The 56539-nt window shown below is 71.8% G+C and carries 50 protein-coding genes and 1 pseudogene (2 of these 51 only partly in view); 31 read left to right on the top strand and 20 right to left on the bottom strand.

From position 1 onward, the window contains the following. Nucleotides 1-1678: the 3' portion of a hypothetical protein gene (locus ACIA6A_RS17815; protein WP_396098762.1), read on the top strand. The gene continues 137 nt to the left of window position 1, outside the view; only the last 1678 of its 1815 coding nucleotides appear in the window; its start codon lies off the left edge, out of view; its stop codon occupies nt 1676-1678. A 9-nt stretch (nt 1679-1687) separates the two neighbouring features. On the opposite strand, the gene ACIA6A_RS17810 is transcribed toward ACIA6A_RS17815, so the two are convergent. The 3 genes from ACIA6A_RS17810 to ACIA6A_RS17800 form a co-directional block, all read right to left on the bottom strand. Next, nucleotides 1688-3607 carry a potassium transporter Kup gene (locus ACIA6A_RS17810; RefSeq protein WP_396098761.1) on the bottom strand — a complete coding sequence of 640 codons (1920 nt, stop codon included), beginning with the start codon at nt 3605-3607 and terminating at the stop codon, nt 1688-1690. A 75-nt stretch (nt 3608-3682) separates the two neighbouring features. Further along, nucleotides 3683-4057: a hypothetical protein gene (locus ACIA6A_RS17805; RefSeq protein WP_396098760.1), complete on the bottom strand. Its 375-nt coding sequence runs from the start codon at nt 4055-4057 to the stop codon at nt 3683-3685. A 119-nt stretch (nt 4058-4176) separates the two neighbouring features. Further along, nucleotides 4177-5793 carry a xylulokinase gene (locus ACIA6A_RS17800; protein WP_396098759.1) on the bottom strand — a complete coding sequence of 539 codons (1617 nt, stop codon included), beginning with the start codon at nt 5791-5793 and terminating at the stop codon, nt 4177-4179. Nucleotides 5794-5903: 110 nt separating this feature from the next. Between ACIA6A_RS17800 and ACIA6A_RS17795 the strand changes: the two genes are divergently transcribed. Further along, nucleotides 5904-6383, top strand: a complete 480-nt coding sequence (locus ACIA6A_RS17795; RefSeq protein ID WP_396098758.1) for a hypothetical protein — start codon at nt 5904-5906, stop codon at nt 6381-6383. Between the two features lie 153 nt (nt 6384-6536). Continuing rightward, nucleotides 6537-7691, top strand: a complete 1155-nt coding sequence (locus ACIA6A_RS17790) for a DUF1996 domain-containing protein (RefSeq protein WP_396098757.1) — start codon at nt 6537-6539, stop codon at nt 7689-7691. Between the two features lie 8 nt (nt 7692-7699). On the opposite strand, the gene ACIA6A_RS17785 is transcribed toward ACIA6A_RS17790, so the two are convergent. Continuing rightward, complete coding sequence (locus ACIA6A_RS17785; RefSeq protein WP_396098756.1) at nt 7700-8083, bottom strand: hypothetical protein; 384 nt, start codon at nt 8081-8083, stop codon at nt 7700-7702. Nucleotides 8084-8335: 252 nt separating this feature from the next. Between ACIA6A_RS17785 and ACIA6A_RS17780 the strand changes: the two genes are divergently transcribed. The 8 genes from ACIA6A_RS17780 to ACIA6A_RS17745 all read left to right on the top strand — a co-directional run bounded on the left by ACIA6A_RS17780 (nt 8336) and on the right by ACIA6A_RS17745 (nt 18308). Next, complete coding sequence (locus ACIA6A_RS17780; protein WP_396098755.1) at nt 8336-8539, top strand: cold-shock protein; 204 nt, start codon at nt 8336-8338, stop codon at nt 8537-8539. A gap of 156 nt (nt 8540-8695) precedes the next feature. Further along, the gene (locus tag ACIA6A_RS17775) at nt 8696-9565 is read left to right on the top strand and encodes a L,D-transpeptidase (RefSeq protein ID WP_396098754.1); all 870 of its coding nucleotides are present in this window, start codon (nt 8696-8698) and stop codon (nt 9563-9565) included. A gap of 70 nt (nt 9566-9635) precedes the next feature. Beyond that, nucleotides 9636-10841, top strand: a complete 1206-nt coding sequence (locus ACIA6A_RS17770) for a serine hydrolase domain-containing protein (RefSeq protein ID WP_396098753.1) — start codon at nt 9636-9638, stop codon at nt 10839-10841. A gap of 95 nt (nt 10842-10936) precedes the next feature. Further along, entirely contained in the window at nt 10937-12166 is a 1230-nt protein-coding gene (locus ACIA6A_RS17765) for a prolyl oligopeptidase family serine peptidase (protein WP_396098752.1), read from the top strand. 176 nt (nt 12167-12342) lie between these two features. Then, entirely contained in the window at nt 12343-14808 is a 2466-nt protein-coding gene (locus ACIA6A_RS17760) for a tetratricopeptide repeat protein (protein WP_396098751.1), read from the top strand. A 34-nt stretch (nt 14809-14842) separates the two neighbouring features. After that, entirely contained in the window at nt 14843-15364 is a 522-nt protein-coding gene (locus ACIA6A_RS17755; RefSeq protein ID WP_396098750.1) for a PadR family transcriptional regulator, read from the top strand. Then, the gene (locus ACIA6A_RS17750) at nt 15361-16044 is read left to right on the top strand and encodes an ABC transporter ATP-binding protein (protein WP_396098749.1); all 684 of its coding nucleotides are present in this window, start codon (nt 15361-15363) and stop codon (nt 16042-16044) included. The genes ACIA6A_RS17755 and ACIA6A_RS17750 overlap by 4 nt, the downstream gene beginning before the upstream one ends. Then, entirely contained in the window at nt 16041-18308 is a 2268-nt protein-coding gene (locus tag ACIA6A_RS17745) for an FtsX-like permease family protein (RefSeq protein ID WP_396098748.1), read from the top strand. The genes ACIA6A_RS17750 and ACIA6A_RS17745 overlap by 4 nt, the downstream gene beginning before the upstream one ends. 20 nt (nt 18309-18328) lie before the next feature. Here the strand turns inward: ACIA6A_RS17745 and ACIA6A_RS17740 are convergent. Together ACIA6A_RS17740 and ACIA6A_RS17735 are read right to left on the bottom strand one after the other, a co-directional pair. After that, nucleotides 18329-18490 (bottom strand): annotated as a pseudogene (locus ACIA6A_RS17740) (pentapeptide repeat-containing protein); the annotation flags it as partial. Between the two features lie 661 nt (nt 18491-19151). Next, entirely contained in the window at nt 19152-22097 is a 2946-nt protein-coding gene (locus tag ACIA6A_RS17735) for a family 16 glycoside hydrolase (protein WP_396098747.1), read from the bottom strand. 117 nt (nt 22098-22214) lie between these two features. Here ACIA6A_RS17735 and ACIA6A_RS17730 point away from each other — a divergent pair, with 117 nt between their 5' ends. Both ACIA6A_RS17730 and ACIA6A_RS17725 read left to right on the top strand, forming a co-directional pair. Beyond that, a complete protein-coding gene (locus ACIA6A_RS17730; protein ID WP_396098746.1) occupies nt 22215-22730 on the top strand; it encodes a hypothetical protein in 516 nt (171 codons plus the stop codon). A 35-nt stretch (nt 22731-22765) separates the two neighbouring features. Then, entirely contained in the window at nt 22766-23167 is a 402-nt protein-coding gene (locus ACIA6A_RS17725; RefSeq protein WP_396098745.1) for a DUF6188 family protein, read from the top strand. Between the two features lie 55 nt (nt 23168-23222). Here the strand turns inward: ACIA6A_RS17725 and ACIA6A_RS17720 are convergent, their stop codons facing one another. Continuing rightward, nucleotides 23223-24749, bottom strand: coding sequence for an arabinogalactan endo-beta-1,4-galactanase (locus ACIA6A_RS17720; protein WP_396098744.1), 1527 nt, complete (start codon nt 24747-24749; stop codon nt 23223-23225). A gap of 159 nt (nt 24750-24908) precedes the next feature. Here ACIA6A_RS17720 and ACIA6A_RS17715 point away from each other — a divergent pair, with 159 nt between their 5' ends. After that, nucleotides 24909-25922, top strand: coding sequence for a LacI family DNA-binding transcriptional regulator (locus tag ACIA6A_RS17715; protein WP_396098743.1), 1014 nt, complete (start codon nt 24909-24911; stop codon nt 25920-25922). A gap of 1 nt (nt 25923) precedes the next feature. Here the strand turns inward: ACIA6A_RS17715 and ACIA6A_RS17710 are convergent, their stop codons facing one another. After that, nucleotides 25924-26805, bottom strand: a complete 882-nt coding sequence (locus tag ACIA6A_RS17710) for a hypothetical protein (RefSeq protein WP_396098742.1) — start codon at nt 26803-26805, stop codon at nt 25924-25926. Between the two features lie 130 nt (nt 26806-26935). Between ACIA6A_RS17710 and ACIA6A_RS17705 the strand changes: the two genes are divergently transcribed. Beyond that, nucleotides 26936-28096 (top strand): serine hydrolase domain-containing protein, encoded by a 1161-nt coding sequence (locus ACIA6A_RS17705; protein ID WP_396098741.1) that lies wholly within the window; start codon nt 26936-26938, stop codon nt 28094-28096. A gap of 8 nt (nt 28097-28104) precedes the next feature. Here ACIA6A_RS17705 and ACIA6A_RS17700 read toward each other — a convergent pair whose 3' ends face one another. Further along, a complete protein-coding gene (locus tag ACIA6A_RS17700; protein ID WP_396098740.1) occupies nt 28105-29292 on the bottom strand; it encodes a PP2C family protein-serine/threonine phosphatase in 1188 nt (395 codons plus the stop codon). A 118-nt stretch (nt 29293-29410) separates the two neighbouring features. Between ACIA6A_RS17700 and ACIA6A_RS17695 the strand changes: the two genes are divergently transcribed. Together ACIA6A_RS17695 and gap are read left to right on the top strand one after the other, a co-directional pair. Next, complete coding sequence (locus ACIA6A_RS17695; protein ID WP_396098739.1) at nt 29411-30367, top strand: GlxA family transcriptional regulator; 957 nt, start codon at nt 29411-29413, stop codon at nt 30365-30367. Nucleotides 30368-30442: 75 nt separating this feature from the next. Beyond that, on the top strand, nt 30443-31441 hold the full coding sequence (gap, locus tag ACIA6A_RS17690; RefSeq protein WP_396098738.1) for a type I glyceraldehyde-3-phosphate dehydrogenase: 999 nt from the start codon (nt 30443-30445) through the stop codon (nt 31439-31441). Here gap and ACIA6A_RS17685 read toward each other — a convergent pair whose 3' ends face one another. Then, nucleotides 31442-34174 (bottom strand): transglycosylase domain-containing protein, encoded by a 2733-nt coding sequence (locus ACIA6A_RS17685; protein ID WP_396098737.1) that lies wholly within the window; start codon nt 34172-34174, stop codon nt 31442-31444. 304 nt (nt 34175-34478) lie between these two features. On the opposite strand from ACIA6A_RS17685, the gene ACIA6A_RS17680 reads away from it, so the two are divergent. Continuing rightward, entirely contained in the window at nt 34479-35453 is a 975-nt protein-coding gene (locus ACIA6A_RS17680) for a polysaccharide lyase family 1 protein (RefSeq protein WP_396098736.1), read from the top strand. A gap of 53 nt (nt 35454-35506) precedes the next feature. Here the strand turns inward: ACIA6A_RS17680 and ACIA6A_RS17675 are convergent, their stop codons facing one another. Then, the gene (locus ACIA6A_RS17675; protein ID WP_396098735.1) at nt 35507-36244 is read right to left on the bottom strand and encodes an SDR family oxidoreductase; all 738 of its coding nucleotides are present in this window, start codon (nt 36242-36244) and stop codon (nt 35507-35509) included. A gap of 103 nt (nt 36245-36347) precedes the next feature. On the opposite strand from ACIA6A_RS17675, the gene ACIA6A_RS17670 reads away from it, so the two are divergent. Both ACIA6A_RS17670 and gndA read left to right on the top strand, forming a co-directional pair. Next, complete coding sequence (locus ACIA6A_RS17670; RefSeq protein WP_396098734.1) at nt 36348-37169, top strand: helix-turn-helix transcriptional regulator; 822 nt, start codon at nt 36348-36350, stop codon at nt 37167-37169. Nucleotides 37170-37240: 71 nt separating this feature from the next. Then, a complete protein-coding gene (gene gndA / locus ACIA6A_RS17665; RefSeq protein WP_396098733.1) occupies nt 37241-38695 on the top strand; it encodes an NADP-dependent phosphogluconate dehydrogenase in 1455 nt (484 codons plus the stop codon). 320 nt (nt 38696-39015) lie between these two features. Here the strand turns inward: gndA and ACIA6A_RS17660 are convergent, their stop codons facing one another. Beyond that, a complete protein-coding gene (locus ACIA6A_RS17660) occupies nt 39016-39240 on the bottom strand; it encodes a hypothetical protein (RefSeq protein WP_396098732.1) in 225 nt (74 codons plus the stop codon). Nucleotides 39241-39678: 438 nt separating this feature from the next. Here ACIA6A_RS17660 and ACIA6A_RS17655 point away from each other — a divergent pair, with 438 nt between their 5' ends. The 3 genes from ACIA6A_RS17655 to ACIA6A_RS17645 all read left to right on the top strand — a co-directional run bounded on the left by ACIA6A_RS17655 (nt 39679) and on the right by ACIA6A_RS17645 (nt 41144). Further along, nucleotides 39679-40230, top strand: a complete 552-nt coding sequence (locus tag ACIA6A_RS17655; RefSeq protein WP_396098731.1) for a thymidine kinase — start codon at nt 39679-39681, stop codon at nt 40228-40230. 40 nt (nt 40231-40270) lie between these two features. Next, nucleotides 40271-40855 carry a hypothetical protein gene (locus ACIA6A_RS17650; RefSeq protein ID WP_396098730.1) on the top strand — a complete coding sequence of 195 codons (585 nt, stop codon included), beginning with the start codon at nt 40271-40273 and terminating at the stop codon, nt 40853-40855. A 100-nt stretch (nt 40856-40955) separates the two neighbouring features. Beyond that, nucleotides 40956-41144 carry a hypothetical protein gene (locus tag ACIA6A_RS17645; RefSeq protein ID WP_396098729.1) on the top strand — a complete coding sequence of 63 codons (189 nt, stop codon included), beginning with the start codon at nt 40956-40958 and terminating at the stop codon, nt 41142-41144. On the opposite strand, the gene ACIA6A_RS17640 is transcribed toward ACIA6A_RS17645, so the two are convergent. Next, a complete protein-coding gene (locus ACIA6A_RS17640) occupies nt 41134-42297 on the bottom strand; it encodes an aminotransferase (RefSeq protein ID WP_396098728.1) in 1164 nt (387 codons plus the stop codon). The genes ACIA6A_RS17645 and ACIA6A_RS17640 overlap by 11 nt on opposite strands. A 181-nt stretch (nt 42298-42478) precedes the next feature. Between ACIA6A_RS17640 and ACIA6A_RS17635 the strand changes: the two genes are divergently transcribed. Next, nucleotides 42479-43243: an enoyl-CoA hydratase/isomerase family protein gene (locus ACIA6A_RS17635; protein ID WP_396098727.1), complete on the top strand. Its 765-nt coding sequence runs from the start codon at nt 42479-42481 to the stop codon at nt 43241-43243. A gap of 209 nt (nt 43244-43452) precedes the next feature. Here the strand turns inward: ACIA6A_RS17635 and ACIA6A_RS17630 are convergent, their stop codons facing one another. After that, the gene (locus ACIA6A_RS17630; protein ID WP_396098726.1) at nt 43453-44838 is read right to left on the bottom strand and encodes a hypothetical protein; all 1386 of its coding nucleotides are present in this window, start codon (nt 44836-44838) and stop codon (nt 43453-43455) included. A gap of 285 nt (nt 44839-45123) precedes the next feature. Here ACIA6A_RS17630 and ACIA6A_RS17625 point away from each other — a divergent pair, with 285 nt between their 5' ends. Both ACIA6A_RS17625 and ACIA6A_RS17620 read left to right on the top strand, forming a co-directional pair. Then, nucleotides 45124-45636 (top strand): GNAT family N-acetyltransferase, encoded by a 513-nt coding sequence (locus ACIA6A_RS17625; RefSeq protein WP_396098725.1) that lies wholly within the window; start codon nt 45124-45126, stop codon nt 45634-45636. Nucleotides 45637-45841: 205 nt separating this feature from the next. Beyond that, entirely contained in the window at nt 45842-46315 is a 474-nt protein-coding gene (locus ACIA6A_RS17620) for a response regulator transcription factor (RefSeq protein WP_396098724.1), read from the top strand. 69 nt (nt 46316-46384) lie between these two features. On the opposite strand, the gene ACIA6A_RS17615 is transcribed toward ACIA6A_RS17620, so the two are convergent. Continuing rightward, the gene (locus tag ACIA6A_RS17615; protein ID WP_396098723.1) at nt 46385-46834 is read right to left on the bottom strand and encodes an Hsp20/alpha crystallin family protein; all 450 of its coding nucleotides are present in this window, start codon (nt 46832-46834) and stop codon (nt 46385-46387) included. 250 nt (nt 46835-47084) lie between these two features. Between ACIA6A_RS17615 and ACIA6A_RS17610 the strand changes: the two genes are divergently transcribed. From ACIA6A_RS17610 to ACIA6A_RS17600, 3 genes are read left to right on the top strand one after another with little or no spacing between them, the layout of a single operon-like run. Beyond that, the gene (locus ACIA6A_RS17610) at nt 47085-47396 is read left to right on the top strand and encodes a hypothetical protein (RefSeq protein WP_396098722.1); all 312 of its coding nucleotides are present in this window, start codon (nt 47085-47087) and stop codon (nt 47394-47396) included. Between the two features lie 28 nt (nt 47397-47424). After that, nucleotides 47425-48297: an SDR family oxidoreductase gene (locus tag ACIA6A_RS17605; RefSeq protein ID WP_396098721.1), complete on the top strand. Its 873-nt coding sequence runs from the start codon at nt 47425-47427 to the stop codon at nt 48295-48297. A gap of 54 nt (nt 48298-48351) precedes the next feature. Then, nucleotides 48352-48612 carry a hypothetical protein gene (locus ACIA6A_RS17600; protein ID WP_396098720.1) on the top strand — a complete coding sequence of 87 codons (261 nt, stop codon included), beginning with the start codon at nt 48352-48354 and terminating at the stop codon, nt 48610-48612. Between the two features lie 11 nt (nt 48613-48623). Here the strand turns inward: ACIA6A_RS17600 and ACIA6A_RS17595 are convergent, their stop codons facing one another. Genes ACIA6A_RS17595 through ACIA6A_RS17580 form a run of 4 tightly spaced genes read right to left on the bottom strand, consistent with a single transcriptional unit; the run spans nt 48624 to nt 54304 of the window. Then, complete coding sequence (locus ACIA6A_RS17595) at nt 48624-49220, bottom strand: TetR/AcrR family transcriptional regulator (RefSeq protein WP_396098719.1); 597 nt, start codon at nt 49218-49220, stop codon at nt 48624-48626. After that, nucleotides 49213-51141 carry an acetyl/propionyl/methylcrotonyl-CoA carboxylase subunit alpha gene (locus tag ACIA6A_RS17590; RefSeq protein WP_396098718.1) on the bottom strand — a complete coding sequence of 643 codons (1929 nt, stop codon included), beginning with the start codon at nt 51139-51141 and terminating at the stop codon, nt 49213-49215. Before ACIA6A_RS17590 ends, ACIA6A_RS17595 begins: the two co-directional genes overlap by 8 nt. 5 nt (nt 51142-51146) lie before the next feature. After that, on the bottom strand, nt 51147-52718 hold the full coding sequence (locus ACIA6A_RS17585) for an acyl-CoA carboxylase subunit beta (RefSeq protein WP_396098717.1): 1572 nt from the start codon (nt 52716-52718) through the stop codon (nt 51147-51149). Beyond that, entirely contained in the window at nt 52670-54304 is a 1635-nt protein-coding gene (locus tag ACIA6A_RS17580) for an acyclic terpene utilization AtuA family protein (RefSeq protein ID WP_396098716.1), read from the bottom strand. The genes ACIA6A_RS17585 and ACIA6A_RS17580 overlap by 49 nt, the downstream gene beginning before the upstream one ends. A gap of 79 nt (nt 54305-54383) precedes the next feature. Between ACIA6A_RS17580 and ACIA6A_RS17575 the strand changes: the two genes are divergently transcribed. Beyond that, entirely contained in the window at nt 54384-55529 is a 1146-nt protein-coding gene (locus tag ACIA6A_RS17575; protein ID WP_396098715.1) for an acyl-CoA dehydrogenase family protein, read from the top strand. A 1-nt stretch (nt 55530) separates the two neighbouring features. On the opposite strand, the gene ACIA6A_RS17570 is transcribed toward ACIA6A_RS17575, so the two are convergent. Beyond that, on the bottom strand, nt 55531-55821 hold the full coding sequence (locus ACIA6A_RS17570) for a hypothetical protein (RefSeq protein WP_396098714.1): 291 nt from the start codon (nt 55819-55821) through the stop codon (nt 55531-55533). 138 nt (nt 55822-55959) lie between these two features. Between ACIA6A_RS17570 and ACIA6A_RS17565 the strand changes: the two genes are divergently transcribed. After that, nucleotides 55960-56539 carry the 5' portion of a family 16 glycoside hydrolase gene (locus tag ACIA6A_RS17565; RefSeq protein WP_396098713.1) on the top strand. It continues 965 nt past the right edge of the window, so 580 of the gene's 1545 nt are visible here — the first part of the coding sequence; the start codon lies at nt 55960-55962; its stop codon lies beyond the right edge, outside the window.

The following is a 56539-nucleotide window of genomic DNA, read 5'->3' as shown; positions in this document are numbered from 1 at the left end:
GCCCGGCAACCTGGCGTCGGTCACGGCCTTGGCGCCGCGGATCACCCGGCTCTGGGTGTCGCCGGACGCGGCCAACGCCGTCGGGGGATGGGCCAAGGACTTCCCGAAGTTCGACCAGGCCGCCGCTTACGCCGGCCGGATCATGATCAACATGGTGCCGTGCTGGGGTCTGTTCAAGGACAACCCGCCCACCGACTGTCTCGAGCGGATGGAAACCGGCCTGCGGATCTACAAGCAGCGGTATCCGACGCTCGAGTACATCGAGATCTTCAACGAGACCGACGACAAGAACGACGCGAATCTGACGGGTACGCAGTACTACCCCTGGTACAAGCGGGGGTACGAGATGGTCAACCGGGTCAACGCCGACCTGGACCCGGCCGTCCCGATCAAGGTCGGCGGGCCGTCCGCGTCGAGTTTCCTCTACTGCCCGGACCCCAAGGGGATCGGTACCGGCACCGGGTGGCTCAAGGACTTCCTGCAGGCGTACGCCGATGACACCGCGGCGGACAAGAAGCTGGACTTCATCTCGTACCACAGCTACAACCTCGCCCAGAAGGAGGTCGACGCCTGCGGCAACGCGGTCTACCCGGATCACGCGGCGCTGGAGAAGGGCATGGTCCAGGACCTGCTCGGCAAGCTGCACCTGCCGACCGGCATCCCGGTCCACGTCACCGAGACGGGTCTGTTCGCGGCCGACAAGACCGGCACCGGCATGGACGGCACCCCCAACGACATGCGGACCGACCAGCTGATCCAGGCCGCCGGGATGGCCGCCCTGGACACGCAGTACACGCTCGGCGAGATGGACGTGCCGTACCACTGGGTCTTCAACCACGAGAAGCACGACCGTAAGTCGATGTTCGTCGACAATCTCGACGGGGCGGTCCTGCCCTATTACAACGTGGTCCGGATGCAGACGATGCTCAAGGCCAACCTGCTCAGCGGCACGACGGTGAGCACGCCGCTCTTCCACGGGCGCGGGATCAACGTGCTCGCCACCAGCGACAGCACCGGCCTGGCCGCGATGCTCACCAACTACCAGGCGTTCGACCGCACCGAGGAGCACACGGTCACGTTTGACCCGGGCGCGCTGCCGGCCGGCCGGACCGTGCGGATGGACCGTTACCTGGTCAACGCGACGACGAGCAACGACCCCACGAACGCGGTGACCGGGGCGCTGCAGCGGGTGGAGAGCGTGCTCCTGGCGCCGGGTGCCACCGCGGCCAAGCGGGTGCTGCCGCTCAAGCCGAACGCCGTGACGCTGCTGGTGTACACGCCGCTGCCGCTGCAGTTCGAGACCGAGGACCTGACCACCACCGCGACCGGTGGCACGGCCACCGACATCGCCGACGCCGACGCCAGCGGCGGTCTGCTCAACAAATTCGCCGGTACGGGCGTGGGCGGCAAGGTCAGCTACACGGTACGCGTGCCCACGGCCGGCACGTACAAGCTCGCGCTCTCGGTGAAGAAGACACCCGACCGGGGCATCGTCCAGGTGGCCGTGGACGGCAAGGTCGCCGGCACGGTGGACGCCGGCTCCACCGGGTATTCCTTCGAGCGGGTCGAGCTCGGCACACACACCCTCACCGCCGGTGACCACACGGTGAGCTTCGCGCTGACCGGCACGTCGACCGGGGGCTGGACGGTCGGGGTCGACTACCTGACGCTCGACTGAGCGACCGGCTCAGACCTCCACCCGGGACCCCATGATCACCGTGCGGTCCCGGGGGAGGCCGAAGTAGTCGGCGGCGTCCGCGGTGGCGTGCGAGGTGGCGATGAACAGCCGCTTGCGCCACAGCCGCATGGCCGTCCCGGTGCCGGCGTGCAGCTCGATCTTGGACAGGAAGTACGACGCCTCGTCCAGGTCGAGCTGCCCCTCGGTGGTCCCGGGGTCGAGCATGCCCAGCGCCTCGGGCACGTTCGGGGCGTCCATGTATCCGTACCGGGCGATGACGTGGAAGATGCCGTCGTGGGCGTAGCCGAGGTCGTCGATGACGATCCGTTCGGCGGCCGGGACCCGGGGCACCGGCTGCGTCTCCAGCGACAGGATGACGACGTGTTCGTGGCGCACGTGGTTGTGCTCGACGTTGGCGCGCATGGCCAGCGGGGCGGTCTGCTTGCCACGGTTGAGGAAGACCGCGGTGCCCGGCACCCGCTGGGTGGCCGAGGTGCCGTTGCGGATGTCGTCGATGAATTCCCGCAGCGAGCCCTCGAGGCGTTCGCGTTCGGCGGTCACGATGCGCCGGCCGCGCTGCCACGTGGTCATCAGCGTGAACGCGGTGAGCGCGATGGCCAGCGGCAGCCACGCGCCGTGCACCAGCTTGGTCAGGTTGGCCGCGACGAACAGCAGGTCGACCAGGAGCAGCACGCCCGCGCCGGCGCCGATCAGCCACAGCGGGGCACCCCAGCGGCCGCGGGCGACGTACAGCGACAGCAGGGTGGTGATGGTGATCGTGCCGGTGACCGCCATGCCGAACGCGTACGCCAGGGAGGCCGAGTCACGGAACGCGAAGACCAAGGTCAGGACCGAGGCCATCAGCAGCCAGTTGATCCACGGGACGTAGATCTGGCCGATGGACGCTTCCGAGGTGTGCGCGATCCGCAACCGGGGCAGGTAGCCGAGCTTGCCGGCCTGCGACGCCACCGAGAACGCGCCGGTGATCACGGCCTGCGAGGCGATCACCGTGGCGGCGGTGGCCAGCAGGACCAGCGGCAGTCGGGCCCAGTGCGGGGCGAGCAGGAAGAACGGGCTGCTCACGTTGGACCGGTCGGCGAGGATCGAGGCGCCCTGGCCGAGGTAGCTCAGCGTGCAGGCGGGCAGGACCAGGAACAGCCAGCCCCGGGTGATGGACCGGCGGCCGAAGTGGCCCATGTCGGCGTACAGCGCCTCGGCGCCGGTGACCGCGAGCACGATGGCGGCGAGCGCGAAGAACGCGATGCCGAAGTGCCCGGCCAGGAACCCGATCGCGTACGTGGGCGACAGCGCCTTGAGGATGGCCGGGTGGCCGGCGATGCCGGTGATCCCGAGCGCGCCGATGACCACGAACCAGGTGATCATCACGGGCCCGAAGACGCGGCCGACCGCTGCGGTCCCGCGGCGCTGCACGGTGAACAGCGCGACGATGATGACCGCGGTGATCGGCACGACCCAGGCGTCGAACGACGGCTCGACGATCTTGAGCCCCTCGACCGCGGACAGCACCGAGATGGCCGGGGTGATCATGCTGTCGCCGAAGAACAGCGAGGCGCCGAAGATACCGAGCGCGGCGAGCAGCACAGCGGTCCGGCGGCCCGGGGCGGCGGCCTGGCGGCGCAGCAACGCGATGAGGGCCATGATGCCGCCCTCGCCGTCGTTGTCGATCCGCATCGCGAGCAGCACGTACGTCACCGTCACGATGATCATCACGGACCAGAAGATCAGCGACACCACGCCGTACACATTGCCGGAACTGACCGGGACCGGGTGCGGGTCGGCCGGGCTGAACACGGTCTGCAGGGTGTAGATCGGGCTGGTGCCGATGTCACCGAACACCACCCCCAGCGCGCCCACCACCACGGCCAGTTTGACGCTGTCGTGCGCTGCGGTGTGCTCCTCGTCGGCCACGGTGGTCCCCCTCTGTGCGCTGGGGTGCACGGTTGATCAGGAACACCCTGCGTGACCATATACCCGCCCGGCCCGTCAGCCGGTGCGCGGCAGGACCCGGCGGATCTCCTCGACCACGAGTCCGGGGCGGGTGAGCATGACGTTGTGCCCGGCTCCGGTGGCGACGACCAGGCGTCCGCCGGGCAGGGCCGCGGCGGACGCGGCGTGGGCCGCCGCGAGCGCGCCGTCGCCGCTGGAGATGATGGTGACGGGAGGTCGCCGAGCTCGGACGGCGTGGTGGCTCGTGACGAACGACTTGCAGGCGATGGTCTCCTGGATGCGGGGCTGTCGCCTCGGGCGGGTACGCGCCGGCGAAGATCCGCTGCCGGGTCGGTGCCGGCCACGCTGCGCCTGGCCCTCGCCGACCCGGTCCTCGCCGCCGGCCCGGTGGCCGACCATCTCGCCGAGCACCTGCTGCTGATGGCCGGCCTACCGCCGGACGAGGCCCGCGAACCGGCCACCACGCCCCTGCCCGCGTTCGAGGTCTCCACGGCGGTGCCCGGCGGTGACGGCTCGCCACCGCCGTCCGGTCAGCTGTGCTCGACGGCCGCCTGCTGGATCGGGAGCGCGGCCACGTAGCGGCGCATGAACGCGTCGAAGCCCGCCACATCGGCCGGGTCCGGGGCGATGGTGTCGAGGCGGGCGCCGGCGAACACCGAGGTGGTCAGGTAGTCGTCGAGGCTCTGCCCGGGGGCCCGGCCGGTGCGGAACGCGGCGAGGACCGCGATGCCCCACGCGCCACCCTCGGCGGCGACGTCACCGACCGACACGGGGGTGTTGATGGCGGCGGCGAGCAGTTTCTGGGCCACGCCCGCGGTCTTGAACAGCCCGCCGTGCGCGAACATGTTGTCCAGTCGCACCGACTCCGCCTTCTGCAGCACGTCCATGCCGATGCGCAGGGTGGCCAGGGCCGCGTACAACTGGGTCCGCATGAATGTTGCCAGCGTGAGCGAGCTGCCCGGCTCGCGCAGGAACAGCGGCCGGCCCTCGTGCAGCTTGGTGATCGGCTCGCCGGACAGGTTGTTGAACGCCATCAGGCCGCCGCCGTCCGGGGCGCCGTCCAGCGCGGCCCGGAACAGCGTCTCGAAGATCGTGGAGCTGTCCCGCCCGGCGCCGAGCGCGGTGGCGAACTCGGCGAACAGCCCGGCCCAGGAGTTCAGCTCGCTGGCGCCGTTGTTGCAGTGCACCATCGCGACCAGGTCCCCGGCCGGCGTGGTGACCAGGTCGATCTCCGGGTGCACCCGGCTCAGCTCGCCGTCGAGCACCACCATCGCGAAGATGCTGGTGCCGGCGCTGACGTTGCCGGTGCGCCGGGCGACCGAGTTCGTGGCGACCATGCCGGTGCCGGCGTCACCCTCCGGCGGGCACATCGCGGCGCCCGGCCGCAGGGTGCCGGTCGGGTCGAGCAGCCGCGCACCGGCCTCGGTGAGCTCACCGGCCGGCTCGCCCGCGGGCCGTACGGCGGGCAGCAGCTCGGCCAGCTTCGCCGGCAGGCCCCGCCCGGCGGTCAGCTCGTCGAACTGGCTCAGCATCCGCGCGTGGTAGCCGCCGGTGGCGACGTCGATCGGGAACACGCCGCTGGCGTCGCCGGTGCCGAGGATCCGCTCGCCGCTCAGCTTCCAGTGCACGTAGCCGGCGAGCGTGGTGAGGTGGGCGAGGCGGCCCAGGTGCTCCTCACCGTTCAGCACGGCCTGGTACAGGTGCGCGATGCTCCAGCGGTGCGGGATGTTGTACCCGAACAGCTCGCTGAGTGCCTCGGCGGCATCCCCGGTGTTGGTGTTGCGCCAGGTGCGGAACGGGGTCAGCAGGTCGCCGTCGGCGTCGAACGCGAGGTAGCCGTGCATCATCGCCGAGACGCCGAACGCGCCGACGGTCTGCAGCTCCGTGCCGTACTTCTCCCGCACGTCCGCCGCCAGCGCCGCGTAACAGCCCTGCAGCCCGGACCAGATCGCGTCGAGGGAGTAGGTCCAGGTCCGGTCGACGAACTGGTTCTCCCAGTCGTGCGTGCCCACGGCGAGCACCGCGTGATCCGGCCCGGTCAGCACGGCCTTGATCCGGGTCGACCCCAGCTCGATCCCGAGCGCGGTCCGCCCCTGCTCGATCGCCTCACGGGAGCCGGCCGCCGGTCGTACATCCGAGTCAGTCATGAACATGTTCTACCTCAGCCGCCCGGGCGTGATGTCGCCCCGGTCGGAAAAGGCCGGGCCGAGCGGATCAAGGGCTCGGGCTCCGCCCTCCGGAGTGCGATAATGACGTTATGTCCCATAATCTTGGCAGGCTCGGCGTCGCCGTAGCGGTGTGCCTGCTGGCCGGCGGCCTGCTGTCCGTCCAGGCCGAGCCCGCCCGCGGGCCGGTCCCCGTCGAGCCCGCGCTCGACGTGCTGACCCGCCGCGACGACGGTCTCGGTATCACCGGGGGGCAGATGGGCTTGTCGGCATTGGTCAGCGGCACCGTGCAGCTTGTCGACGGGTGTTTCCTGCTCGGCGGGAACGTGGTCGTCTGGCCGTTCGGCACCCGCGCGGCGGGCACCGGGATCACACTGCCGGACGGCGCCCCGCTCAAGGCCGGCGACGCCGTGCAGGGCGGCGGCGGTTACTACCAGCCGGACTACCGCGACCTGCGGACGATCGCCGATGACACGACCGTGCACCGCGTCGTCAGCTGCGCCCGGAAAACGGGGGTTCGAGCGGTGGCGGTCTTCAATTCCTACTCGAACGGCCCGATCCGGAAGGCGTGACAACCGATCGGCGGCCTTGGTGTATTCGATCCGGCCGTGGATAACAGTTTCCGGGCAAGGTCTGGCCTGACGGGTCCTCCCGTGGGACGGATGGGCCGTTCTGCCGTCCTGGGGCTGCCGGGGGAAGCCGGGCCGCGCCTAGCATTCCGGGCCATGCAGGTTGTCCCGTCGTTCCGCCGGTCCGCCACCCTCACCGGGGCGGCCCTGGCCGTCGTGCTCGCCACCGCCGGGTGCGGGGCCGATGCGGTGGCCGAGCCCGTCCCGTCCAGTATCGCCGCTGCTGGGACGTCCGCGACAACCGCGACGCCCAGCGCGTCGCCGTCCGCCGCGCCGACCGCCTCGCCCTCTCCTTCGCCCTCCGCTTCGGCGAGAAGTGCGAAGCCCGCGGCCACGAAGACGGTCAAGGCGGCGAACGGCTGGATCCCGGTCGACCAGAAAGCATGGCAGAAGCAGGCTGACGCGTACGAAGCGACGAAACCCGATCCCGCGCCGGCGGAAGCGGGCAACCTCCCCGAGTTCCGCGCGGACTGCACGTACAGCCACCGGTTGGCCGACGACCCCATCGTGTTCCCCGGCCTGCCCGGTGCGTCCCACATGCACTCGTTCGTCGGCAACAAGGCTGTCGACGCGGACACCGAGGCCGCGGACCTCATGAAGTTCACGGCCACCACCTGCAAGCCGGTCCAGGACCACTCCGCGTACTGGGTGCCGACGCTGTACGACAACGCCACCGGGAAACCGGTCGAGACCACCGGATTCCGGGTCTACTACCGGTCGCTGCAGAAGAAGGCGGCCGGGCAGATGCCGGTGCCGACCGGTCTGCGGATGATCGCCGGGGACGCGAAGAAGAAGGTCCCGACGCCGCGCGGCGCCCAGGGGCAGTTCTACTGTGCTTTCTACGGCCCCGGCGACATCGACGGCGTCGCCCGCAGCAAGGACGGCAACTGGCCCATCTGCGGCGGGGACGCCACCCTGCACTTCATGCTGCAGTTCCCGGACTGCTGGGACGGCGAGCACCTGGACAGCCCCAACCACAAGGACCATGTCGCGTTCGGTGCCGGCGACGCCTGCCCGGCCAGTCATCCGGTGAAGATCCCGGCGATCACGTTCGACATCAGGTATGGCGCGAAGGGCTCCCCGGCCGGCTTCCACCTGTCCTCCGACCCGGACGGGCAGAGCGCCTCGTCGATGCACGGCGACGCGTTCGTGGCCTGGGACGTCGACGCGATGAACCAGCGCACCAAGAACTGCGTCGTCCAGCGCCGGACCTGCGACAACGACGGCTACGACCCGTTCTCGTACAACTAGTACGGGTCTCAGTCGGCGACGAACGCGGCGATGGTCTGCCCCAGCGGGGTGAGCGTGAACACCGCGTGGGCGACGGTGAGCACGGCGGCGGCGACGCACCACCGGTAGAGCGTCGCCGGCACGTTGCGGCGCAGGCGCAGCTGGGCGACCGCGGTGGCCGCGACGGCGATCGCGAACACCGGGCCCAGCAGCGCGACGTAGAAGCCGGGCACGCCCAGCAGCCAGCCGGGCACGATCCACGACCAGGTCGGCGGGTACGCCCGCGGCGCCCAGAGGTACGGCACGACGGCACCGGCCAGGTACGCCGCGACGACGTACAGCTGCACGCCCACGAGGGCGCGCACGCCCGCGACGGGCACCGCGGAATCGCGGGTCAGGGCATCAGATGTCACGGGCGTCACCCTAGACCGGGGGCGCCACCCGGCCCGGGGTCATTCTTTCGGGATCTTCGTCAGCAACGGGTCGCTGACTGTGATACCTTGCCGGTGTTGCAGTTTTGGTTTCCTTAGACGTTCTCAACGCCTGGTGGGTATCAACCCATCGGGCTATCTGTGTATCGTCGGTTTTCGGGTCAGCCGGAACGGTCTATGCGGCGACGCGGGCTCCGCACAGTGCGGAACCCACATTTGGCAAGGAGAAGGTTCATGGCTACTGGCACCGTCAAGTGGTTCAACGGGGACAAGGGATTCGGCTTCATCACTCAGGACGACGGGGGCGCCGACGTGTTCGCGCACTTCTCCGCCATCCAGTCCTCCGGCTTCCGTAGCCTCGAGGAGAACCAGCGCGTCGAGTTCGACGTCGCGCAGGGCGCCAAGGGGCTTCAGGCGGAGAACATCCGCCCGCTCTGATGCGGTACTGCCTGGTCGTCCCCGCGAGGGGACGCCGGGCGTGGTGACGGCCGGTCCCCGTGGTTGAGATCCGTGGCAACACGTGATCTCCCAGGGTGACCGGCCGTCTCCCGTCAGAGTGACGTCTTGAACGCTTTTGTCCGTTAAAATCGGGGCGTGCCCCACCTCTCCCGTGCGCGTCTCGCGGCCGGCGGGGGCCTCGTCGCTCTCGCGCTCGCCGTCGGCGCGGGCGTCACCGCTCTCGAACTCACCGCCGGTCCCCGCAGCGCCGCCGTCGCCCCCGCGCGGGCCGATCCGGTCGCCGCGGCCCCGGTCCCGGCGGTCACCGCCCGGCGGATCCCCGTGGCGCGACCGGCACCGGCCGGCCTGCCGAAGATCGACTACTGGGGCGCGGCCGACGGCTTCCCCCAGGACCGGGCCACATCCGCGACGGCGGCGGTCCGCGACGGGCTCCGGCCCCGCCACAAACTCGCCGTGTACGACGCTCCCGGCGGCCGCCCCCGGGCGTTCCTGCCCCGGTGGATCAGCGGGATGCCGGTGGTCGTGCCGATCGTCGAGCGTCACGACGGCTGGGTCGCGGTGCTGCTGCCCACGCTCAACCGGCGGATCGGATGGCTCCCGGCCGCCGGCTGGGAACCGTACCCGCTGCGTGATCAGTTGATCGTGGACCTGTCGGAGCATCGGCTGACCTGGCTGCGGGACGGCGTGCGGCGCGGGCGATGGCCGGTCGCCACCGGCGCGGCACGCACCCCGACACCCCAGGGCCGTACCTTCGTGCTGGGCCGCACCGGCACGAAGGGCGCCGCGTACGCCGGGCTGGACGCCCTGGTCCTCGGCGCGGTCCCGGAGGACCGCGCCGCGCTGGCACCCAGCCTGCGGGCCGGCCACACCGCGCTGCACGGCTGGTACGACCCGTCGGCGTTCGGCCACGCCATTTCGAACGGCTGCGTACGGATGTCCCCGGACGCCATGCGGACACTGCTGAAGGCCGTCACCCCCGGCACCGTCGTCCACGTAGCGAGGTAGTGCCAGCACCACCATCGATGGGTAGTGCGCCGCAATGACCCGGCCGGGCGGTCCCGGCAGGATCGAAAGCATGACAACGACGACAAAGACCCTCCGGGGTACGGCGGTGGCCCTGACCGTGGCGACCGCACTGGTCGCCTCCGGCGCGCCGGGTGCCGCGGCCACCACCAGGAACGACGTGATGCGCGATGTCGCCCGGCACGTGCTGACGGTCGGCGCTCCCGGTTACGCCGCCCGGATCGATGACGGGCACCGGGTCGCCGTGACGGCCGCCGGGGTCGCGGACACCGCGACCGGACGTCCGATGACCGGCCGCGACCGGTTCGAGATCGGCAGCAACACCAAGATGTTCACCGCCGTGCTCGCCCTGCAGCTGGTGGACCAGCGCCGACTGGTGCTGGACGCGCCGGTCGAGCGGTATCTGCCGGGCGTCGTGCCGAACGGCGCGGCCATCACCGTCCGGATGCTGCTCAATCACACCAGCGGCCTGTTCAGCTACACCGGTGACCCGGATTTCTTCCCGGCGATGGAGGCCGACCCGCAGCACGTGCACACCGATCGGGAACTGCTCGACGTGGCGTTCGAGCACCCGCCGACCTTCGCCCCGGGCGCGGGCTGGTCCTACTCGAACACCAACTACACGCTGCTCGGCATGATCCTGCGGAAGCAGACCGGTAAGAGCCTGCCCGACCTGGTCCAGCAGCGCATCGCCGGTCCGCTCGGGCTGAAGCACACCTATTACGCCGACCCCCGCGCGACGGACACCGGCCCGGGTTACGCCCACGGGTACGCGGTGACGTTCGCCGGTGGCACCCCGGTCGCCACCGACGTTTCCGGCTGGCCGCTCGGCGGGTGGGCCGGTGCCGCCGGGGCGATCATCTCGACCCCGGCCGACCTGTCCCGGTTCCTGTCCGCCGTCCTGCGCGGCGAGCTGTTCTCCCGGACGCAGCTCGCGCAGATGAAGACCACCGTGGACATCCCGGAGGGCTTCGGCGTCACCGGCGCCTACGGCCTGGGCCTGATGCGGCGCGACACCCCGTGCGGCACGGTGTGGGGCCACGGCGGTGACACCATGGGCCACCACAGCAGCGCGGTGGCCACCGCCGACGGCCGGCGCACCGCGGTCGCCGACACCACGGCCGAGCCGAGCGACACCACGCCCAGCGACGGTGCGAACCGCTTCGCCCGGGTGGCCTACGCCGCCGACGACATCGCCTCCTGCGTGATGCTCGGCAAGCCGGTCCCGGCCGCGCTGACCGACGCGCTGCACTCATAGGTGGTGGCGTTGTCCGCCGCCCCTTTCGCGCCGCAACCTGATCGTGATAGACAGTTTTCAATGTCTTAACGTTCGTGTGTTGTCCGGGAGGACGTATGTCCCTGCCCTTCAGTCGCCGTTCCCTGCTCGCCGGCGGTGCCGGTGCCGCCGCGGCCCTGACGTTGCCCGCCGCCGCCCATGCCGGGGGTGGTTCCGCGACCTCCGTCGGGTTCCGGCTCGACGCCGAGGTACTCGACGGCGGTGAGCAGGTCGTCTCGGTGACCCTCGGCGCGGGCCGGCTGGGGCGCGTCGACCCGGCCACGCTGACCACCGGCACGTTCAGCGTGCACGCCAAGGCCACCAGCCCGATCCCCATCGCCGCCGGCGACGCGATCTACAGCGAGTACGACCTCGACCGCCCGGTCACCGCCGCCCGGCTCGACCGCCACGGCGACATCGTGCTCGAGCTGAGCCACGGCGAGGGGCAACTCGGCGGCGGCACCCTCGGCTACATAGCGAGCCGCGGCCGCAACGTCCGGCTCGACCTGGAATACACCATCACCCAGAACGCCCCGATCGTGGTGCGTGGCCGCCCGGTCACCGTCGCGCGCTTCCGGCAGGGCCGGCTGTCCAACCCCGAGGTCGACGCGTTCGGCTACCACCGCTCCCGCTCGGGCCTGAAGTATCGGCTGTACTCACCGCCCGGCCGGGCCCGGCGACCGCTCGTCGTCTGGCTGCACGGCGGCGGCGAGGGTGCGTCACTTCCCGACGGCTACTACGACAACGAGACCACGCTGCGGGCCAACCGCGGCGCGCTCGGCTTCGCCACCCCGCAGGCGCAGCGTATCTTCGCCGGCGCCCACGTCGTGGTGCCGCAGAGCACGTCGTACTGGATCGAGGACGGCCCGCGTTTCGCCCCGCTGATCCGCGAGATCATCCGCGAGGTCGAGCGTGACCGGGCCGTCGACCACGACCGGATCCTCGTGGCCGGCTGCAGCAACGGCGGTTACATGAGCCTGAAGATGACCACCGTGTACCCGGAGCTGTTCGCGGCCTCGGTCCCGGTCTGCGGGGTCGTCACCGATCTGATCACCGACGACGAGCTGCGCGCGGTCACCACCCCGACCTGGCTCGTCGCCTCCCGCGACGACACCACGGTCCCGCCGGAACCCAACACCGTGCACGCGCACGACCTGATCCCGGGCTCCTTGCTGTCGCTGTACGACAACGTCGTCCGGGACGGTTACCAGTTCCCGGGCCACTGGTCCTGGATCTACACCGCGCGCAACGACCCGGCCACCGCCGGCACGCACCTGTGGCAGTGGATGGCCCGGCAGCGCGCTTGAGGACCTCGCAGCGATCGGCCCGTTCGTGGACCGATCGCTGCGACTCGGCCTTCCGGGGATACGAAACTCCCCGGCCCCCGTGGCCGTCACGCGATCCAGTGTCCGGTCCCGGACACCGGCCCGGGTGAAGTCTGGACGAATTTGGACGTCGACGATCATCGACCTAGCCTCGGGCCGTGACGTTGCCGCAGGAACCCGGGGATGTGTTCACCGCGCCGCCCGATCCGGCCCAGGCCGGGTCGGTGGCCGGGCTCGTGGAGCGGCTGCGGCTGCTCAAGGTGTGGGCGGGCGATCCCTCGTACGAGATGATCAAAGACCGGGTCAACGCCGCCTGGACCGCCGAGGGGCGCCCGGCGGGGGAGCTGGCGCGCCGGTCCACGGTGGCGAACTGTTTCCAGCCGGGGCGGCGGCGGTTCACCACCGACCTCGTCCTGGCCGTGGTCCGGGCGCTGCACCCGGACGTGGGCTATGTGACCCAGTGGCGTCAGGCCCTGGCCGTCGCCGGCGGGGAGACCGAGGCGGTGGCCCAGGTACGCGTCCAGGACACCCTGCCGCGGGACCTGGACGCGTTCACCGGGCGGACCGGGGAGCTGGACCGGCTCCGGCTCGCCGCACGTGACGGTGCCGCGGTCGTCATCACCGCGATCGAGGGCATGGCCGGGATCGGCAAGACCCAGCTCGCCGTACACGCCGGGCATCTGTTGGTCCGCGACGGCGTGGTGGACCGGGTGCTGTTCGTCAACCTGCGCGGGTTCCACCCGGACAAGTCCCAGCCGCCGGCCGGCCCGGCCGCGGTCCTGGACGGGTTCCTGCGCCTGCTCGGCGTGCCCGGCCAGCGGATCCCGCACGACCTGGCCGCCCGGACCGCCGCTTACCGGGCCCGGCTCACCGGCACCCGTACGCTGGTGGTGCTGGACAACGCCGCCACCGCCGAGCAGGTCCGCCCGCTGCTGGCGGACGTCGAGGGGTGTCTGACGCTGGTCACCAGCCGGCGCCGGCTCACCGGCCTGCGCCCGGCGTCCCGGCTCGCGGTCGGTGCCTTCAGCCCGGCGGAGGCGCTGGCGTTCCTGGCCGGGGCGGTGCCCGGCGTGCCCACCGGCCCGGACCCGGCCGCCGCGGCCCGCATCGCCGAACGCTGCGGATACCTCCCGCTGGCGCTGAGCCTGATCGCCGGTCACATCCGGGGCGCGGCCGGCTGGACCCTCTCCGACCACGCCGACCGGCTCGACGAACGCCACCGCGACCGGCGGCTGGACAGCGGCGTCGAGGTCGCCCTGGCGCTGTCCTACGAGAGCCTCCCCGCCGGTCCGCGGCGGTTGCTCCGGCTGGTGGCCCTGCACCCCGGTCCGGACGTCGACGGGTACGCCGCGGCCGCGCTGGCCGGCACCGATCTGCCCACCGCCCGGGCGTGGCTGTCCGACCTGTGCCGCGACCACCAGCTGCAGGGTGGGGCCGAGGACCGGTACTCCCTGCACGACCTGGTCCGGGCGTTCGCCGCGAGCCGGGCCCACGACCAGGACCCACCGCCCGTACGCCGCGCCGCGCTGACCCGCCTGTTCGATCACTACCTGGCCACCACCACGGCGGCCGTCGCGACGCTGTACCCGGACAGCCGGCACCAGGCCCGGGCCGCCCCGCCGGACACCCCGGCCCCGGATCTGACCGGACGCGAGGCCGCGGTCGCCTGGCTGCACCACGAACGGCCCACCCTGGTGGCCGTCGCCGCGCACACCGCGACGCACGGCTGGCCCGGCCACACCGCCCGGCTGGCGTTCATCCTCGCCTACTACCTCACCGGCGCCTTCCGCAACGACGCGCTGGCGGTGTACGGCCACGCCCTGCGCGCCGCCCGGGCCAGCGGCGACCAGGGTCACCAGGCCTACGCCCTGACCAAGATCGGCTTCGCGTACGTGGGACTGGGCGACACGGATCAGGCCGGCGCCCACCTCTGGCCGGCCCTGGAGTTGTACCAGCTGATCGGCGACCTGCCCGGCCAGGCGCTCGCGCTCGGCTACCTCGGCATCGCCACCGACCGGTCGGGCGACCACGAGCGCGGCATCGAATTGAAGCAGCGGTCGCTGGCACTGTTCCGCCGGGCCGGCGACCGGATCGGCGAGGCCCGCGCGCTCAACGGCCTCGGTGTCGCCATGCGCTGGGCGGGCCGCTATGCCGAGGCGATCGACTATTACGAGCAGGCGTCCGCCCTGGCCCAGGAATCCGGCAACCAGCTCGGCACGGTCCTGGCCCTCAACAACGTCGGCGAGATCGAAGCGCTGTCCGGACGCTACGGCCCGGCCCGCGACCATCTGGACCAGGCACTCGCGCTCTCCCGCGAACTCGGCAACCGGGCCGCCGAGGCCGCGGCCCTGGACAGCCTCGGTGTGCTGCACAGCGGCCTCGACCGGCCCGGCGAGGCGATCGACCTCCATCAGCAGGCGCTGACCATCCTGCGTGAACTCGGCGACCGCTACTCCCAGGCGTACGTCCTCAACAGCCTCGGCGAGGCCGCCCTGTCCGCGGGCCGGCCGGACGAGGCCGTCACCCACCACAGCGCCGCCGCCGACATCGCCACCGACCTCGGCGATCGTGACCAGCAGGCCCGCGCCCGGACCGGCCTCACCCGAGCCCGCGTGAGGTTATGAACCGTGTTTATACACGGTGTGTATAGTGGCCCGCATGTCAGTCAGCTTTGCTCTGCTCGGGCTCCTCGAGAACGGCCCCCGGCACGGTTACGACCTGAAACGTTCCTACGACGAGGCGTTCGGCCGCGACCGGGCGCTGCACTACGGCCAGGTCTACTCGACGATGGCCCGGCTGCTGAAGAACGGCCTGGTCGAGGTGGAGTCCGAGCCCGGCGACGGCCCGGACCGCAAGCGGTACGCCATCACCGACGCCGGGATCACCGACGTGGCCGGGTGGCTCGCTCAGCCGGAGAAGCCCGAGCCCTACCTGCAGAGCACGCTGTACACCAAGGTCGTGCTGGCGCTCATGACCGGCCGCGACGCCGAGGAGGTGCTGGACACCCAGCGCTCCGAGCACCTGCGGTCGATGCGGGAGCTGACGAAACGCAAGAACGACGGCGACCTCGCCGACGAGCTGATCTGCGACCACGCCCTGTTCCACCTCGAGGCCGACCTGCGCTGGCTGGAGCTCACCGCGGCCCGCCTGGACCGCCTCGCCGCCCAGGTCCGCCCGTGACCGGCCCCGCGGTTCTCGCCGCCGACGACGTCCACGTGAGCTTCGGCGAGACCCAGGCCCTGCGGGGCGCGTCGCTGCAGGTCCACGCCGGCGAGATCCTCGCGCTCATGGGCCCCTCGGGCTCCGGCAAGTCGACCCTGCTGCACTGCCTCGCCGGCATCCTGCGGCCCGGATCCGGCACCGTGCGCTACGCCGGCCACGATCTCGCGCAGATGTCCGACCCGGAGCGCAGCGCGCTGCGCCGCGGCGAGTTCGGGTTCGTCTTCCAGTTCGGGCAGCTGGTCCCGGAGCTGACCTGCCAGGAGAACGTCGCCCTGCCGCTGCGCCTGAACGGCGTCGGCCGCCGGGAGGCCCACCGCCGGGCCGCCACCTGGCTCGAGCGGCTCGAGGTCGCCGACGTCGCCACCAAACGCCCAGGCCAGGTGTCCGGCGGCCAGGGCCAGCGCGTCGCGGTGGCCCGCGCCCTGGTCACCGGCCCCAAGGTGATCTTCGCCGACGAGCCGACCGGCGCCCTGGACTCCCTCAACGGCGAGACGGTCCTCAAGCTCCTCGTCGCCGCCGCCCGCGAAACCGGCGCCGCGATCGTGCTGGTGACCCACGAGGTCCGCGTGGCGGCCTACTCCGACCGCGAAGCCGTCGTCCGCGACGGCCGGGTCCGCGAACGCGAGGTGGCCAGATGACCCCCGCTCCGGCCGGGGTCCGGCGGTGGTTGTTCGAGCTGGCGCTCGGGGCCCGGATGAGCGCGGCCGGCGGCCGGGCCGGCTGGTTCCGGCTCGCCCTGATCGCGACCGGGGTGGGCCTGGGCGTCGCGGTGCTGCTCGGCGCCGCGACCGTCCCGGCCGCCGTGGCCGCGAGCAACGCCCGGACCGACAGCCGTGAGATCGGCTACGAGCGACTGCCGCCGCCCGGCGACGACACGCTGCTGACCAGCGAACTGGAGACCACGTTCGGGACCACGTCGATCAGCGGCGTGCTGCTGGAGCCGGAGGGCTCGCACCCGCCGCTGCCGCCCGGTGTGTCCCGGATGCCCGGGCCGGGCCAGATCGTGGTCTCCCCGGCGCTGGCCGAGCTCCTGCGGGAGCCCGGTTCCACCCTGCTGCGCGAGCGCTGGGACGCCGACGTGATCGGTGTGATCGACACCGAGGGCCTGTCCGGCCCCGCCGAGTACTTCTTCTACCTGGGCACCGACACGCTACGGCCGGGCATCGACACCCGGATCCGGGAGTTCGGGACCCTGGAGGCGACACCCGACCGCCTGCCCATGTTCACCGTGCTGGCCCTGGTCGCGATGGTGGGGCTGCTGATCCCGGTGATGGTCTTCGTCGCCGGCGCGGTCCGGATCGGCGATCAAGCGCGGGACCGCCGGCTCGCCGCCCTGCGCATGGTCGGCGCCGACGCCGCGATGACCCGCCGCATCGCCGCGGGGGAGACCCTGACCGGCGCGGTGCTCGGCCTGCTCGCCGGCGCGCTGCTGTGGGCCGGCGGCATCCGGCTGGCCACCAGGTACGCCATCGGCCCGATGAGCTTCTTCCCGGCCGACCTGCGACCCGTGCCGATCCTGGTGGCGGCGATCGTGATCGCCGTGCCCGCCGTGACAGTGCTGGTGACGCTCACCGCCATGCGCGGGGTCGTCGTCGAGCCGCTCGGCGTGATCCGGATGAGCGCCGAGGTCCGTCGCGGGCTCTGGTGGCGCCTCATCCCGCCGGCCCTCGGCCTGGTGCTGCTCTGGCCGCTGCGCCGGGGTCTGGACGAGGCCCCGGCCGGCTACGAGAAGCAGGTGGTCGGCGGCGTGGCCTTCCTGCTGATCGGTATTGCGTTGCTGCTGCCCTGGCTGGTCGAGGCGGTGGTACGCCGGCTCGGCGGGGGAAGCACGGCGTGGGAGCTCGCCGTGCGGCGTCTCCAGCTGGACAGCGGTCCGGCGATCCGCGCGGTGTCGGGCATCGCGGTCTCGGTGGCCGGTGTCATCGCCCTGCAGGGCATCGTGGCCGGCGTCGAGTCCTTCCAGGCCCGGGCGGAGCGTGGCCCGTCCGCACGGTACGACGTCGAGATATCGTCCTACGCGGAGCTGCCCGACCGGACCTGGACCACCGCGCTCGACGCCACCCCCGGGGTCCGCGAGCACCAGGTGCTCAAGGTCGTCCGGGGAGAGCACGACACCACGTTCCAGATCGGCGCCTGTCCGGTGCTCCAGCAGCTGGCCGCGGTGGGCGAGTGCCACGACGGGGACGTGTTCGCGGTCGGCGCGGACGCCCCCGGCACGACCTATGCGCTGGGCGACGCGCGCATCGGCTGGACCGCGCCCACCACGACCCGGATCGTCACCCACACCAGCGACACCCGGTCCACCGGTGTCGACGTGTCCGGCGGCAACCTGCTGTTGATCACCCCCGCCGCGCTGGGCGGAGCGGTTCCCGAACCCAGCAGCACGTTCTACTACGCTGCCCTCGACCCCGGGGTCCCGCAGGCCCGGGAACAGGTGCGCAACACCGCGGCCGGCCTGGACCTGGAATCGTCGCTGTTCTTCTCCACGAACGACGCCGTGGTCCCCGCCCTCACCGAGGTGCGCCGGGCCCTGATGGCCGGCGCGGTCGGCCTCCTGCTCCTCATCGGCGCCGCCCTGCTCATCACCGTCGCCGACCAGCTCCGCGAACGCCGCCGAGCCCTGGCCGTCCTCGTAGCGTTCGGCACCCGCCGCCGGACCCTGGGCGCCTCCATCCTCTACCAGGTGGCGATCCCGGTGGTCCTCGGCATGCTGCTGGCCGTCACGGTCGGCACCACGATCGCCGTGGTCCTCATGCTGGCCGTCGGAGCCCCACCGGCCATCGACTGGCCCGGCATAGCCACCACCTCCGGCACCGCGGCCCTGGTCATCCTCGGCGCCACCGCAGCCGGCCTGCCCGCCCTGTGGCGCCTGACCCGCTCCGCCAACCTACGAACGGAGTAACTCAAGTCCAGCCGCGTCCGGTCCAGCCGCGTCCGGTCCAGCCGCGTCCGGTCCAGCCGCGTCCGGTCCAGCCGCGTCCGGTCCAGCCGTGTCCGGTCCAGCCGTGTCCGGTCCAGCCGTGTCCGGTCCAGCCGTGTCCGGTCCAGCCGTGTCCGGTCCAGCCGTGTCCGGTCCAGCCGCATCCAGGCCGCCAGCCGCATCCAGGCCGCCAGCCGCATCCAGGCCGCCGGTCGCATCCCGGCCGGCGACGCATGCTGGCCGCCGGTCGCATTCCGGCCAGCTGGACGCATGCTGGCCGGCCGAATCCGGGCGGTTGGATCCCGGGCGGTGCCGCCCGAGCTGCAGCCGTCCCGGGCGGTGCCGCCCGAGCTGCAGCCGTCCCGGGTCGCGGCGTCCGGGTGGCAACCGCGCCGGGCCGCGATGGTCGGATGGCACGGGCCGGGGTGGTGGCGTCCGGGCGGCAGTTGCGCCGGCTGGCGGCGTCCGGATGCCACGCCGGGGTAGTGGCGTCCGGGAGGCAGCTGTGCCGGGCTGCGGTCGTTCCGGAGCGGGGGGCTGCCGGCCCCGGATCGTCGCGCTCCAGTGCCGGACGTCCTGCATGGTGGCGGCCGGGGACGCGGCGTTCCGGGCGGCAGATATTCCGGACGGCGGCAAGCTCAGGTGATGGTTGGCCTGGGTGATGGTTGGCCTGGGTGATGGTTGGTCTGGGTGATGGTTGGTCTGGGTGACGGTTGGCCTGGGTGGAAGGGTTCCGGGCGGCTGCGGCTTGGGCTGCGGCCGCCCGGGCATCGGGGGTCCGGGCGGCGGTGTCCTGGCTGGGCACCGCCGCCCGGGTGATGGGCGTCAGGCCGGTTCGATCCAGATGTTGCGGTACTGGACCGGGTTGCCGTGGTCCTGCAGGCGGATCGCGCCGGTGGACGGGCCTTCGGGGATGTTGCCGCCGGTGCCGGCCGGGATCTCGACGTTGTCGTGGACCTTGCGGCCGTTCCAGACGAGGGTGACCCGGGCGTTCGCGGTCTTCGTGCCGGCCGCGTCGTAGCGGGCCGCCCGGAACGTGATGTCGTACTTCTGCCAGGTTTCCGGCGGGGTGGAGGCGTTCACGTCCGGGGCCTTGACCGTGTAGATGGAGCCGGCCTCATTGTTGTCCAGCGTCGGGTCGCCGTACGAGTCGAGGATCTGGATCTCGTATCGTTCCTGCTGGTAGACGCCGCTGTTGCCGCGGTTCTGGCCGGTCACGTCCGGGGGCAGCAGCGGGACCTTGAACTCGACGTGCAGCTTGTAGTCGCCGAACGCCTCCCTGGTGCGCAGGTCACCGCCGCTGACCTGGACGGCACCGCCGTCGACGGCCGGCCATTGCGGGCGGCGCCCGTCGGTGTGCTGCCAGTTGTCCAGGCCGTGGCCGTCGAACAGGGTGATCCGCTTGCCGGGCGGGCGGACGCTGATCAGGTCGAGGTTGACGTGGCCGCTGTCGAGGGCGTCGACGCGGTACTGGATGGTGTTGACGCCCTTGCGCAGCGGCAGGGTCTCGGTGGCCGTGGCCCACTCGTCCCAGGTGATCGTGGAGGGCAGCGCGACCTGGCGGATCTTGCGGCCGTTGACGTGCACGCTGACGGTCTTGGTGCCGGGGGCCGGGTCGGGGCCGTTGGCGTATCGCAGGCCGACCGCGTAGTCGCCGGCCTTGTCCACCGTGACGTGCGAGGTGGTGGACGCGTTCAGTTTGCCGAAACCGGCCACGAAACCGATGCCGGAGAAGCCCCGGTGGTCGGTGGCCAGCGTGGCGCCGCCCTCGCGGTACCCCTCCTCGGCCTCGTAGAAGACCTGCTGTGCCTGGGCGCCGGGGATCTCGTTCAACGTGTACCAGGCCTCGGTGCTCCACAGTGTCTCGCCGTCGGCGGCACTGAACGGGCGCGGGGAGCGCAGGTGCACCACGTGGTCGCGCCGGAGCCCGGCCACGGTCAGGGTGACCGTCTTGCGGTTCGACGACACCGTTGCCGCGGTCACCGGCAGGGTTTCCTGGTCGACCTCCGGGCCGCCGTACTGCTCGGTCGGGACGTAACGCCACTGCTCGATCCCGTACGCGGTGGGCAGCTTGGCGATCGTCGCGTCGGACAGCGGCTTGGTGTATTCGATGGTGAAGCCGGTCGGGGTGGCCTTCATGGTCTTCATGTCGAAGACGTTCGTGCCGTTGGGGGTGAGTTTCTGCAGGCCGAAGCGGAGTTTGCCCTCCTGGCCCCAGTTGCCCTCGGCGCCGAGCCCGCCGAGGTAGATCGCGCCGTCCGGGCCGATCGACACCTCGTTGATGCCGGCCTCGAGGCCCTGGGTGTGCCGGAACACCGCGCCCTGCTCCTGGCCGTGCACGGTTTCCAGTGCCGCCCGCTGCAGGCCGCCGTAGGTGACGTCACCGATGAGCATCTGCCCCTTGTACGGCCCGGAGTTGAGCAGCACCGGCGTGCTGGGGGAGTTGGCGATCTGGTTCTGCGGCAGCCACAGCACCGGCCTGGTCACCGGCTGGGCGTCGTACGGGCCGTCCGGGTTGGTGTAGTGGTTGTAGAACGCGCCCTGCTCGATCTTGAGCAGTTTGTTCGACGGGAGCCAGCCACCCTGGTTGTCGGTGACATAGAGGTTGCCGCCGGGTCCCCAGCCGATGCCGTTCGGGGTGCGCAGCCCGCCGGCGACGGTGGTGACCTTGCCGGTGCGCCGGTTGACCACGATGCTCGTGCCCCGCCCGCCGACCGGCTGCGGGTCGGTGGTCGCGCCGCCCAGGTTGATCGACACCGACAGGTTCAGGTAGAAGTCGCCGTCCTTGTAGAGCAGCCCGAACGCGAACTCGTGGAAGTTGCCCCCGAACGGCCACACCGCGACCGTGCGCCGGGTGTCGAGCACCTCGTCGCCGTTGGTGTCGCGCAGCTCGGTCAGTTCGTGCTTCTGGGAGACGTAGACCATGCCGTCGACCACGGCGATGCCCATCGGTTCCTTCAGGCCGTCCGCGATCTTCTTGTACGTGACCTTGGCCGGCCCGGTCGTGCCGGTCACGTTCTTGACCAGGTAGACCTCACCGGCCAGGGTGTCCGATCCGCCCCACGTGCTGATCACCATGGTGCCGTCGGGCCGCCACGCCATGCCGGAGACCTGCGGCTCGAAGCCCGGCGGCCGCAGGTTCGTCAGCGTGTACCCGGGGTTGACGGCGGTGAGCGGCAGCCCGTCGCCGGGGGTGTCGGTGCCGCCGATGCATTCCTTGCGTCCCGGTGCGGTCACCCGCACCACGCCGGCGTCGGTGCTGAGCGCGCTCGCCGGCACCAGCGTGACGTCACCGGCGCCCGGCGGCTGCCAGGCGAGGGTGAGCTGCTGGCCGCCACCGCGTTCGAAGTATTCGACGCGCAGCGCGTGCACCCCGGCGGTCAGCGTGACCGTGCCGTCCCTGGGTTCGGCGCCGTGCAGCCCGTCGTTGTCGACGACAAGGTTGTCATCGAGCCACAGCTTCGAGCCGTCGTCGCTGGTCAGCCGGAACAGGTAGGCGCCGGCGGCGGGCGCGGTGAGGTTCGCCAGCGCGTGCGTGACGAAGTTGTCCTCCTGGCCGAACTGGTCGGCGGTGGACCAGTCAATCGTGGGCATCAGTTTGTCCACATTGGGGGTCTGCCCGGGCTTGAGCTCACAGATCTTGCTGAGCGGCAGCCCGATGTCGTACGTCCGGAGGGTGACGCCAGGTTCCTGGGGCGGCAGGTCGGCGGCGTACGCCGGTGCCGCGATGAAGGTTCCGACAAGTAAGGCAGCTAGTACCCAACGTTTCATCCGCGCTCCCTGGTTACGGCAACGATTCAGGACCGTAAATATCGTGCGTTGCTTTTGCTCAGGAGTCCACAACTTTCTGCGTGCTAGACAAAAGTCGGGGACGGTACGGTGTCAAACGTGGTGAATTCCGAAGCCGAGGAGCTCGCGGCGATCGCCGACCTGGCCGGCCGACCCGACGAGGAGCGCGAGGGCTACGACCAGCACGACGAGCTGGGCGCGTTCCAGCACGACGGCACCGTCCTCGACGTGCTGGCCGACCTGGTCGACGAGGCCCTGCACCGGGACCGGTGCTACCCGTGGACCGCCGCGCGGGTGCCGCTGCTCGCGGCCCTGGCCGTGGATGAGCGGCTCACCGCCCACCACCGCGCCCGGTTGCTGCTCGACCTCTACCTGATCGCCACGGTCGGCCGCCGTCACGACGAGGAGTCCGCCGACACGATCGCCGCCACCGCCGCGGTGGCCGGTGAGCTGCCGCGCATCCTGGCCCGCACCGGGGATTCCGCCCTGTACGCCCGCCTGGCCGCCGCCCTGGCCGAGGCCTGTTCCGGGTCGGTGGCACCCGGGGAACCGGTCGCGCTCGGGCAGCTGTTGACGGCTGAATGGGAAGCGGCTGAAGATCTTCGCCATCTTTAAGGCTCTCTTATGAAAGCCCTCGCTACGGTCCCCCCATGTTGTCAGTCATGGACGCCGGCCCGCGCCGGCCGCGGGCCCGGGGGATCACCACGCTGACCGGGCAGCGGCTCGACAGCGTCCGGCTCGATCACGCCATCGTGCTGGGCTTCTCCGGTGGCTGCCAGGTGCTGATCGAGACGGTCGCCCATCTGCGGGGCGCGGCCGTCGAGCCGGGCGAGGACACCTCGGACCTGGTGGCCGAGCTGCTCGGCGACACCGTCCGTACGGTTCGCACCGGCCCGGGCGGCGACCTGCGCATCTGCTTCGTCAGCGGTGCGGAACTGGTCGTCGCCGCCGACCCCGACGTCGAGTCCTGGGCCTTCACCGGCCCGGACGGTCAGCTCGTCGTCTGCCTCGCCCACGGCGAGATCGCGGTCTGGGGCGACGCGCGGGCGTGAACCACGACGTCCACGGCCGCCCGAGGTGGTGCGGGCGGCCGCGGACGTCGTACGGTCAGAAGCGCTTGAAGACCGCCAGGGCGGGCAGTGCGCGGTCGTCGTAGCCGAACAGTGCCTGGTTCTCCCAGCCGTCACCGGACGCCGGGTCGGCCGGGTCCCAGCCCGCGCCGTCGGCGGCGGTCCAGGTGGCCTCCCAGTAGAAGACGCCCAGGCCGCCGGGCACGCCGGCCACCACGGTCAGGATGTCGCGCAGCGCGTCGGACTGACCCCGCGGCATGGCGGGATAGCCGCCGGCCTCGGCCAGCGACGCGGTGAAGATGTTGGTCTCGTGGTCGTTCTCGGCGGTGGTGAAGCCGTACGCGGTCTCGGCCACCATGACCGGCTTGCCGTACCGGGTCTGCAGGTCGATCAGGTTGGCCTGCAGTTCGCTGAGCGACCCGTGCCAGTACACGTAGTGCGACACCGCGATGACGTCGAACGGCACACCGCGGGCCACGGCCTGGTCGAACCACCAGCGGTGGCCGCCGTTGTTGCCGCCCTCGGCCAGGTGCAGCACGACCCTGGTGCGCGGTGACGCGGCCTTTACGGCGTTGCTGCCGGAGGTGAGCAGCGCGGCCAGGCCGTCCCAGTTGTCCCAGCGGCCGTCGGGCCAGAGCATGCCGCCGTTGATCTCGTTGCCGACCTGGGCCATGTCGGCCGGGGTGCCCTGCCTGCGCAGCGCGGTCAGCACGCCGTACGTGTGGTCGTAGACGGCCTGCACGAGCTCCTCGAAGGACAGGTTCGCCCAGGCCGCGGGCTTGTTCTGCTTGCCCGGGTCGGCCCAGGCGTCGGAGTAGTGGAAGTCGATGAGCAGTTTCTGCCCGGCGGCGTGCGCGCGGCGGGCCTTGGTCAACGTGTCGGCGAGGTTGTTGTAACCGTCGACCGGGTCGACCCACACCTTGAGCCGGATGTGGTCGACGTTGTTCGCCGCGAGCAGCGCGAACGGGTCACGGCGGGCACCGCCGGCGGTGCGGTAGACCGCGCCGTGCGCCTCGTTCTTGCTGAGGTGCGACACGTCGGCGCCGGTGACGGCGAGCGGGGTGCCCGGCGCGGAGGTGGACCGGTCCAGGCTGACGTCGTCGAAATCGGTCCACTGCCCGGCCGCGGCCCGGGAATGCAGCACGACGGTGCAGCGGCCCGCGGCTGCGACGCGGGCGGTCACGGCAAGACGGACCCAGCCATCGCCGGTACGGGGGATCGCGGCGCGTTGGTCCGCCGAGCCGCAACCGCTCAGGGCGGCGTAGGCGTCGGGCTGGTTCCCGGAGGAGCGGACCCGCAGGCTCAGCGTGTACGTGCCCCGCTTCAGGCCGGTGACCTGCTGGCGGGTGGTCACCTGGTAGGCGCCGCTCCCGGTCCGGTGGGTGAGGTGGCCGTCCTGCACGAGGCTCGCGTCCCTGGCCCCGGTCTCGGTCCAGCCCGCGGGCCGCTGCCCGGCCCCGGCCTCGAAGTCCGGGTTGACGAGCGCACCTCGGGCCTCAGCCGCGGCGGCCGGGCCGGCGAGCAGGCCCGCGGCGATCACGCCGACCGCGGTGACTACTGGCAATCTCCGTAACATGGCGCCCTTTCTGTGAGCGCTCCCAAAAGATGATCATGATGGTGAGCTGCTCATATGCATGTCGTGTGAGAGAAACGTGCTGGAAACACTGTGAGCGCTCACACAACCAAAGGGGACTGTCGATGTCAAGGGCGGCACAATGTGGACGTGACTGATCCCCGCCGCGTCCGCACCCGCCCCACGATGGACGAGGTCGCCGCCGCGGCCGGGGTCTCCCGGGGCACCGTGTCCCGCGTGCTGAACGGCGGCCACAACGTCAGCCGCGACGCGCTCGACGCGGTGGAGCGGGCCATCCGCAGGACCGGCTACTCGCCCAACCCGCACGCCCGCAGCCTGGTCACCCAGCGGTCCGGCTCGGTGGCGTTCATCCTCAACGAGGCCCAGGACCGGCTCTTCGAGGACCCGACGTTCCACTACCTGCTGCGCGGCTGCACCCAGGCGCTCGCCGCGCACGACATCACGCTGGTGCTCACCGTCGTGGAGTCCGAGGACGACCGGCAACGGGTCCGCCGCTGGATCAGCGCCGGCCACGTCGACGGCGCGCTGCTGGTCTCCGGCCACCAGGGCAGCCCGCTGCTCGGCGACCTGCTCACCCAGCAGGTGCCGGTCGTCGTCTCCGGCCGCCCGCTCGGCCATGAACGCCAGGTCAGCTATGCCGCCGTCGACGACCGCGACGGGGCCCGCCAGGTCGCCACCCACCTGCGCGCCCAGGGCCGGCGCCGGATCGCCATCATCACCGGCCCGCAGGACACCTCCGGCGGCGTCGACCGGCTGGCCGGCTTCACCGACGTCCTCGGCACACCCGACCCGCTGCTCGTGGCGACCGGCGACTACACCGAGGCGTCCGGCGAGATGGCCATGGCGACCCTGCTGCACCGCGCCCCGGACCTCGACGCGGTCTTCGCCTGCTCCGACGTGATGGCCGCCGGCGCGATGACGACCCTGCACCGGGCCGGCCGCACCATCCCGGACGACGTCGCCGTGGCCGGCTTCGACGACGCCAAGCTCGCCGCCGGGTCCCGCCCCCCGCTCACCACGGTCCGCCAGCCCTGGCACCGGCTCAGCGCCGAGATGGTCCGCCTCCTGCTGGCCCGCATCGACGGCGACGGCCCCTCCGCGGTGATCCTCCCCGCGGACCTGGTCACCCGGCAGTCGACCTGACTCAGCCCCAGAACAGCGGCCGGTCCGTCCCGGCGGCGATCCGCCGGGGCGCCGAGGTGCCCGACCCGTCGAGCGCGGCGGTGTACCAGCCGGCCGGGTCCTGGACGGCGACCGACCGGCCGTCCGGCGCGGGGAACAGCGGCAGCGACCGGGCGTCACCGGGTGGTGCCAGCTCCCGCATGGTGGCGGCCGGGCCCAGCGTGAGCAGCGCCACCGTGCCGTAATACTGGGCTTGCTCGTCGCTCACGGCACTGCACAGCAGCTGATCGGTGTCGATGGCGGCCGGGCAGTCATAGTGGAACTCGCCGCCCCCGGGGGAGACCCCGTAGGCCGACCCGCCGTCGATCTCGTCCCCGGTGGACCAGACCCGGACCTCGGAGACGTCCACGCCGTCGATCGCGGAGCGCTTCTCGACGCGCTCCGGCGCGCCACCCTCGTCCCTCGGCGCCGTCGCCGGCTCCGCCGGGTCCACCGACACGATCCGGCCGCTCAGGCCCGGGCCGCTGTCCACGGCCCGGACCCGCCCGTCGGCGCCGAACGAGGGACCTTCGTAGCACCGCTCACCGGTCCAGCTCGCGCTGTCGGCGAAGATGTCGCCGGTCAGGGTGGCGACCCGCAGCTCGCAGTCCTCGACGTACGCGTACCGGCTCATCGCCGCGTCGAACGACGACCGTCGCACGCCGAGATCGTTGCCGGGAATGACCGCCCGGCCCACCTGGTCGCCGGTGGTGATGTCCCGCACGACGAGCGTCGTCTGCTCGTCCGAGGTGGCCTCGCGGGCGAACACGACCCCCGGGGGCAGCCCGGCCCGCACCGGTTCGTCCTCCGTGTCGCAGCCGCTGAGCAGCATCAGCAGTACCGGGATCATCGCCGTCCGGCGCATGGGGGACCCCCGTCAGGTCGTCGTGAGTACAGCAGGCACCACCTCCATCTTCCAGGTGCGGGGATCGATCGCCGTGCCTCCGGACGGAAAACTTCAGGTGTCAGATCCGCAGCTGAACAGGGAGAATCCGATGCCGAGATCCCGTACCGTCGCCCGGGTGGTCACCGCTGTCACGGTTGCCGGGGGTGTCGCGATCGGCGGTGTCCTCATGGCGCCGTCGTCCGATGCCTCGCTCACGGCGAAGCCTGGCACCGATGCCGTGCAGCGCAGTGTGGACCAGCTGGTCAGCGTCGACCGGTTTCCCGGGGCGCTGGCCTCGGTGCGGCAGGCCGACGGGCGGGTCCGCAACTACACCGCCGGGGTCGCCGACCTGAGGACCCGGGCGACGATGCCGGTCGACGCCCGGGTGCGGCTGGCCAGCAACACCAAGATGTTCACCGCCACGGTCGTGCTCCAGCTGGTGGGGGAGGACAAGGTCAGGCTGGACGAGCCGGTCGAGACGTATCTGCCGGGCCTGGTGCGCGGGGACGGCATCGACGGGCGGGAGATCACCGTACGGCAGCTGTTGCAGCAGACCAGCGGGCTGCAGGATTACGACGAGGAGCTGTTCGCCGACTTCGTGAACGCGCTGCACACCTATGTGGAGCCGCACGACTTGCTGCGGATCGCGTTCGCCAGGAAGCCGGATTCGCGGCCGGGGGAGAAGTTCGCGTACAGCAACACCAATTACATCCTGGCCGGGCTCATCGTGCAGAAGGTCACCGGGCGCCCGGTGGGGGAGCAGATCACGAAGCGCATCATCGAGCCGCTGGGGCTGCGGCACACGTACTGGCCGGCCGAGGGTGAGCTGACGATCCGCGGCGCCCATCCGCACGGCTACTTCCCGGCGGCGGACGGCGGCGCCCCGGCCGACATCACCGAGTCCGAGCCGTCCGGTGGCTGGGCCGCGGGTGCGCTGGTGGGCCCGCCGAGCGACGTCAACACGTTCCTGACCGGACTGCTCGGCGGCAAACTGCTCAAGCCGGCCCAGCTCGCGGAGATGAAGAAGACGGTGGACGCGCCGGGGTTCGACACGGTCGGCGGTTCCCGGTACGGCCTCGGCCTGGCGACCTTCAAGCTGAGCTGCGGTGGCTTCGCGTGGACCCACGGCGGCGTGGCCCCCGGATACGTCACCTACGTCGGGATCGCCCCGTCCGGGCGGGCGGCGACGATCGGCGTCAACTCCATGATCACCGACGTCTCGGCCGCCCAGCACCTGGACCGGTCGTTGGACACCGCGCTCTGCCGGTAGCCGAACGGTCAGTGATCGTCGGCCCCGTGCCATTGCAGCAGCAGGATGGTGGCGTCGTCCTGCAACCAGTCCTGCTGGTAGTCGAGGATGTCGTGCACCAGCCGGCGCGCGGTCTCGGCCGGGGGCAGTTCGTCGGCGAGGGCCCGGGTTGCGAAGTCGATCAGCCGGTCGATCCCGAACGGGGTGCCGTCCTCGCCGCGGGCCTCGGTGATCCCGTCGGTGTACAGCAGCACCTGGTCACCGGGCTCGAGGGCTTCCCGGATCACCACCGGGGGCCGGCGGTCACCGAGCGTCACGGGCAGTGCGGTGGGGGTGGGCAGCACGGTGACCACCCGGCCGCCGCGCACCACGATGCCGCTGGGGTGCCCGGCGGAGATGACCTGAAGGACACCGGTGACCTGGTCGAGCTCGGCGAGCACCGCGGTGATCATGCCGGTGCGGTCGTGGTCACGGACGGCGTCGTCGAGGTGGTGGTAGGTCGCGGTCAGGTCCATGCCGCCGCGGCGGGCGTTGCGGTAGGCGGCCAGGGCGATGGACGCCAGGATCACCGCTCGCATGCCGCCCGCGGAGCCGTGCCCGACGGCGTCGAACAGGGCCAGGTGGGCGGTGTCCTCGTTGACCGCGTAGTCGAACGCGTCGCCGCCGACGTCGTAGCAGGGCTCGAGGATGCCGGCGATGACGAGCCGGCTGGTGGCGAACGTCAGCGGGGGCAACTGGGCCCGCAGCATCTCGGCGGCCAGCCGCATCGGCTCCCGCCGGCGCAGCCGCTCGATGGTGTCGCTGTAGAGATCGCAGGTCACCACCAGCTCGCCGACGAGCGCGGCGACCGTGGCGTAGTCGTCGACGGCCAGCTCGCTCAGCGGCCCGCCGGTGACCACCTCGAGCACCCCCATGCGCTCGCTGCCGTCCAGCAGCGGGACCCACACGACATGCTTCGCGTCACCGCCGGTGACCTGCGGTTTCACGGTGGAGAACGCGCGCCCCGCGACGGTGCCGTCGACCAGGACCGGCTCGCGCCGGGGTGCTTGCTCACCCTGCAGGGGAAGCAGCTCGCGCTGCCGGTGGTCGACCACGTAGATCACCAGCGAGGTGACGCCGAGCAGGCCGGCGGCCTGCATGACCATGGCGGAGAGATTCTCCGGACGGGCCTGGTAGCCCTGGCGGATCAGCTGCCGGATCGCGGACAGGGTGCTCATGCGCACCTCCTTGTCCGGCGTCGGCACCGGCACGACCGCCGAGTCAACCAGACAGCCGGGTAGAATGCGAATGAGCTGGGGAAATCAGACACACGGCCGGTCGGTAAGCTGCTCTCCCGTGACCGGTTCCCGGCTGTTTCGTGTCGCTGTCCTGGTCCTCGAGGGGGCGAAGCCGCTCGACGTCGGGATCCCGGCGCAGGTCTTCACGACCCGGGCCAGCATGCCGTACGAGGTCCGGGTGTGCGGCCCCGCGCCGGGTCTCGTGACCGGTGGGGACGGGTTGTCCTACCACGTCGCGGACGGGCTGGACGCGCTCGGCTGGGCCGACATCGTGTTCATCCCCGGCTACCGCTTCCCGGACCGGGAGGATCCGCCGCGGGCCGTCGTGCAGGCACTGGTCGCCGCACACGACCGGGGTGCGCGCCTCGCGGCGATCTCGACCGGGGCGTTCGCGCTCGCCGCCACCGGCCTGCTCGACGGCCGGCGGGCCACCACGCACTGGCACTACACGCGGGCGTTCGCGGCGAAGTACCCGCACGTGCGCCTCGACGAGAACGTGCTGTTCGTCGACGAGGGCCGGGTACTCACCTCGGCCGGTGCCGCGTCGGGTCTCGACCTGTGCCTGCACATCCTGCGGGGTGACCTGGGGGTGGCCGCGTCGAACCACGCGGCCCGCCGGCTGGTGGCCGCCCCCTACCGCAGCGGCGGCCAGGCGCAGTATGTGCCGCGCAGTGTGCCCGAGCCGCTCAGCGAGCGGTTCGCCGCGACCCGGGAATGGGCGCTGGGCCGGCTCGGCGAGCACCTGACGCTGGAGGCACTGGCCCGGCACGCGGCGGTGTCCCCGCGCACGTTCTCCCGGCGCTTCGTCGACGACACCGGGTACACCCCGATGCAGTGGGTGCTGCGGGCCCGCATCGACGTGGCCCGGGAGCTGCTCGAACGCTCCGAGCGCACGATCGAGCAGATCGCGTCCGACGCGGGGCTCGGCACCAGCGCGAACCTGCGCCGGTATTTCCAGCGCATCCTGGGCACCTCGCCGCGCGACTACCGGCGCACGTTCACCCAGGGGACGTGACGGTGGCGGGATCGTTGCGAACAGTGGCGTGCGCGCCACTGTCACGGGCCGGTCCCGGCGACGAGTCTGGAGGACATGACTCGTATCGCCATCAACGGATTCGGCCGCATCGGCCGCAACGCGCTGCGTGCCCTGCTGGAGCGCGACAGCAAGCTGGAGGTCGTCGCCGTCAACGATCTCGGGGAGCCGGCGGCATTGGCCCGGCTGCTCGCGTACGACACGACGGCCGGCCGCCTCGGCCGCCCGGTGACCGTGGACGGGGACACCCTGGTCGTCGACGGCCGCCGGATCCGGGTGCTCGCCGAGCGCGACCCGGCGCTGCTGCCCTGGGGCGAGCTGGGCGTGGACCTCGTGCTGGAGTCGACCGGCCGCTTCACCTCGGCGCCCGCGGCCCGCGCCCACCTGGCCGCCGGTGCGCGCAAGGTGCTGGTCAGCGCGCCGTCCGACGGTGCCGACGTCACGCTCGCCTACGGCGTCAACACCGGGGAGTACGACCCGGCCGCCCACACGGTCGTGTCGAACGCGTCGTGCACGACCAACGCGCTCGCGCCGCTGGCCTCGGTGCTCGACGACCTGGCCGGCATCGAGCACGGCTTCATGACCACGGTGCACGCGTACACGCAGGAGCAGAACCTGCAGGACGGCCCGCACCGCGACGCCCGCCGGGCCCGCGCCGCCGCGGTCAACATCGTGCCGACCACGACCGGCGCGGCCACGGCGATCGGCGTGGTGCTGCCCCGCCTCGCCGGGAAGCTGTCCGGCGACTCGATCCGGGTGCCGGTGCCGGTCGGCTCGATCGTGGAGCTCAACACCACCGTCGAGCGGGACGTCACCCGCGACGAGGTGCTGGCGGCCTACCGCGCGGCGGCGGACGGTCCGCTCGCCGGGATCCTGGAGTACTCGCAGGACGCGCTGGTGTCGTCGGACATCACCGGCAACCCGGCGTCGGCGATCTTCGACTCGGCCCTCACCCGGGTCGACGGCCGGCACATCAAGGTCGTCGCCTGGTACGACAACGAGTGGGCCTTCTCGCACCGGGTCGTCGACACCCTGGAGCTGCTCGCGGGCTCCTGATCACCAGCCCAGGTAGCTGCGGGTCAGGGCGGCGATGTGCTCGACCGCCCCGATGCCGGCCTGCTGATCGGGGTGTCCGCGCGACAGCACGGACACCGCCACGTCGGTGTCGTCACCACTGACGCGCCCGGTGCTGGTGACGATCCAGCGGCCCCCCTCGGTGGAGCGCGACAGCCAGCCGTTCTTGAGCGAGGTGCGCTCGCCCTCGAACGCCGCCGCGCTGACACCCCAGTTCTGGTCGGCGTTGACCGACGCCATGAGCCCCAGGATCAGCTCCCGGGACGCCCTGGTCAACGGGCTGCCGGCGGCGGTGAGGGCGAGGAGCATCCGGGTCTGGTCGGCGGCCGTGGTGGTGCTCAGGCCGAAGCGCGTGGCCGGGTCGGTGTCGTCGAGGCCGAGCCGGTGGCAGGCGTCCCGCAGCGCGCCGGGGCCGCCGAGGTCGTCGTAGATCCGGGTCGCCGCCGCGTTGTCGCTGGCCCGGATCATCCTCTCGGCCCGGGACCGTTCGGCGCCGCTGAGCGTACGGTTCTCGTCCTGCGCCCGCAGCAGCAACGCCGCCAGCAGCTCGACCTTGATCACGCTGGCCGCTTCGAACGGCTTGTCGCCGTGGTAGTCGAATGTGCGCCCGGTCCGGCGGTCGACCACGGACACGGCGAAGTCCGGGACGGTGGCGGTGTAGTCGTCGAGGGCCCGGGTCAGCTGTTGCCTGCGTTGCGGCCACGAGCCGGTCGCCTTGGACCGGTCGACCAGCTCGCCGGGCTGGGGTCCCGGGAACACCACGCCGGGGCCTTTGCTGATCGTGGTGTCGAGCGTCTTCAGGTCGGCGCCCTCCCGGCGGCCCACGTCGGCCGCCGGGGCGAGCGCCGGTGCCGGGCGTCCGCGCAGGGCGTTCGACAGGAACGAGCGCCATATCCCGTACGGCATCCCGTCGCCGTTGATCGTCCTGCCGTTCTTCTGCCTGATCGGCCCGGGCTTGTCGCGTCCGACCCACGTCACCGCGGCGAGGCCGGGTGCCCATCCGGCGGTCCACGCGTCGGACGAGTCGGTGGTGTCGGCCCACTGCTGGGAGCCGGTCTTCGCGGCCGCGTGCACGCCGGGCACCCGGCCGTCCCGCTCGACGACCTTGGCCAGTACGGCGCCCACATCGGCGGCCACGTCGGGGGAGAGCACCTTCTCGGAGCGCACGTCGTGCCGGTGCAGCACGGCTTGGGTGGCGGTGGACACGGACACGACGAAGTGGCGTTCCGTGCGCCGCCCACCGCCGGCCAGCGTGGCGTACAGCGTCGCCATGTCGGCCGGGGCGACCGGATAGCGGCCCAGGGCGATGTCGGAACGGGTGCGCCCGGGGGACGGCTCGCCCGCGACGTCGACCAGGGTCCGCTGCCTGCCGTATCTCACGGGCACGCCGAGGCGGTGCGCGACCCCGCGGACGGTGTCCGGGCCGATCTGTTCGGCCAGCGCGTAGAACGGGGTGTTGAGCGAGTGCACCATCGCGGTGTCCAGCGGGCAGATCGGGCACTGCAGGTTCTTCTGGTTGTACAGCGGGGCGCCGCCCCGGTCCCCGAACAACCGGGGTGAACTGCCGTTGTACATCGACTGGTAGCTGATGCCGCGTTCCTCGGCGGCGGCGAGCACGACCGGTTTGAACGTCGACGCGGGCGGCCGGGCGGCCAGCGCGTCGTCGAAGAAGCCCCGGCCACGGTCGCCGCCGTAGTAGGCGCGCACCCCGCCGTCGTCCGGGTCGACGGCCACGAGCGCGGCGCGCAGTTCCCCGGGTTGCCCGCGCAACGCCTTGCCGATGCTCTCGGTGGCGGCGGTCTGGGCGTCGGCGTCGATCGTGGTGGTGACCTGCAGACCTCCGGTGCGGAACTGCTGCGGGGTGACCCCGGCACGCATGAGCTCGTCCTCGACCCGGTCCACGATCAGGCCGGTGGGGCCGCTCACCGCGTTCGCGGTCAGCGACTCGGCGGCCACCGCGGGATAGGTGGCCTGCTCAGCGGTGTCCGCGGGGAGCCAGCCCTGCTCGGCCATCGCGCGCAGGATCCAGCGCCACCGGTCCTGCGCCCACTCGCGGTCCACGGCCGGGTCGCCCCGGGTCGGATCCTTGATGATCGCGGCGAGCACGGCTCCCTGGAACACGGTGAGGTGCTCGGCGCCCGTACCGAAATAGGCGCGCGCGGCGGCCTCGATGCCGTCGGCGTTGCGGCCGAAGTAGATGGTGTTGAGGTAGCGCTCGAGGATCTCGTCCTTGGTCCAGCGGTTCTCGGCCTTCAGCGCGAGCGCGGCCTCCCTGGCCTTGCGCCCGGCGGTCCGTTCCTGGGTGAGGTAGGCGTTGCGGGCGTACTGCTGGGTGATGGTCGAGGCGCCCTGACCGTCGTCGTGGACCACGTTGGTCCACAGCGCGCGGGCCAGCCCGCGCACCGAGATCCCGGCGTGACCGTAGAAATCGCGGTCCTCGGCGGCCAGGAACGCCCGGCGTACCGGCTCGGGGACCCGGTCCAGCGTGACGTCGGTGCGGTCGGTCAGCCCGATCCGGGCCAGCACCGTGTGCCCGTCGCGGTAATACAGCACCGAGGCCTGTGGCGGCACCGGGTCGGGCGGCAGGTCCACGCTCGCCACGTAGCCGGACGCGACGGCGACGAGGGCCGTCATGAGCACCGCGAGCACCGCCACGGTCCGCCGGAGCCAGCGCGGGAGCCATCGCGGCGCCACGATCCGTACACCTCTCGGCATGGGGTGTGTCCCTTCGCGTCCGGTGGGGCGCGGCCGCGCCCTCCCTGAAGACGGGCGAAGGGGCGATCGTGGGGTCATAGAGACCGAAAATGATAGGTATTGACTTGCATCGATATCAGGCTTAGCGTGCTGGAAAGCGCTTACCTGAGGGACGTTCCCCCCGCTGCGGCAGAACCCGGCGGGGAGGCACCGCCGTCCCCACTCGCGCCGAACCGGCCCGCTGCCTTCACCGACGGCGGACTTCAGCCGGAAAACCTGTCTCTGCTGCTTCCCGGCAGCACCCGCTCCCAAGGGAGGACTCTCCATGCTCGCAATGCCCAAGACGACGGCGGTCCGCACCGTCGTCGCCGCACTCTCGGCCACCGTCCTGGCCGTCGGCGGTGCTCAGATCGTCGGCCACTCGGCGGCCGTCGCCGCGGAGTCGAGCCCGGTCGGGTTCGCCAGTCTCAACGGCGGCACCTCCGGCGGCTCGGCGAGCACCGTGGTCACCGTGACCTCGGCGTCCGCGCTGAAGACGGCGCTGTCGTCCAGCACCTCGCAGACCGTCAAGGTCTCCGGCCTGATCACGATCTCCGGCATGTACAGCGTCGCGTCGAACAAGACGGTGCTCGGCGTCGGTTCCGGCTCCGGCATCTCCGGCGGCGGCCTGAACCTGTCCGGCGTCAAGAACGTGATCATCCGCAACCTGGTCTTCAAGAACGCCGCCGACGACTCGATCAACGTGCAGTCCAGCACCACGAACGTGTGGATCGACCACAACGACCTGTCCAACGGGTACGACGGGTTGATCGACATCAAGCGTGGCTCGGACTTCATCACGGTGTCGTGGAACCACCTGCACGACCACGACAAGTCGATGCTGCTCGGTCACAGCGACGACAACAGTGCCGAGGACCTGGGCCACCTGCGCGTCACGTACGTGCACAACTGGTTCGACGGCACCAACCAGCGCCACCCCCGGGTCCGCTTCGCCAATCCGGTCCACGTGCTCAACAACTACTACAGCAACGTCGGTTCGTACGGCGTGGCCTCCACCGAGAACGCGGGGGTCTTCGTCGAGCGCAACTACTTCGAGAACGTCGCCAACCCGACGATCACCCAGACCGGTGACTCCGACGCCGGCAACCTCAAGGTCCTGAACAACTACAAGGTCAACTCGGGTACGGAGCAGGTCCGCAACGGCGCCAGCGTCGCGGCGATCCCCTACTCCTACACGCCGGAGGCCAACAGCACGGTCAAGGCCACCGTCACCGCGGGTGCCGGCACCGGCAAGATCTGACCGGTACGGACCATGGTGCCCGGCCACTCCCACGGCCGGGCACCACCCGGTGCTCAGGGGCGCTGGGCGGCCGGGCGCACGATGATCTCGTTGACGTCCACCCCGGCCGGCTGGTCGACGGCGTACGCGACAGCGGCGGCGATCGCCGAGGCCGGCACGACGTTCCTGCGGTACTCGAGCATCGCCTCGCGGGCCACCGGGTCGCTGATGTGCTCGGCGAGCTCCGACTCGGTGACGCCGGGGGAGACGGTGGTGACCCGCAGACCGGGGTCGGACTCCTGGCGCAGCCCTTCGGCGACGGCCCAGGCGGCGTACTTGGTCGCGGAGTAGACGCCCGACGTCGGCACTACCGAGTGCGCACCGATCGAGGCCACCGACACCAGGTGCCCGGAGCCCTGCGCGCGGAACACCGGCAGCACCGCGGCGATGCCGTTGAGCAGGCCGCGCAGGTTCACGTCGATCATCCGGTCCCACTCGTCGACCAGCAGCTCGCCGATCATCGACAGGAGCATGACCCCCGCGTTGGACACCAGCACGTCGACCCGCCCGTGCCGCTCGGCCGCCGCGGTCACGAACGCGATCATCGCCGCCCGGTCCGTCACGTCGAGCGGCCCGACGTCGATCGTGCCGCCGGCGGCCCGGACCTCGGTGGCGATGGTCTCCAGCCGCTCCTCGCGCCGGGCCCCGGCCACCACGATGTGGCCGTCGGCCGCCATCCGCCGGGCGACCGCCTCGCCGATGCCGCTGCTGGCCCCGGTCACCACGACAACCTTCTTCGCTGTGTTCGTCATGACCACCACCCTTCGTCCGTGTGCCCGGGGCGGGAAGACCGCCGCGCTCCCTGGGTGTGACAGGACCAGGCAGCGCGCCGCCGCCGGTTCTAGAGTCGGTGGCATGCCGACGACCCCGATGGGTGAGTTCCTGCGCCACCGCCGCGACGCCGTCCGGCCCGCCGAGGCCGGGCTGCCCGACCGCGGTGACCGCCGGGTCGCCGGGCTGCGCCGTGAGGAGGTGGCCCAGCTCGCCGGCGTCAGCGTCGACTACTACGTCCGGCTCGAACAGGGCCGCGAACGCAACCCGTCACCGCAGGTGGTGGACGCGCTGGCCGCCGCCCTGCGGCTCGGCGACGACGCCCGGGCCCACCTGTTCCGGCTGGCCGGGCTCGCACCCCGGATCCGCCGGGTGTTCACCCCCGAACACGTCGACCCGGCCCTCGAGCAGCTGATGCGGGCCTGGCCCGCGCACCCCGCGATGATCTACGGCCGGGCGTATGACATCCTCGCCGCCAACCCGCTCGGCGAGGCACTGTTCGGCGGCTTCCCGTATTCACGCAACCTCGTCGAGATGGTCTTCCACGACCCGCGGGCCCGGGCGTTCTACGCCGACTGGCCGGCCGTCGCGGCCGGGACGGTGGCCGGCTTCCGGATGCACCTCGGCAACGCCCCGGACGACCCGCGCATCGGCGAGGTGCTGCGCGGGCTGCTCGACAGCAGCGCGGAGTTCGTCGAGCTCTGGGCCCGCCACGACGTGCGCGGCAAGACCCTCGAGGTCAAGAAGCTGCACCACGCCGACGTCGGCGCCCTCACGCTGCGGGTGCAGACGTTCGACGTGCGCGGCGCCGACGGCCAGGAACTCGTCGTCTACCAGGCCGAACCCGGCTCGGCCAGTGCCGATGCGCTGACCCTGCTCGGGATGCTGGCAACCGCACGCCCTTGATCCAGGGCCGGACCCCCGCAACCCCGGATACGGTAGGGCGCAGAAAGCTCAATGGTGAGAAGAGGACGACTGTGACGGACACCAGCAAACAAGCGAACATCGGCGTCGTCGGGCTCGCTGTGATGGGTTCCAACCTCGCGCGCAATCTCGCATCGAGGGACGGCAACACCGTCGCTGTGTACAACCGGAGCTACTCGCGGACCGAGGAGCTCGTGAAGGAGCACGGCGACCTCGGCTTCGTCGCCGCCGAGACGATCGACGAGTTCGTGGCGTCGCTCGCCAAGCCGCGCACCGCGATCATCATGGTGCAGGCCGGCAAGGGCACCGACGCGGTCATCGAGCAGCTCGCGGAGCGTTTCGAGCCCGGTGACATCATCGTCGACGGTGGCAACGCCGACTTCCACGACACCATCCGCCGCGAGAAGGACGTACGCGCCAAGGGGTTGAACTTCGTCGGCGCCGGCATCTCCGGCGGCGAGGAGGGCGCGCTCAAGGGCCCGTCGATCATGCCCGGCGGCTCCGACGAGGCCTGGCAGACCCTCGGCCCGATCCTCACCTCGATCGCCGCGATCGCCGAGGGTGAGCCGTGCGTGACCCACGTCGGCCACGACGGCGCCGGCCACTTCGTCAAGATGGTCCACAACGGCATCGAGTACGCCGACATGCAGCTCATCGCCGAGTCCTACGACCTGCTGCGCCGCGTCGGCGGGCACTCGACGGCCGAGCTGGCCGAGGTCTTCACCACCTGGAACCAGGGCGACCTCGAGTCCTACCTGATCGAGATCACCGCCGAGGTCCTCAAGCAGACCGACGCGGAGTCCGGCAAGCCGCTGGTCGACGTGATCACCGACCAGGCCGGCTCCAAGGGCACCGGCGTCTGGACCGTGCAGAACGCGCTCGGCCTGGGCATCCCGGTCTCCGGTATCGGCGAGGCGGTGTTCGCCCGCGCGGTCAGCTCCAAGCCGTCCCAGCGCGCCGCGGTCCAGGCCACCGTCACGTCCCGGCCCGAGATCCCCCAGGTGCCGGACACGTTCGAGGACGACGTCCGCGCCGCGCTCTACGCCTCCAAGGTTGTCGCGTACGCGCAGGGCTTCGACCTGATCATCGCCGGTGCCGCGCAGTACGACTGGAACATCAACCTCGGCAACATCGCCAAGATCTGGCGGGGTGGCTGCATCATCCGGGCCCGCTTCCTCAACCGCATCGTCGAGGCCTACGAGAACAACCCGAAGCTCGAGACGCTGCTCGCGGACCCGTACTTCGCCAACGCCGTGGCCGAGGGCGACGCCGCCTGGCGCCGCATCGTCGGCATCGCGGCCGCGTCCGGCATCCCGGCCCCGGGCTTCTCGTCGTCGCTGGCCTACTTCGACTCGCTGGCCTCCGACCGCCTCCCGGCCGCGCTGATCCAGGGCCAGCGCGACTTCTTCGGCGCCCACACCTACCAGCGCGTCGACAAGGACGGGGTCTTCCACACCCTGTGGTCCGGCGACCGTTCCGAGATCGCCACCACCCCCTCCACGCACTGACCGCTGTCCGCCGCGCTCACCCGGTGAGCGCGGCGGAGCCGGCCCGGTGACGCCGGCCGGCTCCGGCTCGGCCGCCAGGCGCAGGATCCGGGCGGCCCCCTCCTCGGGGCTCAGCAGCGACCGCTTGATCAGCCCGAGCAGCGGCTTCATCACCGGCGCGGCCATGTCGTCGACGATGCCGGTGGCGACCACCCCGGGATGCACCGCGTCGACGGTCACCCGGGTCCCGGCCAGCCGCCCGGCCAGCGCGTACCTGGTCATCGTGGTGAGCAGCTTCGCCCGCCCGAACGCCTCGAACGGCACGAACCCGGCAGCTCCGTTCACCGCGCGCAGGTCACCGGCCGGGGCCGCCGCCGGATCTTCGTGGTCCGCGCGTCACTCCTCGCCTCCGACACGACGGTGACCACCCACGCCGGCGCCCCGGCCGTGAGCCGGTCGAGCAGCAGCACGCTGAGCCCGCACCCGGCCAGATGATCGACGGCGATACGCATCTCGATCCCGTCGGCGTTCACCAGCCGCCGCCGGTAACGCGCGCCGGCGACCACAGCTACCCGCCCCTGCGACCCCGGCCCCGACCCTCGGCCGTGCGTCTGTCGCGGCCACCGACTGCTGGGGCCGTCGCTTACCCCGGCTGCTGACCCGTCGGGTGGCTGCTGACCTGCCCTCCGGGCCGTCGTCCACCCCGCTCCTCGCGGGTGGTGTATCGGTCCCACGACTCCTCTGATGGTTCTTCTCGTTCGATCCTCTTTCGCTCCGCAGCGCCACCCCTTTCAGCCCAGGTTCCTAGGACGCTTCAGGGGTGGTGTGGGACGTGACTGGAACGTCGGCTGCGGTCGGAGAAGAGGGCGCGCCGGGGTGTGGGCTCCGGCGGCAGAGGGGCAAGACGGGCGGCGGGGTGGGAAATGGGCGGGGTGGTGTGGCCGGTGTCTCGGGGCGGGTGGGTGCCTGCGGCAGCGAAGGTGACCGATGGCACGGTCTGCGGCATGGATCTGACCGTGATCGTCGGCCCGATGAAGGGCGGCAAGTCGCTCGAGATGATCAGCTTGCTGTCGCCGTTGCAGCATGCGGGCATCGCGCACTGTGTCTACCAGTCTGCCCGCCACGGCCGGGACACCGCGGTGACCTCGCGTTCCGGGGGCAGTCTGGCGACGGTGAAGGTGCATTCGCTCGCCGGGGCGGCCGACAGCGGGGTCGACGTCATCGGGGTCGACGAGATCCACATGTTCACCGTCGACGATATCGCGGTGCTGGGGCGCGCCGTCCGTACCGGGATCAAGGTCGTGGTCGCCGGGATTGATCTTGACCATCGCGGGCAGCTGTTCGCGCCGGTGCGGGCACTGTTCGAGCTGGCGCCGGAGAAGGTGATCTACCGGCGGGCGGTGTGTGATGTCTGCCGGTCGCTCGACGCCACGCACACGCAGGTGCTCGAGCACGGCAAGCCGATGATCCGCGAGCTCGCTCCCTCCACGGCACTGCCCGACGACGGCACCTACACGTACGAGGCCAGGTGCCGGCGCTGCGTCGTACTTCCGTAAGTGGGGGTGCGGGCCCGCCGGGGCCGGTAATGTCCGGTTCATGATCACCGTGCCGGCGGGGAGCAGCCTGACCTTGCGCTGCCCCGACGACCAGGAACGGGTCCTCGTCACGCTGGCCGAGGTGCGGGCCGAGTTCATCGCCGAGCTGCCGCCCATCCCGGTGCTGAGTCTCGACGGGCCGGGTGTCCGGCGGTACGGGATCCTGGAACTCGTCACCACCTCCGGGCTCACCTGGGTCGAAGGTGAGTTGCGCGACGACGAGTTCCGGGTGCTCGGTGACGCTCCCGCGGGCATCGTCCAGCGGAGGACGGCCGTGCGGCGCTCCGGTGCGCTGCCGGCCGTCGGCACCGTCCAGATCCAGCAGGGTGCCGGGCGGCGACTGGTCGCGGTGAGCGGCCGGGTGGAGGACATCTCCACCGAGGGGCTGCTGCTGCGGGCCACGTCCCCGGCGCACAGCCCGTCGCTGCCACCGGGTATCGAGCGGACCCTGCTGCACGTGGCGATGCCCTGGGGTGAGCTCACCGCCGCGGTCACCGCCGTCGATCAGCGCGCCGACCTGCTACGGGGCACGTTCGAGTGGATCGGCCCGGCCGACGCGGAAGCTCTAGCTACCTTCTGCGGCTAGTTCTGGTTCTCCTCAAGCGCCTCAGGTGCGGTGGGGGCAGGACGATACGGAGTGACCTCAGCGGGGTCGCACCCGTTCTGCTACTCGGGAGGTTGTAACCATGGCGAACCTTGATGCGGTTCCGAACGTGACGGCGGCTGCCTCGGTCCAGCACACGCTGTTGTCGCAACAGACGGCGATGGCGCAGCGTACGGCGTACGACCGGCACGCGGCAGCCACCCGGACCGTCGCGACGCAGCGGTTGATCGCGGCGCAGCACGATCTGGTGAGCCACCGGTTCATGGCGTGACGCCGGCCAGGCCCAGCCGGTCGGCGACGTCGTCGAGTTCACCGGGGGTGACGTTGGCGAAGCTGACCCTCAGCATGGCGCGATCGTCGGGCAAGAAGGCCGTACCCGGGATGATCAGGGTGTCGTAGGTCTCCACCAGCTCGCGGGCGACGTCCCCGGTGGGGCGTCCCGGGAACGGGTGGCGCACCCAGCCGAAGAAGCCGCCGCTGCTGAGCAGCTCGAAGCCACCCGGCCGGCGGGCCATCACGGTCTCGAACCGCTGCCGTCGCGCGGCCACCTCCGCGGCCCGTTCGTCGCGCCAGCGCCCGGCCCTGGTCAGGCCGGCCCAGGCCGCTTCCTGGCCGATCCGGGGCGCGCAGATGGCCACGCAGTCGGCGAGTTTCGCGATCTGGCGGTTGAGGCCGGCGGACGCGACGACGGCGCCGACCCGGTAGCCGGGGATGGCGAGGTCCTTGGAGAAACTGTGCAGGCTGACCACGGTCCGTTCCCACCGCGGCCCGTCGAACAACCGGTGGGCGGGTTCGCCGGTGCCGCGGAACGTACGGTACGTCTCGTCGAGCACCAGGGCGATGTCGTGCCGCTCGGCCACCTCGGCGAACGCGGCCAGGGTGGCCGGCGACAGCGTCACCCCGCTGGGGTTGCCCGGGGTGACGAGCACGATGGCCCGGGTCCGCGCGGTGATGAGGGCCTCGGCGTCGCAAGCGGAGGGTACGAACCCCGGGCCCGGTTCCAGGTAGGTGGCCGTGATACCCGTCATCCGCAGCCACATGTCGTGGTTGAAGTAGTACGGCAGCGCGAGGATCACCTCGTCCCCGGCCTGGGCGAGCGCTGAGACGGCCAGGCAGAAGGCCTGGTTGCACCCCGCGGTGACGAGCACGTTCGCCGCGGTGATCCGGGCGTCGTAGGCCTGGTTCAGGTCGGTGGCGACGGCTTCGCGCAGGTGGGGGAGCCCGGAGATCTCCCCGTAGTCCGCGCCGTGCGGGTCCCGGGCGACGGCGGCGACGTGCTCGACGACCGCGGGCGCCGGCGGGTACTGCGGCGCGGCCTGCGCGAGGTTCAGCAACGGCCGCCGCCCGGCCCGCCGGTCGAGCAGCGCGTAGGCGGTGCCGATGGGGGAGTCGCTCTGCTGGACCGGGCCGGGATTGAGGCGCACCTGACCACCCTATGCGCGTATCGATAGGGTCGACCGGTGCGTGTGGTGACGACGCACGGGGCGGCGCCGGCCTACGGGGCGGTGGCGGCAGGTCGTCCACCGGCATCTGAGCCCTGGTCCGTACATTGCCGAGGTTGTCCTGGGATTCTGGTTTTGCTGGCGGCGGGCAGGAGGTACGCGGATGAGCGACGAACTGCTGGTGTCGGTCGACGGTGACGTGGCGGTGGTGGAGCTGAACCGACCGCCGAACAACCACCTCGACGAAGGGCTCGTCGGGCAGCTCGTGGACGCGGTCGCGGACCTGGACGTCAGTCCCGCGTGCCGGGTGATCGTGCTGGCGGCCCGGGGCCGGCACTTCTGCGGGGGTGCGGATCTGGGTTCGGACTTCGCGGACGACAAGGTCGCCTCCGCGTCGCGGTTGTACCGGCGGGCGGCACCGCTGTTCGAGGTGCGGATGCCGATGATCGCCGCGGTGCACGGTACGGCGGTCGGCGGCGGGCTCGGTCTCGCGTGTGCCGCGGATTTCCGGGTGGCGGAGCCGTCGACGCGGTTCGTCGCCAACTTCGCGACGCTCGGCTTCCACCAGGGTTTCGGGTTGAGCGTCACGTTGCCGGAGCTGGTCGGGCGGCAGGTGGCCACCGATCTGCTGCTGACCGCGCGCCGGGTCGGTGGCGAGGAGGCGGTGCGTGTCGGGCTCGCCGACCGGCTGGCCGAGCCGGGGCAGGTGCGGGAGACCGCGATGGCCTGGGCGCGGTCGATCGCGGCTGCGGCACCTCTGGCCGTACGGTCGATCCGGGCGACCCTGCGCGGCGATCTCCCGCAACGGGTCCGCCGGGCGCTGGAACACGAACTGGCCGAGCAGGCCGTCCTGTGGCAGACCCGCGACAGCGCCGAGGGCATCGCGGCCAGCCTGGAACGCCGCCGCCCGACTTTTGAAGGCCGATGACCGGGGTCGGTGATCGGGCCAGACGATGGGGCCCAGCGGCGGCTCGGCTCTTCCTGGAACACACCGGATCGGCCCCCGGGAAGTACGTCCGTGACGCCCGCACGGAAGCCGCCGCCCACCTGCTGGCCGGCACAACCCTGCGACAGGCCTTCACCGCACGGTACGGGACCCCGCCGTCCCGTTACCGCGCCCAGCACACGAGATAGCGGTCAGCTGGTCTTGGTCACGGTGACCGAGCTGACCGGCTTCTTGTTGAGCTTGTCCATCGGGGTGCTCACCCCGTTGCCCCACGTGCCGGCGTTGGCCGCGTCCTGCTTCTGCTTGGCCAGGTAGTCGTAGCCGGCGTTGGTCAGCCGGTCCACCCGGACCGTCCACTTCTCCCCGATGCCCTCGCCGTCCTTCGACCCGAGCGGGATCTCGTAGTCGGCGATCCTGCCGTTCGAGACGCTCAGCGGACCCTCGAGGAAGCACCACTCACTGACACAGACGGTCAGCGCGAGCCGGCTCCCGGTCGCGGCGACATCGGCGTCGGACACACTGAACGTGACGTTGAAGCGGCGGCCGACGCCCGTACCGTTCTTCGGCGAGACGATCCCGGTCACGGTCGCCGGCGGCGGAGCGGTGGTCTTCGTGGCCTGCCTGGTCGGCGTGGTCGTGGCCGGATCCTTGGCCGCCGGGCTGGTCGTCGCCGCGGCCGGACTGCTGCTGGTCGCCGCCGAGGGACCGGCCGGCACGGAGGCGCTGGGGGCCACGCCGGGTTGCTCGCTGACGGAGGCCGCGCCGGGCGGCACATCCGGCGCCGACGTGACGGTTGCCCCGTCGGGGACACGGTCGTCGGCGACGGGGGTGGCGGCGGTGGTCTGGGTGCCGGGTCGCACCAGGACGACGACCAGCATGACAACGGCGAAGACAACAGCCGCCGAGGTGATCACCCAGGGTGTCCGCGACTTCTTCTGACCGCCTGGATCCCCGAACGGCGACGGCGAGACCGGAGCCCCCGAGACCGGCGTGCCCGAGACCGGCGTGCCCTGGACCGGGGGGCCCGGGGTCGGGAAGGCGTTGGCCGGGGTGCTTACGGCTGGGAGGACGGGAGCCGGGGTGCTTACGGCCGGGAGGCCCGAGGTCGGGGTGCCGGAGACCGGTGGGGAGAAGGTGTGCTGGTCTGCGGGGGCCGGCGTCGCGGATTCGTCCGCGTAGTCGCGGGCGTGAGAGACCGCCGGGTGGTCGTCGCCGAGGGCGGCCGGGCCGTACCGGGCCACCAGCGCGAAGTTCTTGCGGGCCTCGTGCCGGTTGGCCAGTTCCTCGGCGACCACCGCGATGTCGTAGGCCAGCAGGACCATCAGTGGGTCGGCCGGACCGACCCGCTGACCCGCCGCGTACGCCTCTTCGAGCAACCGCCGTGCCCCGGCCGGGTCACCCTGCCGGGTATGCAGGCCGGCCAGCTGCCGCATCGTCGCCAGCAGCTCGGGGTCGCCGGTGGCGAGGCCGGGCCGGCCCTGGTCGACGGCCTGTTCGAGGATCGCCCGGGCGGCGGGCAGATCTCCACCGGCGGCCGCCTGCTGGGCCTGCTGACGGGCGTGAGGATACGGAAGCACCCGGCCATGGTTCCCGATCACCGCCCCAACCGCCACCCTGGTCCGGCAAGGTGCGCAGGGCGTCATACCCCGACTACCAGGAGTGGCATGGCGGCCCGGCCCGGATGAGGATCAGGCCGCGACGATGCGGCCGTCGACGACAGGTTGAGGTCGAGAGTCACCCGCGCGCTTCCGTCCGGAGGACCCTGGGAAAGGCCCCGTTCCAGGAGCCGATCAATCCTGTTACGAGATCGATGGTCTTGGCGGGGGTGCCGATCTACTCTTGCGGGCGTGCCAGGATCATCGTTGACCGCCGTTGTCCGCCGAGCCACCGAGAACGACGTGGCCGACATCGCCAGGATCTGCTCCACGGCCTATCACGACACCTATCGTGACCTGCTGCCCGAGGGGTACATCGAGCGCAGCGTCGCCGAGTTCTACCAGGAGCCCCGGGTGGCGAAGGACGTGACACCGACACCGCCGGAGTGGTTCGGCTATCAGGTCGTCGAGGAGGACGGCCGGGTGCTCGGCGCGGCGGGCGGCGGCATGACCGGCCCGGCCACCGGCGAGCTGTCCCGGGTCTACCTCGACGCGACGGTGCGCGGCCGGGGCCTGGGCACCCTGCTGCTGGACCGGGTCACCGAGCAGATCCGCGAGGCCGGCGGCACCCAGATGTGGGTCTCGGTCTTCCTGGGCGACCAGGCGGGCATCGGCTTCTACCGGGCCCGCGGCTTCCAGCCGGTCGACACCGTCCGGGCCACCCTCTCCCGCCTCGACGACCACATCGTCAGCCTCCGCATGCGCCGGGCCCTGGGCTGAGCTGGGCTGGACTGAGCTGGGTGAGCTGCGTTGGGCTGAGCTGCGTTGGGCTGAGCTGCGTTGGGCTGGGCTGCGCCCGATGATCACTCCCGTGCTGCAACGCGGATTGTGCTCCCCGGCCGGGATCGCCCGCCGATGTGCTCCGGCGTTCGACCCGGCCGGTGCCTGACGGCCGGTCGCCCCCGACCGTTGACGAGGAGCCCCGATGGCCACGACCACCCCAGCCGCCCCGGTCCCAGCCACCGCGCTCGCCGCGGCCATGGTCCCGGCCGCCGGGCTCGCCGCGGCCACGGTCCCGGCCGCCGTGCTCACCGCCGCCACGGTGCTGGTGGCCGACGACGACCCGGACATCCGTGACCTCATCGGGCTCAAGCTCCGCACCGCCGGATACACCGTGCTCAGCGCCGACAACGGGACCACCGCGCTCGATCTGGCCGAACGCCACCTGCCCGACATCGTCATCCTCGACGTCGCGATGCCCGGTCTGACCGGTTTCGGGGTCTGCTACCAGCTGCAGACGCTCCGGGCGACGGTCAAGATCCCGGTGATCATTCTCAGCTCGCTCGACAACGACGATGACATCACGCTGGGCTACACCATCGGCGCCGACGACTACCTCATCAAGCCGGTGGTCCCGGGCGACCTCGTCCAGCGCGTCCAGGCGTTGCTGACCCACTGAGGCTTGGCCTGGCCTGGCCTGGCCTGGGCGGGACGGGGCGGGAAGGCCGGCCCGCCCAGGCCCGAGGGATCAGGCCGGGGAAATCGCAGCCTGCTCGGCGCCGGACCGGCTTGCGGCGGTGGTGATGGCGATGCGGCGCGGCTTCGCGGCCTCGGCGACCGGGATGGTCACCGTCAGCACCCCGTCCTGCCAGGTGGCGGTGATCCGGTCGGGGTCCAGGCCGTCGGCGAGGGTGAGCCGTCGCTCGAAGGTGCCGGTCGGGCGCTCGCGGCGGACCCACTGCACGTCGTCGTCGGTGCGCGGGGAGCGCTCGGCGCGGATGGTGAGCACCCGGTTGTCGACGTCGATCAGCACCGAGCCGGGGTCGACGCCGGCCAGGTCGCAGTGCAGGACGAAGTGGTCGCCGGAACGGTAGAGGTCCATCGGCATCGCCATGGTGGTGCCGCCGGGGACGGCGGCGCTGTGCAGCTGGCCGGCCAGGCGGTCGAGCTCACGGAAAGGATCGAAAGTCAGCACCACTGGAATCCACCTCCCAGGAGAGGTCCGCCGGCCGGTCCGGCGGACGCGTGGCGCTCGGCTGAGGATCAGATCGCCGAGGTCGCCGCATGCTCCGTGGTGGTCCATCACCGCGTGGAGCAGCAGCGACAAGTAATTTTTTAGCACTCGTCCTGGGGGAGTGACAAGCGGATCCGGCGAGATTTTCCGCGGTTCCCGATCGGTGTGGGCGGGGGGTGCCGGGGTACTACGACCGGTTCGGGAAGGGACAACCATGATCATGCGGATCGGGTGGGCGGTCGTCCTGGTGACGATGCCGGAACGGCTGCTGCGGGCGGCCGGTGGCGGGCCGGTTCCGCCGGCTGCGGTCGCCGTCGTGCGGGCGCTGGGGGTGCGGCATCTGCTGCAGGCCGGTGCGAGTGTGGTGCCGGGCACCGGGACGCTCAGCGCGCTGGCCGACACGGTGCACGCTGCCAGCTGTGCCGGGTTCGCGGCCGGGTCGCCGCGCTGGCGCCGGGTGGCGCTGGCCGATGCGGTCGTCGAGGCCGGGTTCGCGGTCGCGGGATGGCGGGCCCACCGGGATTAGGGGCGTTCTCCGGGGGCAATCCACGATCATGACCGAGGATCAGTTCCGGACACCGGATGAGCAGGGCAGCGACCAGATCCCCCACCCGGGCCTGACCGCGGAGATGGACGACAAGCCCGATCACGGCGAGGACAGTTACCGGGGGACCGGGCGGCTGACCGGCAAGCGGGCGGTCATCACCGGTGGCGATTCCGGGATCGGGCGCGCGGTGGCGATCGCGTTCGCCCGCGAGGGCGCCGATGTGCTGCTGTCCTACCTGCCCGAGGAAGAGGACGACGCGCGGGAGACCGCTCAGCTGGTCGAGAAGGCCGGGCGGAAAGCGGTCGGCGTGCCCGGGGACATCCGCGACGAGGCGCACTGCGCGGCTCTCGTGCGGCGGGCGGTCGACGAGCTCGGCGGGCTGGACATCCTGGTCAACAACGCGGCCTACCAGATGTCGCAGGACAAGGGCATTCTCGGCATCAGCACCGAGCAGTTCGACCGGGTCATGAAGACCAACCTGTATGCGATGTTCTGGTTGAGCAAGGCCGCGGTGCCGCACCTGGGCCGCGGCTCGACGATCATCAACACCGCGTCGATCCAGGCGTACGACCCGTCGCCGAACCTGCTCGACTATGCCACCACGAAGGCCGGCATCATCGCGTTCACCAAGGCGCTGGCCGCGGACCTCGCGGACCGGGGTGTCCGGGTCAACGCGGTGGCGCCGGGGCCGATCTGGACACCGCTGATCCCGGCGACCATGGCACCGGAGAAGGTGGACTCGTTCGGCGCGGACACCCCGATAGGCCGGGCCGGGCAGCCCGCCGAGCTGGCCCCCGCGTACGTCTTCTTCGCCTCCCCGGAATCGAGCTATGTCACCGGTGAGGTCCTCGGTGTCACCGGCGGCCGCCCGCTGGCCTGAGCGGTGCCTGAGCGGCGGATGCAACGCCCGGCGGCCAGGGCGCGTCTCTATGGTGTGAAGAGTTATCGCTGCCGGGATGCCGTGCCGCGCCGGGATCCGGTGCCGGCGGCCCACCGGCCGGTCGTGGACGAGTTGCGGGCCTACTTCGACTCGACCCGCTGGGTGCCCGGTGCGACGACCCCGGCTGACATCGCGCGAGCGGTCGCGGCCAGTCGCCGGTTGGCGCGGCGGCGGCAGGTCCGGGTCGTGCTGCTGGTCGCGGTCGGCGTGATCGTGGTGGCCCTCGCCGGTTTCCACCTCGGCCGCCTGCTGTGAAACGGTGCTGATCAGACCCGGGTGAGCGCGGCGGCCAGCTGATCGGACCAGGCACGGACGACGCGGGCCCGGCGCGCGGAGTCGTCGGTGAGGACGTCGGCCAGGGCCAGGCCGCGGGCCAGGTCGAGGGTGGCCTGGATCAGCGCGCGCAGGTCCGGGTCGGTGTCGTCCACCCCGAGCAGGCGTACGGCCCGCCGGTGCACGCCCCGGGCGAAGTGCCGTTCCAGCGGCACCACCGTGGCGCGCAGGTCGGGGTCCGCCGCCGCCACGGTCCACACCTGCAGCGCGGCCCGGAACAGGTCGCCCCCGATGGCGTCGACCAGGCCGGTGACCACGGCGTGCACCCGTTCCGGCCCGGTGCCCCCGGGGTCGGGGAGGTGGTCGAGCAGGGCCGCCCGCTGCTCGAACATGTGCTCGAGGGCGGCCACGATGAGCGCTTCCCGGGTACGGAAATGGTGCTGGACCGCGCCCCGGCTGATGCCGGCCTCGGCGGCGATGACCGCGACCGTCGAGGTTTCCCAGCCACGGGTGGCCAGGCAGCGGATCGTGGTCTCCAGCAGCCGTTGCCGGGTGGCCCGGGAGCGGTCCTGTTTGGCCGGTTCAGGCATCGACCACGGCCAGCGGGGTGCCCTGCGCGACCTGCTGCCCGACGGCTACCGGCAGGTCGGTGACGGTGCCGGCGGCCGGGGCGCGTACCACGTGTTCCATCTTCATCGCCTCCAGCCGGATCAACGCCTGACCGGCGGTGACGGATTCGCCCACGCGCACCTCGACCGCGACCACGGTGCCGGGCATCGGGGCGACCAGCGCGCCGGCCGGGAGCTGCCGCGACGGGTCGGTGAAGCGGGGGACCCGGCGCACCGTCGCCGAGGCGTGCGGCCCGTCGACGGCCACGTGGTCGTCGTACCGGGCAATCCGCCAGGCCCGCCGGACGCCGTCGAGGTCGAGCACGACCCGCTCCGCGGTGGCTTCGACCAGCGCGATCGCGGTCTTTCCCGGCACCTCCAGGCCGTCGCGGCCGAACCGGTACCGGGCCGCAACTTCATGATCATCGACGGCATAGGTACGGGTACGGTAGCCGACCGGGATGTTGCGGAACCCGCCGGCCGGGGTGCCCCGCTCGTGCGCCACGTCGGACAGTGCGGCGATCAGGGCGGCGAGTTCCGGGTCGAGACCCGTCCCCGCGGTCAGCGCGGCCGGCGGATGCGTGGTGTAGAAGCTGGTGTCGGCGGTGCCGTCCAGGAACGACGGGTGCAGCAGGCTCGCGACGAGCAGGTCCTGGTTGGTGGTGACGCCGTGGATCCGGGCCCGGCGCAGCGCGGCGGCCAGCTGCCGGACGGCCACGTCGCGGGTCGGCGCGTACGAGATGACCTTGGCCAGCATCGCGTCGTAGTGGGTGCCGACGACCGTGCCCGCCTCGACGCCGGAGTCGAGCCGGATGCCCGCACCCGCGGGTCGCTCGAAGCGGGTGCCGGGAAGGTCGAACGTGACCACCGTGCCGGTCCGGGGCCGCCAGTCGTCGGCCGGGCTCTCGGCGTACACGCGGGCCTCGACGGCGTGCCCGGTCATGACCGGTTCGGGGCCGGTGAGCGGGCGGCCCTCGGCGACGTCGAGCTGCAGGTCGACCAGGTCGGTGCCGGTGACGCACTCGGTGACCGGGTGCTCGACCTGCAGGCGGGTGTTCATCTCCAGGAACCAGAATCCGCCGTGGTCGTCGGCCAGGAACTCCACCGTCCCGGCGCCGACGTACCCGACCGCGGCCGCCGCGTCCCGGCCCGCGCTCAGCAGGCGTTCGCGCAGGTCACCGCCGATCCGGTCGACGAGCGGGGCGGGGGCCTCCTCGATGACCTTCTGATGGCGGCGTTGCAGGGAGCATTCACGTTCGCCGAGCGCCCAGACCGTACCGTGCGTGTCGGCCATGATCTGGACCTCGACGTGGTGTCCGGTGGCGAGGTAGCGCTCGCAGAACACGGTGGCGTCGCCGAACGCGGCCTCGGCCTCCCGCGCGGCCCCGGCCAGCGCGCCGGGTAGCTCGGCGAGATCATCGACGATCCGGATGCCGCGCCCGCCACCGCCGGCCGACGCCTTGACCAGCACCGGGAGGTCGGCCGCGGTGATGGCGCCGGGATCGAGCCGCGCGAGGACGGGCACGCCGGCGGCGGCCATCCGGGCCTTGGACGCCACTTTGGAACCCATCAGCTCGATCGCCTCGGCGCCGGGCCCGATCCAGGTCAGCCCGGCGTTCTGCACCGCGCGGGCGAACGCCGCGGTCTCGGACAGGAAGCCGTACCCCGGGTGGATCGCGTCGGCGCCGGCCCGGTGGGCGGCCTCGATGATCAGATCGGTACGCAGGTACGTGTCCGCGGGCGCCGACCCGGGCAGCCGTACGGCGCTGTCGGCGTCACGCACGTGCGGGCTGTCCGCGTCCGCGTCGCTGAACACCGCGACCGTGGCCAGGCCCCGCCGCCGGCAGGTGGTGAAGATCCGGCGCGCGATCTCGCCCCGGTTGGCAACCAGCACAGTGTGCATGTCGTTCACATCCGGAAGACGCCGAAGGAGCCGGTGCCGCGCACCGGCGCCGAGTGGATCGCGGACAGCGCGAGACCGAGCACGTCGCGGGTGTCGCGGGGGTCGATGATGCCGTCGTCGTAGACCAGCCCGGAGAGCACCAGCGGCATCGACTCCGCGGTGATCTGCCGTTCGACCATCTGCCGGGCGACCTGCGCGGCGTCCTCGTCGAACGGCTTGCCCCGGGCGTGCGCGGAGGCCTGCGAGACCAGGTACGTCACGTCGGCGAGCTGCTTGGCGCCCATCACCGAGGAGCGGGCGCTGGGCCAGCTGAACACGAACCGGGGCTCGAACGCGCGGCCGCACATGCCGTAGTGCCCGGCGCCGTACGAGTTGCCGATCAGCACCGAGAGGTGCGGCACGGTCGAGTTCGCCACCGCGTTGATCATCATGGCGCCGTGTTTGATGATGCCGCCCTGTTCGTACTCCTTGCCGACCATGAACCCGGTCGTGTTGTGCAGGAACAGCAGGGGAGTGTGCGACCGGTTGGCGAGCTGGATGAACTGGGCCGCCTTCTGCGCCTCGGCACTGAACAGCACGCCCTGCGCGTTGGCCAGGATGCCGATCGGATACCCGTGGAGCTGGGCCCAGCCGGTCACCAGCGAACTCCCGTACAGCGGCTTGACCTCGTCGAAGTCGCTGTCGTCGACGATCCGGGCGATGATCTCGCGCGGGTCGAACGGCGTCCGCAGGTCCGGCGGCACGATGGACGCCAGGTCCTGCGCCGGGTGACGTGGCGGCATCGGGGAGGCGGTGACCGGGCCGGACGCCTTGCGCCAGTTGAGCCGCGCGACGATCCGCCGCCCGATCCGGATCGCGTCCGGCTCGTCGACGGCATAGTGGTCGGCCAGCCCGGACACCCGGGCGTGCATCTCGGCACCGCCCAGCGACTCGTCGTCGGACTCCTCCCCGGTGGCGGCCTTCACCAGCGGCGGGCCGGCCAGGAACACCTTGGACCGCTTCTCGATCATCACCACGTGGTCGCTCATCCCGGGCAGGTACGCGCCCCCGGCCGTCGACGTCCCGAACACCAGCGCGATCGTCGGGATCCCGGCCGCGGACAGCCGGGTCAGGTCCCGGAACACCGCGCCGCCCGGGATGAACACGTCCTTCTGGGTCGGCAGGTCGGCGCCGCCGGACTCGACCAGCACGATGACCGGGAGCCGGTTCTGCAGCGCGATCTCGTGCATCCGGAGCGTCTTGCGCAGTGACCATGGGTTGCTCGACCCGCCCCTGACCGTGGGGTCGTTCGCGATCAGCAGGCACTCGACGCCGCTGACCTCGCCGATGCCGGCAACGACGCTGCCGCCGACGGTGAAGTCCGAGCCGTACCCGGCGAGCGCGCACAGCTCCAGGAACGGCGAGTCCAGGTCGAGCAGCAGCTCGATGCGTTCCCGGGCGGTCAGCTTGCCGCGCGCGTGGTGCCGGGCGACCGCCTGCTCACCGCCGCCGGCGACGGCCTTGGCGATCTCGGCCGCGACCTCGTCCATCATGCGTCCTCCCGCAGCGGTACCTCGACGACGCGCGAGCGCAGCCATTCGCCGAGCCCCTTGGCCTGCGGGTCGAAGCGCGCGTCGTAGGCGACACCGGCGCTGAGCAGGCCCTCGATCACCACGTTGACCGCCCGCAGGTTCGGCAACCGGGTGATCCGCACCGGGTGGGGGCCGGCCTCCGGGAGCAGCTCACGGATCGTCTCTTCGCAGATCAAGGTCGCCAGCCATGGGTACGAGTCCTCGTCGCGAACCCACAGCCCGATGGTCGCGTCCCCGCCCTTGTCCCCGGACCGCGCCCCGGCGACGGTCCCCAGCGGACGGGGTGCGGTGGGGCCGGACCACTCCGCGTCGTCCGGCCCGTACCGGGGCTCGAGGGGGAGGGTGACCGCCGGCGGCTCGATCGTCTCGACGGTGCCGTCGTCGAGCACCACCTCGTGGGCGGCCTGCGGGACGTACTCGGCGGTGAACACGCCGTAGGGGTGCGCGCCGCCCGGCGGGGTCGTGGCGAAGAACCCCGGGTAGGAGCCCAGCGCCAGCTCGACCGCGACGTTGCTGAACGCGCGGCCGACCGCCTTCTCGTCCGGGCCCCGGGCCACCACGGTGAGCAGCGCGGACGCCTGCTGCTGGGTGGGGGCGTCCGGGCGGTCGAGTCGGGCGAGGGTCCACTCGACCCCGGCCGGGCCGGTGGCCTCGAACTGGCGGCGGAACAGCTCGGCCTTCGCCTCGATGTCGAGGCCGGTCAGCACGAGTGTCATCGCGTTGCGGTAGCCACCCGGTGCGGTGCGGCCCACCTTGAGGTCCGGGGGTGGTGGTTCCCCGCGCACGCCGGTGATCTCCACGCGGTCGGGGCCGCTCTGGCGCAGGGACACCGTGTCGAGCCGGGTGGTCACGTCGGGTCCGGGGTAGCGGGCGTCGCTCACCTCGTACACCAGTTGGGCGGTGACCGTGCCGACCGTGACCGCGCCCCCGGTCCCGGGGTGTTTGGTGATGACGCTGGAGCCGTCCGCGCGCAGCTCGGCGATCGGGAAGCCGGGGTGCAGCGGGTCCGCGATCTCGGTGAAGAACGCGTAGTTGCCGCCGGTGGCCTGGGTGCCGCACTCGAGCACGTGACCGGCCACGGTGGCCCCGGCGAGCGCGTCGAGGTCGCCGCGGTCCCAGCCGAACCGGGCGATGCCCGCGCCGATGACCAGCGACGCGTCGGTCACCCGCCCGGTGACCACGACGTCGGCTCCGGCCTCCAACGCGCGGGCGATCCCGAAAGCGCCCAGGTAGGCGTGCCTTCCGGGGCCCAGCTCGTCGCCGCGGACCAGCGCGATCCGCGCGCCGGCGCCCAGCTCGCGCAGCGCCGTCACCAGGCCGGCCGGGTTGACCCCGCCGGCGTTGGCGACGATCCGCACGCCACGGTCCAGGGCCAGCCGCAGACCGTCCTTGAGCTGGGCGAGGAACGTCTTCGCGTAGCCGGTGGACGGGTCGCGGGCCCGGTCGCGGCCCAGGATCAGCATGGTCAGCTCGGCCAGGTAGTCGCCGGTGAGCACGTCCAGCTCGCCGCCCTCGAGCATCTCGCGCATCGCGGTGAACCGGTCGCCGTAGAAGCCGGAGCAGTTACCGACCCGCACCGTCTCGGTCGTCATGCCACGTGACACTGGCACAGCCCGCAAAAACAAGCAAGCGTGCTTGTTTTTGCCCGGGGGCGGCGACTACGGTCGGCGGATGCGGCTCACCGAGGACCACCGCGCGTTCCGTGACAGCGTCCGCCGGTTCGTCGACGCGGAGATCAATCCGCACGTCGACGGCTGGGAGGCGGCCGGCCGGGTGCCGCTGCACGACCTGTTCCCCAGGGCCGCGGCGCTGGGTCTGCTCGGCCTCGGCTACGACCCGGCCTACGGCGGCGAGGGCGCCGACCACAGCTTCGAGATGGTCGCCGCCGAGGAATACGGCCGGATCCACGCGACCGGCGTCGCCATGGCCCTCGGCGTGCAGTCGGCGATGGCCACCCCGTCACTGCACGAGTACGGCACCGACGAGCTGAAGCAGCGGTACCTGGCCCCGGCCGTCGCGGGGCGGATGGTCGCCGCGATCGCCGTCACCGAACCGGGCACCGGCTCCGACGTGGCGCAGCTGCGCACGCGGGCGGTCCGCGACGGCGACGACTGGGTGATCAGCGGCAGCAAGGTGTACATCACCAACGGCGCCCAGGCCGACTGGCTGTGCCTGCTCGCCCGCACCTCCGACGAGGGCGGATACCGCGGCATGTCGCAGATCGTGGTGCCCACCGCCACGGCCGGCTTCAGCGTCGCCCGGACGTTCGACAAGCTCGGCAACCGCTGCTCGGACACCGCGGAGCTGGTGCTCGACGAGGTGCGGGTGCCGGTCGCGAACACCATCGGCGTGCCGGGGCGCGGGTTCCAGCAGCAGATGGGCCAGTTCGTCACCGAGCGGATGTTCGCCGCCTACTCCGCGGTCGGCCAGTGCCAGTACGCGCTCGACCGTACCCGGGCCTTCGTCCGTGACCGCAAGGTCTTCGGCACCCCGCTGGCCGGCCGGCAGTACGTCGCGTTCCGCCTCACCGAACTGCAGGCCGAGGTGGACCTGCTGCGCAGCCACAACCTGGTCACCTGCGAGACGCTGATGGCCGGCGCGGACATCACCCGGATGGCGACGGTGGCCAAGCTCAAGGCGGGCCGCCTGGTCCGTGAGGTCGCCGACTGGTGCCTGCAGTTCCACGGCGGCGCCGGGTACCTCGAGGAGACCTGGACCGCCCGGCTGCTCCGCGACACCCGGCTGACCTCCATCGGTGCCGGCGCCGACGAGGTCATGCTGCAGGTCCTGGCCCGCCTCGACGGCCTGCCCGCCTGAGTCAGAGCCCCTGCTCCCAGCGCTGCCGGCGCTGCTCGGCGGTCTGCTCCCACCAGGGTGTGCCGCGTTCGCCGAGCGCGACCTTCGCCGCCTGCACCCGGGCCCGCGCGGGCGCCGGATCCTCGCCGGCCCGCAGTGCCGCGCCGACATCGCGCCGGGCCGCCATCAGCACCTTGCGCAACCGCGCCGCCACGTCCTCGGGGATGTCCGGGTCGGTGGCCCGCCAGCGGCGGCCGTCGATGACGACGAAGTGCCCGTCCTCGGTGATCTCCGGTGGCTCCTCGCGTGCCATGCGACCCCTTCGTCCGGCGATCTATGCAACATTCCTGCACATCGTAATTCATTGACTGTTCTCGAAGTCCGAGCTTATGTTTCATCCATTCTCGCTTGTCGCTACCGACCTCGCTTGTTGCCGCTGAGGAGCCCGGACATGAATCGGAGAACATGGCTCGTTGCCGCCGTGCTGACGATATCGATATCGCTCACGGCCATTCCCGCCCATGCCGCCACCCTGTTCGGTGACAATTTCCAGGACGGGAACGCGGACGGCTGGACCCGCTCCAACGGCTCGTGGTCGGTGGTCACCGACGGCACGCCCGCGCTGCGCCAGTCCAGCACCAGCGCGACCGCCCGGGCACTCGCCGGCATCACCACCTGGACCGACTACACCGTCACGGCACGGGTCCGCCCGATCGCGTACGCCGCCCCGAACCGCTCCGCCGGGGTCGCCGCCCGGGCCCGGTCGACCAGCGAGTTCTACACCCTCGTGCTGACCGGTGCGGGCACGGCCGAGCTCCAGCGGGTCTCCGGCGGCACGGCCACCGTGCTCGGTTCGGCCGCCGTCGGGGGCGCCACCGGGACGTGGCACACGCTCGCCCTCACCGTCCGGGGCGCCACGCTGAGCGGTGCCGTCGACGGGGCCACGGTGCTCACCGCCACCGACACGGCGATCACCTCCGGGCGGATCGGGCTGATCGCGACGTACGCGAGCGCTTCCTTCGACGACGTGG

The sequence above is a fragment of the Actinoplanes sp. NPDC051494 genome (assembly GCF_044454705.1).
In the GTDB taxonomy this organism is placed as follows: Bacteria; Actinomycetota; Actinomycetes; order Mycobacteriales; family Micromonosporaceae; genus Actinoplanes.
This window is presented reverse-complemented; position numbering and strand designations above follow the sequence as displayed.

Bases quoted from the DNA above. Each gene is read 5' to 3' on its own strand.
- ACIA6A_RS17800 (WP_396098759.1), bottom strand. From the start codon at position 5,793: ATGACTGACTCGGATGTACGACCGGCGGCCGGCTCCCGTGAGGCGATC.
- ACIA6A_RS17795 (WP_396098758.1), top strand. From the start codon at position 5,904: ATGTCCCATAATCTTGGCAGGCTCGGCGTCGCCGTAGCGGTGTGCCTG.
- ACIA6A_RS17790 (WP_396098757.1), top strand. From the start codon at position 6,537: ATGCAGGTTGTCCCGTCGTTCCGCCGGTCCGCCACCCTCACCGGGGCG.
- ACIA6A_RS17780 (WP_396098755.1), top strand. From the start codon at position 8,336: ATGGCTACTGGCACCGTCAAGTGGTTCAACGGGGACAAGGGATTCGGC.
- ACIA6A_RS17770 (WP_396098753.1), top strand. From the start codon at position 9,636: ATGACAACGACGACAAAGACCCTCCGGGGTACGGCGGTGGCCCTGACC.
- ACIA6A_RS17765 (WP_396098752.1), top strand. From the start codon at position 10,937: ATGTCCCTGCCCTTCAGTCGCCGTTCCCTGCTCGCCGGCGGTGCCGGT.
- ACIA6A_RS17755 (WP_396098750.1), top strand. From the start codon at position 14,843: ATGTCAGTCAGCTTTGCTCTGCTCGGGCTCCTCGAGAACGGCCCCCGG.
- ACIA6A_RS17745 (WP_396098748.1), top strand. From the start codon at position 16,041: ATGACCCCCGCTCCGGCCGGGGTCCGGCGGTGGTTGTTCGAGCTGGCG.
- ACIA6A_RS17735 (WP_396098747.1), bottom strand. From the start codon at position 22,097: ATGAAACGTTGGGTACTAGCTGCCTTACTTGTCGGAACCTTCATCGCG.
- ACIA6A_RS17725 (WP_396098745.1), top strand. From the start codon at position 22,766: ATGTTGTCAGTCATGGACGCCGGCCCGCGCCGGCCGCGGGCCCGGGGG.
- ACIA6A_RS17710 (WP_396098742.1), bottom strand. From the start codon at position 26,805: ATGCGCCGGACGGCGATGATCCCGGTACTGCTGATGCTGCTCAGCGGC.
- ACIA6A_RS17705 (WP_396098741.1), top strand. From the start codon at position 26,936: ATGCCGAGATCCCGTACCGTCGCCCGGGTGGTCACCGCTGTCACGGTT.
- ACIA6A_RS17700 (WP_396098740.1), bottom strand. From the start codon at position 29,292: ATGAGCACCCTGTCCGCGATCCGGCAGCTGATCCGCCAGGGCTACCAG.
- gap (WP_396098738.1), top strand. From the start codon at position 30,443: ATGACTCGTATCGCCATCAACGGATTCGGCCGCATCGGCCGCAACGCG.
- ACIA6A_RS17685 (WP_396098737.1), bottom strand. From the start codon at position 34,174: ATGCCGAGAGGTGTACGGATCGTGGCGCCGCGATGGCTCCCGCGCTGG.
- ACIA6A_RS17680 (WP_396098736.1), top strand. From the start codon at position 34,479: ATGCTCGCAATGCCCAAGACGACGGCGGTCCGCACCGTCGTCGCCGCA.
- ACIA6A_RS17675 (WP_396098735.1), bottom strand. From the start codon at position 36,244: ATGACGAACACAGCGAAGAAGGTTGTCGTGGTGACCGGGGCCAGCAGC.
- ACIA6A_RS17670 (WP_396098734.1), top strand. From the start codon at position 36,348: ATGCCGACGACCCCGATGGGTGAGTTCCTGCGCCACCGCCGCGACGCC.
- ACIA6A_RS17655 (WP_396098731.1), top strand. From the start codon at position 39,679: ATGGATCTGACCGTGATCGTCGGCCCGATGAAGGGCGGCAAGTCGCTC.
- ACIA6A_RS17650 (WP_396098730.1), top strand. From the start codon at position 40,271: ATGATCACCGTGCCGGCGGGGAGCAGCCTGACCTTGCGCTGCCCCGAC.
- ACIA6A_RS17645 (WP_396098729.1), top strand. From the start codon at position 40,956: ATGGCGAACCTTGATGCGGTTCCGAACGTGACGGCGGCTGCCTCGGTC.
- ACIA6A_RS17635 (WP_396098727.1), top strand. From the start codon at position 42,479: ATGAGCGACGAACTGCTGGTGTCGGTCGACGGTGACGTGGCGGTGGTG.
- ACIA6A_RS17620 (WP_396098724.1), top strand. From the start codon at position 45,842: ATGGCCACGACCACCCCAGCCGCCCCGGTCCCAGCCACCGCGCTCGCC.
- ACIA6A_RS17610 (WP_396098722.1), top strand. From the start codon at position 47,085: ATGATCATGCGGATCGGGTGGGCGGTCGTCCTGGTGACGATGCCGGAA.
- ACIA6A_RS17605 (WP_396098721.1), top strand. From the start codon at position 47,425: ATGACCGAGGATCAGTTCCGGACACCGGATGAGCAGGGCAGCGACCAG.
- ACIA6A_RS17595 (WP_396098719.1), bottom strand. From the start codon at position 49,220: ATGCCTGAACCGGCCAAACAGGACCGCTCCCGGGCCACCCGGCAACGG.
- ACIA6A_RS17590 (WP_396098718.1), bottom strand. From the start codon at position 51,141: ATGCACACTGTGCTGGTTGCCAACCGGGGCGAGATCGCGCGCCGGATC.
- ACIA6A_RS17585 (WP_396098717.1), bottom strand. From the start codon at position 52,718: ATGGCTGCGCTCGCGCGTCGTCGAGGTACCGCTGCGGGAGGACGCATG.
- ACIA6A_RS17580 (WP_396098716.1), bottom strand. From the start codon at position 54,304: ATGACGACCGAGACGGTGCGGGTCGGTAACTGCTCCGGCTTCTACGGC.
- ACIA6A_RS17575 (WP_396098715.1), top strand. From the start codon at position 54,384: ATGCGGCTCACCGAGGACCACCGCGCGTTCCGTGACAGCGTCCGCCGG.
- ACIA6A_RS17570 (WP_396098714.1), bottom strand. From the start codon at position 55,821: ATGGCACGCGAGGAGCCACCGGAGATCACCGAGGACGGGCACTTCGTC.